The following is a 56,155-nucleotide window of genomic DNA, read 5'->3' on the forward strand; positions in this document are numbered from 1 at the left end:
CCTCTTCCCCGGGGGTGGTACCGGGTGATCCGGCAGCGGGAGTACGTGCCGGGGTCCGTGCGGATCGTTGCGGACTGAGGGGCGGGCTCGATGGGTTCCACGGGGTCAATGGAGTCGGTGAAGCCGGAGAAGGCTGCGAAGGTGATGGGTGCGATGGGATCGATGGGTTCCCCCTCTACGGTGACGAAGGGGGAGGAGCTGGAGCCTTCCCCGGCGAGGCCGGAGGCGGGTGCGGCCTCCGAGGGTGTCGGGTTCTGGCGCGCGTGTGCCACGGCGACGGCTCCGGCCGACCGCGCGGCGGCCGAGGCAGGCGTACGCCTCGCGTACCGGCGGGCCGGTCTTGCGGAACCTGAGCGGGTGCTGTGGGCCGACTCCCCACGCGCCGCGGTCACGCTGCTGCTCGGCCTGGAGGACAAGGGCCCCAGCGTGCGTGAGGAGATCCGGACGAAGCCGTGGGCGCTCGAACGCGACCGGCTGCACGGTGAATTGGGCCCTGCGGGTTGGTCGGCGCACTGGGGGGCGACCGGGGGCCGCCTCTGGGAGTCGACGCAGACGCTGGTCGACCGGATCAGCACGGGGTTGCTGAACGACCTGTGCGGCGGCGCGGACGGCACCAGGGAGTCGGTCGACTCGGGGGACGCGGGCGACGGGTCCGCCTCCACTGGTCGGAGAAGTGCCACCGACCGCGCCAAGGAGGCCGCGATCCGGCTGCTTCTGCTGGACGCGGTGCTGGGCCAGCACGACGCGCCCTGGCTCGCCGCCTTCCCCACCGACCGGGCGCCGCTGGACGGCCTGGGCGCGGTGTGCCGCAGCGCGGGCTGGTGGTGGCCGTTCGCTTCAGTCGCGGTCGTCTGCGAACGCCCTGTCGTCCTGCACCGCGACGAGGTGGGCCGCCTGGACCGCGGGGACGGCCCCGCCCTCGCCTACCGGGACGGGTTCGCTCTGCACGCCTGGCGCGGCATGCCGGTCCCCGCCGCCTTCCTCGCCGAGCTGTCCACGCTGACACCGGTCCGCATCCGGGCCGAGGAGAACGCCGAGCTTCGCCGGGTGATGCTGGAGTACTACGGCTACGAGCGCTACCTGGCGGACTCCGGCGCGCGCCCCCTGCACTCCGACGAGACGGGCACGCTGTGGCGGATCGACCTCGACGGCGACGAGCCGGTGGTGATGGTCGAGGTCCTGAACAGCACCCCGGAGCCGGACGGCACCCGGCGCACGTACTGGCTGCGTGTCCCGCCCTCGACCCGCACGGCCCGGGAGGGCGTCGCCTGGACCTTCGGACTGGGGGCGGACGTCTACGCACCGGTTCGCGAGACCTGACGGTATGCGGCCGACGCGGCTTGCCGCAGGGGGGCCTGCTGCGTAGGGGTTGAGCGCGCCGGCCAGGGCCAGCAGGTGATGGCCGGTGGGGGCGGCCCCGCCCAGCCGGCCGAAGAACACAAAACGCGCGTGCGCACGCGATGTTGCCGGGAAGAATGGCCGCCATGACGTACGAAGGCTCTCCCATCGACTCGACCAAGCCCAGCATCGCCCGCGTCTACGACTACCTGCTGGGCGGCAAGGACAACTACGCCGTGGACCGTGAGATCGGCGACGTGTTCAAGCGTGACCTGCCCGGGTCGGTGGCCATCGCCTTCGCCAACCGCGCTGCCCTGACCCGGGCGGTCAGGGAGATCGCGAAGACCACCGGCATCCGGCAGTTCATCGACATGGGCAGCGGCCTGCCGACCGCGGACAACGTCCACCAGGTCGCCCAACGGCACGCTCCGGAGTCCCGGGTCGTCTACGTCGACAACGACGTCCAGGTGTTGGTCCACGGCCGCGCACTGCTGGAGAACAACGACCGGACCCGCGTCGTCGCGGTCGATGTGCGCAACCCCGAGGACATCCGCTCCCACCCCATCACGCTCGAACTCATCGACTTCTCCCGGCCCGTGGCCGTCATCCTCAGCGCCATCCTCCACCACGTCAACGATGACGAGGACCCGGCAGGCATCGTCCGCTACTGGCGCGAGCAGGTCCCGTCCGGCAGCTACTTCTTCGTCAGCCATTTCCGCTCCGGCAACAACCCGGAGACCATGGAGGCCGAGAAGGTCCTCCAGCAGACGTTCGGCCGGGGCCGATGGCGCACGGACGCGGAGATCGCCGCCCTGCTGGACGGCCTGGAGATCCTCGACCCCGGGATCGTCCCGGCGCCCCTGTGGCGTCCCGACGAGTCCGACAGCTCGTTCGGCAGTGGCGGAAGACGAGAACTCACCGTCTGGGAGCACCTCATCGTCGCCGGCCTGGCCCGTAAGCCCTAGTGCACCACTGCCGGAGTCGTTGCCCGCGGCTGCCGCGCACGGACGTCGTCCGGTTCACCACACCGCACTGGCCTGATCGAATCCCTCGCCCGCACACGGCGTCCTGTCACAGACAACCCGGCGACACCCTTCTCCCGTCCTAGGCGACGCGAGAGGCGCCCGGGACCGACGGGACGTCTGCGCCTGGGTGTTGAGGAGAGGTTCATTGATCGGTGCGCGGCGAATATGTGTGACCGCCGTGGCGGTGCTGGCGGCTCTGGCGGGCTCGCCCGGACCGGCACAGGCGGTGCAGGTCCAGGATCCGCGGCTGTCGAGCGCGACGGACGGCGACCAGCCCCTACCGCCGGGGTGGCGGATCGGCGGGGAGGACGGCGCGCGCGAGCTGGTCTGGCGAGCGCCGAAGGCCGTGCCCATGGGGGATGCGCGGGTCGAGTTCCGTACCGGCGACCAGCTGCTCGGGGTGCCGAAGCCGGCGAGGGACGGGCGGACCTTCCGGCTCGGCCTCGGTGAGTTGCGGCCCGAGCGGCTGAGAGAGCTCCAGGTGACGGCGGCAGGGCGCAGGCTGGACGCGGCGGCCGACGAGGGCATGAACTCGGGCTCACGCGAGGCACCCCCCGGGCCTCACCGCCCGAACCCCGCGCCGGCCCCCGTGAACGGCGTCGATCCGGGCAGACCCGGCTCGTACCGCACGGTGACGGGGGAGTACGACCTCGACCCGGTGCGTCTGCCCGGGTTCGACACCCCGGTGGAGATGACCGCCAAGGTGGTGGCACCGAAGGGTGCCACCGGCAGCCGGCCGCTCGCGCTGTTCCTGCACGGCCGCCACAGCACCTGTTACAAGCCGGGCTCCGAGGACGACGTGACCGGCGACTGGCCCTGCGCGAGCGGCTACAAGCCGATCCCGAGCCACCTGGGCTATCTGCGCGACCAGCGACTGCTGGCCTCCCAGGGCTACGTGACGGTGTCGATCTCGGCGAACGGCATCAACGCCCAGGACTGGGAGGCCGAGGACGCCGGTGCGCAGGCGCGCTCCTCGCTGGTCCGGCAGCACCTCGCCCGCTGGGCCGGCTGGACCGCTCGTCGCTCCTCCGCCCCGGCCGTCGTACGCGAGGCGGCCGAGGCGGATCTTTCCCGGGTCCTGCTCGTCGGCCACTCGCGCGGCGGCGAGGGCGTCAACCGGGCCGCCATGGACAGCCTCTACCGGCCGCCGGCCGCCCAGGACGGCTACCGGGGCCCGGTGCGCTGGAAGGTGCGCGGGACGGTGCTCGTCGGACCGACGATCTTCGGCCAGAATCCCGTCGCCGACGTGCCGTCCGTGACGCTGCTGCCGGGCTGCGACGGCGACGTGTCGGACCTGCAGGGCGAGAACTTCGTCGACGGGACGCGCGGGATCAGCCGAGGCACGGCACTGCACAGCGCGGTCTACATGGTCGGCGCCAACCACAACTACTTCAACAGCGAGTGGACCCCGGGCGAGGCCGTCGCACCGGCCTGGGACGACTTCGGGACCGACCCGGAGCAGCCGGACCCGGTGTGCACGCCGGGAGCCGCGACCCGGCTGACCGCCGCCCAGCAGCACAAGGCGGGTGCCACGTACATCGCCGCGGCGGCGAGGCTCTTCCTCGCCGGGGACGACCGGGTGCGTCCGCTGCTCGACGGTTCCGGCAAGCGGGCCCCGTCCGCGGACCCGGCCCGGGTGCTGACCCACGCGGTCGGCGGCCGCCGCAGCGGCGGTCTCCTGCCGGACGGCGGGGTGAAGGTGACCGGCGCCCGGCTGTGCTCGGCGATCGATCCCGATCCGGCCGCCGCCTGCCTGGATCCGCGGACCGCCGGATCGTCACCGCACTTCGCGTCGTGGGAGACGGAACGGGAGGCCGGCCGCAGCGCGGTGGCCCTGAAGTGGTCCGCGCCGGGCACGGCCGCGCGGATCACACCGGCCAGGCCGCTGTCCCTCCGCGGCGCGGAGAAGCTGGCGCTGCGGGTCTTCGTGCCGCCGAACACGACCGGCACGAAGCTCGACGTGTCCGTCACCGACTCCTCCGACCGTCGGGTGACGCTGGGTTCGGTCACTGTGGACGGTCTCCCGGGCTCCGCGCTCACCGCCTCCTACTGGGCTCGTGAGCTGCGCGTGCCCCTGTCGGCCGCGACCCGGGCCGGGCTCGATCTGAAGCATGTCAAGTCCCTTGCCCTCACACCCCGTTCGAAGTCCGGGCGGGCCTGGCTGATGGATGCCTGGGGCTGGGCGCCCGGCACTCCGGCGGTGCAGGCGGCCGCGCTGCCGCGCGTCGACGTGGGCCGCACGATCGTCAAGGAGGGCGACTCGGGCACCCGCACCTACCGGATCCCGGTCGAGGTCTCCGGGCACGGCAGCGGGCAGGTCCGCGTGTACGTCCTCGACCCGGACGGCGGCCGGGCCGGGAACCGCCTCGTGACCGTACGGCCCGGCAGCCGCGCGATCGATGTGCCGGTCAAGGTCAAGGGTGACACGGTCTACGGCGAGGACGTGGAGCACGACATCGCCGTCAAGGCCGTCCGCAACGCCGTCGTAGGCAAGCACCGGGGCGGGCTCACCGTCGAGAACGACGACCCGGAGCCGGTGATCACCCTGTCGCCGGTCGCGGACCGGGTGTCCGAGGGAGAGTCGCTCACCTGGCGGCTGTCCGTGGCCGAGCCCGCGGCGGTGGACCTCTGGCAGCCGGTGCGGGTGCTCGCGGCCACCGACGGCGCCGAGCTGTCCACCACGGACGTGGACCCGCAGTGGCTCGAGGACTTCTCCGGTGACGTGCCCCAGCCCGAACGGCCGCTGTCCGAGGCGAACCTGTGGGTGTGGCTGAACATTGCGCCCGGCAGCACCGGCGTGGACTTCGCCGTGCCGACCGTACGGGACCGGGTGGCGGAGCCGGCCGAGTCGATGCGCCTGGCCCTGACCGACAGGAACGCCGAGCCGCTGCCCGGCAGGCCGGTGCGGACGGGGACGGTGCTCGACAAGCCCGTGGAGTGATGTCCTGGGCATCGTGAGCACCCTCCTGCGCGGGGTCCGGCCGGCGGCCCGGACCCCGCGCTTCACCGACTCCCAGGCCGTGCGAGGACTTCCCGAGTCCTAACGGCCGATCTTGTCCAGCTCGGTGAGGTCCTCCTCGGAGAGCGTCAGTCGCGCGCCGGCGACGTTCTCGCGCAGGTGCGCGACGGAGGAGGTGCCGGGGATGAGCAGGATGTTCGGTGACCGGCGCAGCAGCCAGGCCAGGGCGACCGACATCGGTGCCGCGTCCAGCCGGGCGGCCACGGTGGAGAGCGCCGCGGACTGCAGCGGGGTGAAGCCGCCTAGCGGGAAGAACGGTACGTAGGCGATGCCCTCGGCCGCGAGATCGTCGATCAGCTCGTCATCCTGGCGGTGGGCCAGGTTGTACATGTTCTGCACGCACACGATCGGCGCGATCCTCCGCGCCTCGGCGACCTGTTCCGCCGTCGCGTTGCTCACTCCCAGGTGCCTGATCAGGCCCTGCTCCCGGAGGTCGACGAGGGCCTCGAAGGGTTCGGCGAGCGAGCCGGGCCGGGGCCCTTGTGCGTCGCCGAGCCGGAGGTTGACCACGTCGAGCACCTCCACGCCGAGGTCTTCCAGGTTCTCCTCAACGGCACGACGCAGGTCCTCGGGCCGGCGGGCCGGGGGCCAGCCGCCCTGCTGGTCGCGGACCGCGCCGACCTTGGTCACGATGTGCAGCGCCTCGGGGTAGGGGTGCAGCGCTTCCCGGATCAGCCGGTTGGTGACGCGCGGTCCGTACGCGCCTGCGGTGTCGATGTGACTGAGCCCGAGGCGTGCGGCCTCCCGCAGGACGGCGAGCGCGCCGTCGTGGTCGGCGGGCGGGCCCATGACCCCGGGCCCGGCGAGCTGCATGGCCCCGTAACCGAAACGGGTGACGGTCAGATCGCCCAGGGTCCACGTGCCGCCGGGCAGGGAGGGAGAGGGGATGTCGGGAGTGTTCACGGTGTCGCTCATGGCGTCGATGCTCACTCACCGGCGAGCGGCGCATCCAATACCGATGCAGTGCGCTGTGATACCGGGCGGGTATCACCGAGGTAGGCTGTGGCCATGGACACCCTGGAGACCCGCGAGCTGCGGTATTTCGTGGCGGTCGCCGAGGAACTGCACTTCGGTCGTGCCGCTGAGCGCCTCGGTATGGCCCAGCCACCGCTGTCGCGGGCGATCCAGCAGTTGGAGCGGCGGCTCGGCGTCTGCCTGCTGAAACGCAACCGCCGCGGCGTTGCTCTCACGGACGCGGGGGAGATGCTGCTGCACGAGGGCCGCGCGGCTCTCGACGCGACCGCCGCCGCCGTTCGCCGCACCCGCCGCGCCGGCGGCACCGACGGCCCGGGCGGCTCCCGCAACCGGCTGGTGCTCGCGGTGAAGGCCGGTGCGTCCCACGAACTGCTGCACAAACTCCTCGACGCCTACGCGGCCGAGTCCGGCGCCGCCGAGGTCGAGGTGCTGCCCAGCGGCACGTGCGAGCAGGGGGAGATGCTGCGCGACGGCCGCGCGGACGTGGCGCTCATGCACACGCCGTACAACTCCCTCGCAGGGTTCGACAGCGAGGAACTGATGACCGAGGGTCAGATCGCCATCCTGCCCGCCGGACACCGGCTCGCCGCGCGCAAGACCCTGTCCCTGGCCGAGGTCGGCGACATCCCCGACCTCCCGCTCGCCCGCTGGTCCCGCGACGGCACCTTCCCGCCCGGCCCGGGCCCGGAGATCCACGACCAGACGCAGCTGGCCCAGCTGATCGCCCTCGGACGCACCGCAGCCGTCTTCCCCGACTCGGCCCGCGCCTGGCTGTGGGCCGAGCACACCGCCGTCCCCCTGTCCGACGCGCCCCCCGTCGTCACCCACATCGCCTGGCCCGCGCACAGCCGCTCCCTCGCCCTCGCCGGGCTGATCCGCACGGCGACGCGGCTGTGATCCGTCCGCGCTCGTCACAGGCGTTGACATGTTCACGGTTCATCGTGATGCTGTGGAAGCGGACTTGCATCGATGTAAATCACTGGTGATGCCGAGCACCGACGGCCAGGATCGCCCCCCACCCCCCTCCGACACGGTCCCGGCCGGACGCCGTCCCCATGCCGCCGCCTCGCGTCGGCACGGCGTCGAAGCGGAGGCCGACCTCGGAACGGGACATGACCCCATCGCGCACTCTGAGGAGCACTGTCGCTCTCCTGCTGGCCGGCCTGCTCGCCGCCACGCTGTCCCTGACGTCCGCCGAACCCGCCCGGGCCGGCCAGACGGGCCTGCGGGCCGCCGACCCGAGCGTGCTGCGGGTCGGCGGCACCTACGTCTCGGTGCAGTCGGTGGGTGACGGCATCGCCGTACGGCAGGCGCCCTCGACGGACGCGCTCGCCTCCGCACCCGCCCGCCGGGTCTGGTCGGACACGGGCGACCTCGGGGAGGTCTGGGCGCCGGAGATCGTGCGGGACTCGGGCCGCTACCACATCTACTTCACCGCCGGCCGCGGAGCGGCCCACCGGATGTACGTCATCAGCTCCGCCAGCCCGGACAGTGGATACAGCGCCGCCACCAAATTGGCCCTGCCGGACGACAAGTGGGCCATCGACGGCACGCTGTTCACCTTCAACGGGCAGCGTTGGTTCGTCTGGTCCGGATGGGCCGGTGACACCAACGTCGAGCAGAACCTCTACATCGCCCGGATGAGCAGCCCGACCACGCCCACCGGCGCGCGGTACGTCATCTCGCAGCCGCGCGAGCCCTGGGAGCGGGTGGTCGGCAACCCGTTCATCAACGAGGGCCCCGAACCCATCAAGGACCCGAACGGGCAACTGCACATCGTGTACTCGGCCAACGGCAGCTGGAGCGACCAGTACTGCCTGGCCGACCTGCGGCTGCGGGCCGGCGGCGACCCGACGTACGTCTGGGACTGGTACAAGTCCAACGGCTGCCTCTTCGGCTCCCACCGGGCCACGATGATGTCCGGCTGGGACCCCACCCTGCACGTCGACGGGCCCGGCCACCACACGTTCGTGCTCCTGGACGGCGACATCAACACGAGCCCGCCCGCCGGTCCCAGGTTCCCCCTCATGTTCCACGCGGTCCCCAAGGGCACGCCGTACGCGTGGGAGAACCGGTACTGGTACACCGGCACGTTCACCTGGTGGGGCAACACCACCTACAGCCGCGCCAACGTCCCCGGAGCGAACACGAACACCGGGTGGAGCCTCAAGTTCTTCGAGTAGTGATCAACACCGCATCGGGAAACCCGGCCGCCGGCCCCCCGGTCAACTCCTCAGGACGCCCAGGGCTTCAGCATGTCCTTCATCGTGTCCGCCATGGCCAGTTGCAGCAGGGGGCCGTAGGTGACGCGGCCCACGCCGAGACGGCGGAAGCGCTCGAGATCGTGCCTGACGGGATGGGCCGTGGAGTTCACGGGGACGCTGACGGCACCGGTCACGGCAGTGAGCAGCGCGTCGTTGTCCTGAACACCCACCGGGTAGACACTGTCGGCGCCGGCCTCTTCCAGGGCACGCAGTCGCTCGATCGCCTCGTCGAGGACGCCGGAAGCGTCCTGCGCGTGGATGAAGAGGTCGGTGCGCCCGTTGACCCAGACGGGAACGCCCGCGTCGTCGGCCGCCGCGCGCAGGCCGGCGACGTACTCCGCGTGCTCCTGCGTGCTGCGTACGCGGCCACCGTCCGAGTGGACGGTGTCCTCGACGTTCAGACCGACCCCGCCGACCTCGATGAGACCAGCGACGAGATCAGCGGGCTTCTGCCCGTACCCGGCCTCCAGGTCCACGGACACGGGGACGTCGACCGCCGCGATGATCGGCCTGACGGCGGCCAGCACCTCCTCGAAGGTCTGCCCCTCGTGGTCGTCGGCTCCCCGGGAGTCTGCGAGGGGATGGCTGCCGATCGTCAGCGAGGGGAACCCGGCGGCCACCGCCGTGCGCGCGGACCACACGTCCCAGACGGTCGGCAGCACGAGCGGCTTGTGCTGGGCGTGCAGTTGCTTGAGGCGCTGAGCGCGCTCGACGGTGGTGTGAGTGTCCATGCCGGTGACGCTACCCCGGGGGACTGCCCCGGACAACGTGCCATCGGCAGGCTCGGTTCCGGGGAACAGGACGGTGTGGCGCCCGGGACCGTCGAGGCACGGTCCCGGGCACCGCGCGTCAGCGGTTCAACGCACCTCGCCCGCGTAGGGCGCCACCGTGATCCGGTCGATCAGCGGCGCGTACCGGGAGCGGAGCAGCACGCCCGGGAACGTGTCCGAGGCGTAGGAGGTGCCGTCGAAGTCGGGCAGTTCCTCGGAGCGGAAGCCGACCGTGTTCCTCCCCTTCTTCAGCTGGACCGGGACAGTCAGCTCCCAGAAGTTGTTCTGGTGGAAGCTGTGCGGGAAGCCGACGCGCCGGGCCGGGCCGCCGTTGACGCTGATGTCGGCGTGGCGGGCGAGTGGGTCGGGGTTGTAGTGGGTGGCTTCCGACTGCTCCGGGTTGGAGTAGCGGATGCGCAGCGCGTACAGCCCGGCCCGGTCGGCCGTGACGGTGAACGTCGCCGTGTTGTCGTTGCCGGGGGCGCCTCCGATGCCCGTGATCGCCGTGCCGTCGGTGGCGAGGGAGAGCGGGGCGAGCGCGGCCGAACCGGCGAGCGCGGCGTCCCCGGCCTCGTACGTGCGCACCGGCAAGGTGCCCTCGGAGGGTGTGACCGTGAGGCGGTCGACGAGGGTCGTGGACGCGCCTGCCGTCACCGTCACCTTGTTGACCCCGCCGGAGAGGGAGACCGCCGCTCGGCTCCTGGTGCCGGCCAGGCGCAGGACGTCATGGCCGTTCACGGAGAGCCGGGCGCCCGTGCCGGCGAGGGCGTCGACCCCGAGCGTGGCCTCGCGGTCGGCCGATGAGTACACCCAGAACGTCGCGCTCTGGCCCTTGGCGAGGCGCATGGCGCCCGAGCCGGTGGCCGCCGGCTTCGGAAGGCCGTCGTAGACCGGGCGCGCCCCGCCGGCCGGCCACGCCAGTTCGCCCTCGTACACCCGGGTGTCCGCCGAGGGGTGGGGGAGGGAGAGGGTGAGGCGGTCGACGATGGCGTCGCCCTTCGTGGCGCGCTTGCCGTCGGCGCTCTTCGCGGCCAGCGTCAGCGTGTGCCTGCCCTTGGTCAGGTGGACCTCGGTGTCGGTGTGGTCCCAGACGACCCACTTGTAGCCGAGCGGCAGGTGCAGTTCCCGTTCGGTGCCGGCCTTGCCGTCCACGCGCAGGAAGACATTGGTGGGGCCATGCTCCCTGACCTTGTCGAAGGTGTTGAGGGAGTTGGCGAAGACGCTCAGGTCGTAGGTGCCGTCCTCGGGTACGTCCACGGTGAAGTCGAGGGTGATGTCCGAGCCGGTGCGCAGGCCGCCGACGTCGTAGCCGCCGGAGGTGTAGAACTTCGACACGTCCTTCGGTGAGCCCTCCGGGCCGTTCCTCGACCATCCGGAACCGGTGTGCGCGGCGTCCTCCGCCTCGTAGGAGGACTGCCAGCGCACGGGCGGCGACTGCGTGCCCTTCGCCTCGCCGGCCGGACTGAGGACGACCTCGTAGGCCGAGGACTCCTTCAGCTTCGGCAGGGCGCCGTCGCCGAAGTCGAAGGCCACCGTGCCGTCGTCGCCGACCTTGAGATTCGACTCCGCGAGCAGCTTCGGGCCGGACGAGTCGCCGATCTGCCCGCTCCACTCGATCTCCCGCACCCAGGCGTGCACGCGCTCGCCGAAGACCTTCTTCGGGACGCCCGCGAACGTGATGTGCCCCTTGCCGGTGGAGCCGCCGAAGACCAGCCGGGCCTGCTTCCGCTTCTCGTCGAGGGTGGCGACGCCCTGCAGGGTGTAGTTCTCGCCGGGGAACGGCGGGGTCACCCTCACCGTGTGCCCGCTCATCGAGGCGTACGCGTTCAGCAGCCACCACTGGCCGTTGCCGCGGCCCGACTGCACCGCGGAGTCGGACAGGTTGCCGTCGATGTTCCAGTACGCGATGTCGGCGTCGACCTTGGACTCCTCGATCGCGGACACCCACTGGATCATCTGGCCGGGCACGGAGGTGTGGTAGTTGAAGGCGTACTCGTTGATGTTGACGGGGAGTTGGGTGCCTTCCCGGTCGGTGCCCTTGAACAGGGCCTTCTCCCAGGTTCGGTACGTGGCGACGCTCTGGCGCACGGCCTCCGGGTGGCTCAGCTCGTGCCAGGTGACGACCTGCGGGAGGGTGCCGGCGGCGAGGGTGTGGCCGAGGAAACCCTTCACCTGGTCGTACAGGACGCTGGTGTTGGGGCCCGCGATGCGGGCGTCGGGCATCCTGCCCTTGATGAGCTTGTAGGCGTCGTCCCAGGCGGCGAAGAAGGCGTCGGGGTCGTCGAGCCAGCTGACCTTGTCGTAGCTCCACTCGCCGGTGCCGAACATGTTGCCCTCGGGCTCGTTGAACGGCACGAAGACGATGTTGTCCTGGTACTGCTCCGGCAGCTTCAGGACCTGGTCGACCTGCTGGGCGATCTTCTCCTTGTAGAGCCTGAGCTTCTCCGCCGGGGTGTCGCCCGGCCACTGGTAGGGGAAGCCGCGGTGGATGTCGGTCATGTAGATGTACACGTCACCGTCGGTGGAGTCGGCCAGCGGCCCGACCACCTCCAGGGCGTCGGCGCCCGGGTGCTGCGGCCCGTCCTGCGCCTTGGTGGAGACCGTGCGCAGTCCCATGCCCTCCATGAGGTTGTTGGTGGGGACGTCCGGCCCGTACACGCCGTAGAGGGTGCCCGAGGCGCCGCCGTGGAAGGCGCCGGTGTCCGAGCCGAGGTCGACGGTGAGCTGCCCCTCGCGGACCACGGTGACGGTGGCCTTCACCGCGCGTCCAGCCGCGGTTCCGGCGACCGTGAAGGTGCCCGGCGCGGCGTACCGGTCGGAGGGGACGGCCTCCCAGGTGACGGGGACGTCCCGGTCGTAGCCGTCGGAGAAGGAGGCACGGACGGCGGCGGGCAGGGACGGGGCCGTCCCGCTGGTGCTGCGCACGTCGAACGACGTCCGTGTGGGCTCCTCGACGGTCGGCACGGCACCGACCGTACCGGCCACCTGCTCGGGGCTCAGCGCCGCGTGCCACACCGTGAAGTCGTCGATGGCGCCCTCGAGCAGCGGATCCGGGTACAGAGACTTGCCTATGTAGCCGGCGGCGGTGGCCGAACCGGTGAGCAGGTCCCCCGCCCTGGCGCCGGTCGCGGTGGAGGAGACCGCCACGCCGTCGAGATAGGTGGTGAGCCGGCCGGCGGTGGTGTCGAGGGTGACGGTGACCGTCCGCCACTCGTTCGCGGGCAGGCCGGCGTAGCCGCGGACCTGGGCTTCCGCGCCTCCGCCACCGGTGGTCACGGAGGTCTGGAACAGGCCGCCGCCGCTGCGCGGGGTGGCGAAGAGGTACCGGGTGGTGTCCGTGCCCAGGTCGAAGATCCGCTGCCAGGACGAGGTGTCACCGCTCCACTTCACCCGGGCGGAGACGGTCAGGTCGATCGTCCCGGCGATCACCTGGCGGGGCAGGCGTACGTACGCGCCGTCGGAGTCCGGGGCGCCGCCGGGCAGGGACAGTGCCCTGCCTCCGGCCGTGCCGTCGACCGTCCGGGCGGTGGAGCCGTTGACCAGGGTCGCCGTCAGGCCGTTGCCGGAGCTGTCCGTGATCTTCCCGGAGGCGAGGTCGTCCTGGTCGAAGGAGTAGTGGGCGGCGGGCCGGGGGGCCTCGGCTGCCTGCGCGGGGGCGGCCGGTGCGGCGAGCAGGCCCGCCCCGAGGGTCAGCGCCACGGCGGCCGGGGCCCGGCGCCGCGTGAATCTGTCAGCGGATGGCATGGATGGCGTCCTCAGTCGTCGTGTCGCCGCTGCGTCGAGCAGCGGTTCTGGTCGGCACGTGCGTCGAACCGGTTCGATCACCGGTGCGCGCGGGAGCAGGGGCGTTGCGTCGGACGGCGGGTGCGAAGGCTTCACGGAAGGGGACATGAGGGTCTGTCGCACCGCTGCCCAAGGGATTGCTGTGTCGAACCGGTTCGCGAAGCTAGCACCGGGGCTCCCGGCCGACAATCCCTGCGACGCGAGGATCCGTCCGGGGACATCGAGGGACCGGCGAAGTGCCGCACGGGTGTTGACACGAGCCGGGGCAGTTCCTACGTTCCTGGCAAGCGAACCGGTTCGACGAGCTAGGAGTTGCCGTGAACATCGGTGAGATCGCCAGGCGTGCCGGTGTCTCGCGCAGCACCGTGTCCTATGCGCTGAGCGGCAAACGCCCGGTCTCCGAGGACACCCGCCGGAAGATCCAGCAGGTCGTCGACGAGCTGGGCTACCGGCCCAGCGCGAGCGCCCGCGCCCTCGCCAACGGCCGGACGAGCACGATCGGCCTCGTCTTCCCGCCGGCCGGAAACCACTACACCGGCATGCAGCTGGACTTCATCGGCAGCGTCGTGGAAGCCGCCGCGGCCCACGACTACGACGTGCTGCTGTCACCGAGCGGTGTGGACAGCGACCGTTCGTTCCAGCGGCTGCTGGGGGAGCGGCGGGTCGACGGCGCCATCCTGATGGAGATCAGGCTGGAGGACGACCGGGCCGATCACCTGGCCGCGCTGGACTTCCCGGCCGTCGCCATCGGCCGCACCGCCCACCCGGAGAACGGCTGGTGGGTGGGCCTGGACCACACCGCCCTGGCCGCGGCGTGCGTCCACCACCTCGCGGACCTCGGCCACCGCCGGGTCGCCTTCGTCAACCGGCCGGAGCAACTGCTGAAGGCCGGCTACGAGTCGGCGCACCGCGGCCTGGACGGCTTCACCAAAGCCGCGGCCGAGCGCGGGCTGACCGTCCGCACGTACTGCTGCGGCGACGACGCCGCCTCGGGCCAGGCCTGTGTGGAGCGGATCCTGCACGACGACCCGGAGACCACCGCCCTGGTCACGCTGAACGAGGCCGCGCTGGGCGGTCTGTACCGGGGGCTGGCCCGGGCCGGCCGCCATGTGCCGCGCGACTTCTCGGTCACCGGAGTGGTGGGGAGCAGGTGGGCGGAGACGGTCACCCCGCAGCTCACCGCCGCCGACGTACCGGCGGAGGAACTGGGCCGCCGCGCCGTCGACCTGCTCGTGGAACGGCTCGACCAGCCCGGCGCACCCGCCCGGCACCACCTGCTGACACCCCCCATCTCACTGCGGGCCAGCACCGGGCCCGCCTCCGGCTCCCAGCGCCCCTGACAGACCGCCGACCCGCCCGCCCCTCGTCCCCCTTCTTCTCCGAGCACGCCCTCCCCTCGCCGCCTCCCTCCCGCGTGCCCGTTTCACCCCACGTCGCCCCCGCCACGGCACCCCTGTGTCCGGAAACTGCCACGGCACCCCTGTGTCCGGAAACTGCCACGGCACCCCTGTGCCCAGAACGAAGGAACCCGCCATGCACACCTCCTCCAGACGGCGCCTCGCCGCAGTGGCGCTCTCGACGGTCCTCGCCGCGGCCAGCACCGCCTGCTCCTCCGGATCGGGCAACACCGACACCGAGGGCGCGGACAGCGGCACCTTCACCGTCTGGGACCCCTACCCGCAGTTCGCCAAGGGCTCGGCCTGGGTGAAGCTGCTGGAGGCCTGCGGCGCCGAGGCCGGTGTGAAGGTCAAGCGGACCGGCTTCGACACCAGCGACCTCGCCAACAAGACGCTGCTCGCGGCCCAGCAGGGCAACTCCCCGGACGTCCTCATCGTCGACAACCCGGTGGTGTCGACCCTCGCCGAGGCGGGCGTGCTCACCACCACCGGCGAGAACAAGCTCGACACCTCCGCCGTGGACCCCAACCTGCTCGCCGCCGGCCAGTCGGGCGGCAAGACCTACGGCACCCCATCGGCGCCAACACCCTCGCGCTCTACTACAACAAGAAAATCCTGAAGGAGGCCGGCGTCGACATCACCTCCGTCAAGGACTGGACGTCGCTGACGGCGGCCCTGGACAAGGTCGAGAAGGCGGGCAAGAAGGGCATCACCTTCTCCGCGATCGGCACGGAGGAGGGCAGCTTCCAGTTCCTGCCGTGGTTCTGGGGCTCCGGCGCGAAGCTGACCGAACTCGACTCCGCCGAGGCCGTCTCCGCCCTGTCCCTGTGGAAGAAGTGGCTGGACCAGGGCTACGCCCCCAACTCCGTGCTCAACAACACCCAGACGACCAGCTGGCAGGAGTTCGCGAGCGGCGACTACGCCTTCGCCGAGAACGGCACCTGGCAGCTCGCGGCCGCCAAGAAGGCCGGCTTCGACTACGGAGTCCTGCCCATACCCGCCTCCGGCGGAGGAGCCGCGGCTGCCCCGACGGGCGGCGAGTTCGTCACCGTCCCCGTCCAGGGCGACACCGCCCGCTATCCCACCACGAGCAAGCTCACGAGCTGCCTGACCAGCACCACCAACCTGTACGACACCGACACCACCCTGTCCTACGTCGCCCCCACCGAAGAGGTCCGCGAGAAGCAGGTCGCGGCCGACGCCGCCCTCACGCCGTGGGTCGGCGCGGTCAAGGCCGCCAAGGGCCGCACCAGCGACGACCTGGGCACCCGGTACCCCAAGATCTCCGAGCAGCTGTGGAAGGCCGTGCAGTCCGCGCTCAGCGGGTCCAAGTCACCGAAGGACGCGCTGACTTCGGCGCAGGCCGCGGTCAAGTGACATGGCACCGATGAAGCAGACGACCCGCCCGCCGGACCACCGGTCCGCGCGGCCCCGGAGCACGGCGGCCCACACCGCCCCGCCCCAGGGCCGCGCCGCGCGACGCCGCACGCCGGGCCCCTCGCAGTGGGCCGCCTGGGCCTTCCTCACCCCGGTGACCCTCTACCTCGTCCTCTTCTACGCCTATCCGCTCTACCGCAACCTCGACCTGAGCCTGCGCCACTACACCGTCCGCTCCTTCGTCCAGGGCGACGCCCCCTTCACCGGCCTGCAGAACTACCAGAAGGTCTTCGACGACCCGACGTTCGCACCGGCCCTGCTCCACACCGTGGTCTTCACCGGCGTGTGCCTGGCCTTCCAGTACGCCATCGGCCTGGCCCTCGCGGTCTTCTTCAACCAGCACTTCCGGCTGTCGGCGACCCTGCGGGCCCTGTTCCTCGTCCCCTGGCTGCTGCCCCTGATCGTGTCGGCCTCGACCTGGTCGTGGATGCTCAACAGCGAATCCGGCATCGTCAACGCGGCCCTTCAGGCTGTCGGCGTCGACCCGGTGAACTGGCTGACCTCACCGGACTGGTCACTGACCTCGGTGATCATCGCGAACGTCTGGATCGGCGTCCCGTTCAACCTGGTCGTGCTCCACAGCGGCCTGCAGTCCATCCCGGCCGGCCTGTACGAGGCGGCGGCCCTCGACGGGGCGGGGCCCTGGCGCCGCTTCTGGAGCATCACCTTCCCACTGCTGCGTCCCGTCTCCGCGATCACCCTGCTCCTCGGGCTGGTCTACACACTCAAGGTCTTCGACATCATCTGGATCATGACCAAGGGCGGCCCGGCGGACGCGTCCACGACCTTCGCCACCTGGTCCTACCAGCTCGGCTTCGGCAACCTGCTGCCCGCCTTCGGACCGGGCGCGGCCGTCGGCAACCTGCTGGTGGTGGCCGCCCTGGTGTTCGGCCTGGTCTACATGAGAGTCCAGCGAAAGCAGGCGTTGTCATGAGAAGCCGACGCACCCGGGGAAAGACGACCCTCGGCGTCCTGCTGACCGCGATCATGCTCTTCCCGGTCTACTGGATGCTGAACGTGTCCCTCACCCGCGACCAGGACATGCGCAAGTCCCCGCCCGGTCTGTTCCCCGTCCACGGCACCCTGGCCGGCTACCGCACCGTCCTCGACGAGCAGTTGCCCTACCTCGCCACCAGCCTGGCCATCGGCCTGGGCACCGTCGCCCTGACCGTGGCCCTGTCCGCCCCGGCCGGCTACGCCCTGGCCACGTTGCGCCCGCGCGGCGGGGGAGTGCTGAGCTTCCTGCTGCTCGCCGCGCAGATGATCCCCGGCATCATCATGGCCATGGGCTTCTACGCCATCTACCTCCAGCTCGGTCTGCTCCAGTCCGTCCCCGGCCTGATCGTCGCCGACTCCACCCTGGCCGTCCCCTTCGCGGTGCTCATCTTCACCGCGTTCATGTCCGGCATCCCCGGGGAACTGCTCCAGGCGGCCCGCACGGACGGCGCAGGCCCGATGCGCACCTTCTGGTCGATCGTCCTGCCGATGAGCCGCAACGCCGTCGTCACGGTGTCGCTGTTCGCGTTCCTGTGGTCCTGGTCCGACTTCGTCTTCGCCGGCACCCTCGTCAACGGCGGGGCGCACGAGCCGATCACGCTCGGCATCTACCACTACATCGGCAACAACAACCAGGAGTGGAACGCCATCATGGCCACCGCCGTCGTGGCCTCGCTGCCCGCCGCGGTCATCCTCGTCCTGGCCCAGCGCTATGTCGCCGCCGGCGTGACGGCCGGCGCGGTCAAGGACTGACCTCCCCCCTGCTCGAGAAACGAGTGCCCTTTCATGACCGCCGACCATTCCGGCCCGGCCTTCTCCGTGCACGACATCCCGTTCAGCACCTACGGATCCTGGTTCGGCATCTCGCCCGTGGTGGCGGAGAGGACCTACGCCGAGGATCTTCACCTCGTCTCCCACCAGAACGGCATGCACGCCGTGCTGCGCCTGACACCGCTGGACCCGGTCACGGGTGACCGTGCCGACACCCACGTGGCGGCGAGACCCGGCCTGCTCAGCTGGATCGGCGCGGACGGACGCGTCGACCTCGCCTACGAGTCGCCGGACACCGTACGGCTGCGCGGGAACGGCCTGGGGATCGCCGTACGGGCGGCCGCCACGGTCCTCACACCGTTCAGCGGAACGTACTTCTTCCACGACGCCGCCGCCGGCGCCCCTGTGTTCACGTCCTACGAGACGGGACGCCGGTACCGCGTCACCGTGCTGTCCGGCACCGCCGACCTCGCCGGAGCCGAGGCACTGGGCAGCGCCGAACGCGGTCTCACCACCACCGCTAACGCGGGCGGCACCTGGGAGATCGCCATCGAGGAACTCGACGCGGCCCGCCCGCCGTACACGTCCGCGGTGGCCTTCGACGAGATCGTGGCGTCCGGGCGACGCTCGTTCGCGCGGTTCGTGGACGCCGTCGCCCCCTGGCGCTCGTCCGCCACCCCGGCCGCCGAACTGGCCGCCTACGTCATCTGGTCGGCCACCGTCCGTCCGACGGGCCTCGTCACCCGGCCCGCGGTGCTGATGTCCAAGCACTGGATGGACAAGGTCTGGAGCTGGGACCACTGCTTCAACGCCCTCGCCCTGGCGCCAGGTTGCCCGGAACTGGCCCGGGACCAGTTCGCCCTGCCCTTCGACCACCAGGACGGCAGCGGCGCCCTGCCGGACTCCGTGACCCACTCCGAGGTCCTGTACAACTTCGTCAAACCACCCATCCACGGCTGGGCCTTCGGGCACCTGCGCCGCCGTCTGCCGACGCCCCCCGGCCCGGCCGACCTGGCCGAGGTCCACCACCGGCTGGAGCGCTGGACGAACTTCTGGCTCACCGCCCGCCGCGCCCCCGGTGCCGTCTTCCCCCACTACCAGCACGGCAACGACAGCGGCTGGGACAACGCCACCACCTTCGACCCCGAGCGGGTGGTCGAGACCGCCGACCTGTCCGCCTTCCTCGTCCTGCAACTCCACGAACTGGCCCACCTGGCACTGGAACTGGGCCGAACGGAGGAGGCCGTGCGATGGAAGCGGACGGCCGAGGAAACCCAGGCGGCGTTGCTGGAGCAGCTCTGGAACGGCGGCCGGTTCGTCGCCCGGGGCGTCGGCACGGGGGACACCTGGAGCAGCGCCAGCCTCCTCGACCTGATGCCCATCGTGCTCGGCGAGCATCTGCCCGGCGAGGTCAGCGCCGCCCTGGCCGACCACATCAAGGCGCACCTGACCCCGTACGGTCTCGCCACCGAACTGCCCACCTCGCCCCACTACCTCGACGACGGCTACTGGCGCGGCCCCATCTGGGCCCCCGCCACCGTCCTCATCGAGGACGGCCTGCGCCGCGCCGGCCACCACCGGCTGGCGGACGACATCAGCACCCGCTTCCGCACCCTGTGCGAGAACCACGGCTTCGCCGAGAACTTCGACGCCCTCACGGGGGCGGGCCAGCGCGACCGCGCCTACACCTGGACCGCGGCCGGCTACCTCCTGTTGGCGGAGGCGCAGGTACGGCGAGGTGAGCAGCACCCGGTGTGAACCCGGCTCGGGCTGACGTGGAGGCGTTGTCCGCCAGCAGCGGAAGCGCCTTCTGAACGGTGAACAGCGTGCCCTTGGCGTTGACGGCGAGCGGCGGGTCGACGTTCGCCTCGGTGTGGGCGCCGAGCGCGGCGTCGGCGACGATCCCCGCGTCGGCGACCAGCACGTCGATGCGTCCGGCCTCCTCACGGACTCGCGCGTGGAGCGCGTCCGGGTCGGCCGGAACCGAGCCGTCGGAGCGTACGCCGGTGATCCGGCGCGGTCCGGGACCGTCAGGTTCGCCTCTGCCCCGGTACCTTGATCATCGCCCGGTAGGTGGCGGTGTCCTCCGGCTCGCCGACCGGCCTGCCGTCGGCCTCCACCCAGGCATGCGCCGCGAAGGGTGACGTACGCACCCCGCTGCACCAGGTGGGCCATCGACCCCGCATGCGGCACAACAGGGCGGTGGCCAGGGAGCGTTGAAGGCAGTAGCGGGCCGCGCAGAGGGTGCTGACGGCCGTCACCTCCCGTCGCGCCCGCAGGGCCTCCTCGTGCCGCGCGGGCCGGGCCCCTCGCCGCACCAGGCCCAGGACGGCACGGATCCGGCGTGGTGGCAGACGGGCAAGCAGCCGGGCTGCGGCGACGGCCGCATGGGCGGCGAGCCGGGAACCGAGCGCCGGACGGACGCCCCCCGTGTCCAGGACCTGGCTCACGAGTCGGAGACCAGCCGTTCCCGAACGAGGTGTCCGACCAGCGCCGTGACGTCGGAGGCCGCCCGCTCCCGGGACACCGGGCGGGTGGCAGCGAGCCGTTCGGCGAACTGCTCGGGCGTGGCACCGTCCAGGAGCGCCTGGACCACGAGGGCGCCGGTGCCGTTCAACTGCCAGTAGCGCCCGCCGCGTTCGTCGAGGAGGACCATTCCGTCGTCCGTGGCGCAGGCGCTCACGTCAGTGTGCAGTCGGTGCACCGTTCATCTCCCTCATGTGGTCGGGACCTTCCTGATGTTCCACGTCTCGCAGCCACGCCTCCGCGGCCAGCGTGGCCTCCAGTTCGCCCCCGCCTGACCGACGGCGGTACCGGCGGCCGGCTCGGCACTGCTCGCTTCTCCGACGAGGCCGCCTGGCTGCGGAGCCGCACGATGACCTCGCCGGTCCCGCCGAACGCAGCACCGCCCGCCCGCGTTCGGTGCACCACGGCAGGTCTGGGAGGATGGTCGGCAGCCGCGCGTACCGGGTCCGGGAACCCGCGGGCGGCGCAAGGCGGACGGTACGGGCAGCGGCCCGGTGGGCGGGAGAGCGGAGCGGTGCGGCATATGCCGGAGTACCCGGAGTACCTCGCCGCGGCCGTGTTCGCCGCGGGCGGTGTCGTCAACGCCTGGCTGGCACCCCACCGGTTCTCCACCGCCGTCCTGTTCTGCCTCGCGGCGACCTCTGCCGGACTCGGCATGGCCGCTCGCAGCGCGGCAGCGCACCCGACCATGGCCACCATCCTTGCCGTCACCGCGCTGCTCCTGGGGTCCGCGGTGGGCCTGCTGCTGGTGGCCGACGGCATCCTCCTGATCCGGCGCTACGGACCGCAGGCCGCCCTGCTGGCGACCGGGGCCGCCGGCTGCGCGGTGCTGGCGGTGCTCGGTCTCGACGCGGTCTTCCTCGCGGTCGGCGGCGAGGCGTTCGGTGCTCTCATGGTCGCGGTGAACGCGACCGCGGGATACCTCACGCTGCTCTTCCTCGTCTTCGCCGGCTACGTGTTCGTCCGGGGCCGTAGCGCCCCCTGCCGGACACCACCCATGTCGTCGTGCTGGGCGCCGGGCTCGACGGCGACCGGCCCGGCCCGCTGCTGACCCGCAGGCTGGAGCGCGCCCTCGCGGTCGACGCCGCCCGCGCACCGGACGCGCCCGGTGTGGTGTTCGTCGTCTCGGGCGGCCAAGGCGACGACGAGGTGCGCTCCGAGGCGGAGGCGATGGCCGACTATCTGGGCGGACGCGGAGTACCCGCCGAGCGGATCGTGCGGGAGGACCGCTCCGTCAACACCGGGCAGAACCTCCGCTTCAGCGCGGCCCTCGTGGACGGCACCGCGCCCGGTCACCGGGCCACGGTGGTCACCAGCGGCTTCCACGTCTACCGCACGACCCTGCTGGCCCGCCGCGTCGGCGTGCCCGTGCACGTCGTGGGCGCGCCGACCTCCCCGGCGTACTGGCTGGCCGCGACGCTGCGCGAATTCGCCGCCATCCTGTGGCTGGACCGCCTCCCCCTGATCGGACTCAGCCTGCTGCTTGCGGTGCCGGTGGCGACGGCGGTGTTCCACCACTGAGCCGCGAGCCTCGGCCCCGGACCGGTGTCACCCGGACGCAGCGGGGAGGGGCCTTCCGGATCGGCGTGCAGGCGCCGTCCCGACGCGACACCCAACCTGAGCCGTGCCGGCCTCGCCCTCCGGCGCAGCTCTCTGAGCTATGCGTCTTGACGGTGCGCGTCGGTCAGCTGCTGTTCCCGGGCGGACGGTGTGCCGGCACGGTCGGTCTCGTCCTGCACGAGCAGGGAGAGCAGCGATGCGACGGGGAGTCCCGCTTCGGCGGGATGGCGCAGCACCTTGTCCGGTTCGACGCGATAGGTGTTGGTGCGCCCGTCGCGGGTGTGGGAAAGGTACCCGTCCCGCTCGAGGTCGGAGATGATCCGCGACACGGCCCGCTCGGTGAGCCGGCAATGGGCGGCGATGTCACGGATGCGGGCGTTCGGGTTGTCGGCGACGGTTGCCAGGACACGGGCGTGGTTGGTGATGAACGTCCAACCGGTGTGGGATGCGGGCACTGCGACCATGCCGAGCATTTTAGGTCGCAGGAGGAGCCGGAGGGTGCCCTGTGGCGAGGCTGGTACGCCCACGCTTGTGAGGGGCTGAGGCGAGAAGTCCGAACACGGCACCGTACCCACCGCGTACGCACCGCGTACGGCAGGCGTACAGCGGCCCCTACGACATGGACTCCATCACACCGTTAGGTGGTGGCGCCGTCCCTGCCGGTACGCGCCCGTGGATGATCGACAACTCCTCGACATCCGCAGCACGATCGACGAGGCTGCCCCTCCCGGCGCCCGCCCAGGGCGCTGGCCACAGACTCCTGCTTCGGTGGCAGCCCACTGTCGGGTGGCTTCCCGTTGAGGTTCGTTCCCGGAGTCTCGCTCGGTCAGGACGACTCGGCCTGCGCGGTCGCCGTGCGCCGGGCCCGGTCCGCCCTTGCCTCCCAGAGGCGCCAGGTCGACCACAGCAGCAGCACGAGGAAGGCGGCGAGCAGCCCCAGCAGCAGCACTGTCTGCCGCGCCGATCCATCGCCTTGGACAAGATTCAGCAACAGGCAGAAGGTCCAGGCCAACACACCGACCGCATACATCCCCCTGAGCTGTCGCAACTGCTTGACCTGACCCATCATCACCCTTCCGGGCTGTGTCCTCACGCGTTGCTCTGCCTGTACCCCCGTTACGTGGGTTCACTGCCTCCAATGAGGCACCGATTTCACGGACTTGCCCAAGCCTCCGCTCCGCCCGGCGGTTCACTCCTGTCGCAGGGCCTGGCGCATCCGGCGGAGGCGGTCCAGGGAGCGGCGGCGCATCCACAGGACCCAGAGGCACAGCGCGGCCATACCGACCGCGAAGAGCAGAGGGAAGACCAGGGATCCGCTTGAGAATCCCCAGGACGAGCATGCCGACCGCGACGAGTCCCATGGCGCCGAGCCAGTACGGCAGCCACTTGCCCGCCCGCTCCATATGGCCGAGTTGCTCGGCGACCAGCCGGCGCACGGCCGCCCGCTCCTCGGGGTCCTGCGGCACCTCATGGTGGCGGATCTTCCGGTTCAGATCGGCGAGACCGTCCATGTCGATGCCCACGGCCCGGGCGGCCCTGCGGCGTTGGACGGCCAGGACGGCGATGGCGACCCCGGTGTAGAGAGCGCTCTGGAACACCCAGACAGCCGGGTGCTCGTCCCTGCGGAGCAGGGCCGTGATGCCCAGTCCCAGCAGGAAGACCAGGGTCGCCTGCGCGGTCAGACTGCGGTCGAGTAAGCGCTTGAGCGAGAGCACAGCGCGAACCTCCTCGAAGGGGAGTCGGGACAGCGACGTCGCCTCCCGGATACCCCGCTTTCTCCCGCTCATCGAGCCCGTGCACAGCAGCGCTTCCCGTTGGCGGGTGGGGGCTTCGCGCTTTGAATCGAAAGACGGCGACGCGATGCAGCCTCTTGAGAGAGCTCATAGGGAAGACGAATCGCCGTCGGTTCGGTCGGGCTCGGCGCTGCTGGTGACGTGTTGTGCAGCATTCCGGACGGCTCTGATCGTGAGTTCGGAACGCCTCCGGCGCAGCCACGCGAGGGCGGATGTCGAAGGCGGGAGGTCGGCCACCGGGATGTAGGCGATGCCCGGGCGGGGGAAATAGTCGCGGGCTGCTGCCGGCAGAAAGCACATCGCTTCCCCGGTGGCCACCGTGTGCATCAACGATTCCATGTCGGTGACCACCGGACCATATCGGACGCGACGTCCGTCGGGACGGGGGTCGACCGCCCAGAAATTCCACCAGAGCCGTGGCACCTGCTCAGGCATGTCGACCACCGGAATGTCGGAGAGTTGGGCCAGGCAGAGTTGGGGTGAGGCTGCCAGCGGGTGGCCGGCTGCAAGGCAGGCAACTCGAGGCTCGGTGGCCAGGTGGTGCAGTTCCATGTCGTCCGTCACCGGAGGGCGGAGGAAAGCCACGTCGACGTCCTGCTGTGCCAGTGCCGTCATGTGATCGCCGAAACTGAGGTTCACCAGATGCAGGGTCATTCGCGGGTGGTGATCTCTGAGTACGTCAAGCACTGCACGCGTGTGTGCCATTGAGGCCTCGGCGCCGATGGTTCCCACGATGACCCGCCCGGAGATCTGCCGCTGCTGCGCATCGGCGATGCGCTTGAGCCGATCGACCGCAGCGACCGCGGCCCGGGCTGCGGGAAGCAGGGCCCGACCTTCCTCGGTCAGGGTGATCGTCCGGCTCGTACGCTCGACCAGGCGTACCCCCAAGCGCTTCTCCAGCTCTCTGATCTGCTGACTGAGCGCCGGCTGAGTGATGAACAAGCGCGCGGCGGCGTTTCCGAAGTGCAGCTCCTCGCTCAGCGCTATGTAGAGCCGGAGTTGATGGATGCTCGGTTCCCTTGACAGGGAGGTTCCCATTTCCGTGAACCCTTTCACCGGTTCGACGTGCGGTCATAACCAGATCCCTATCGATCAGCAGACATGTCGCCCCCAGGATTCGCTGACATGTCTGCGTCGACTGTGTGATAGTCGACCCACCGCCACTTGATCAACGTGACGGTCCTATGCGGGGGAAGGTGTTTTGTCATCAGTCGAAAGGCTGTTGGCAAGGCGCGGCTGAATCCCGCCGTCAAGCGCATTTCCCCCGACCGATCTGACCGACCGGGGGTGGTGACACAGGGGGAGCACCACATATGTCCGCGCAACTTCGCCTGCCCGCACCACTTGACCGCACATTGCGGCGGGCCGCTGACAACAGCGGCACGACCTCCCACCCCGATCGCCGTCGGCGACGCACCGGCCGAGCGGCACGCGTCCCGTTCCTTGCGGTCTTCCTCTCCATGGCCGCCGCATGGACCACCGCCTGCACACCCGATGGCTCGCGGGCAGCTCAACCGCAGCAGACGCCACGACCCCTCACCGTCGCGGAGCGAGAAGTTCTGGCTCAGGCGGAGAAGACGCTCACGCGTGACTGCATGCGCAAGGCGGGCTTCTCCTTCTGGGTCACGCCGGAACTCCCCGAACCTCTGGAGCGCTTGTTCCCGTACGTCATCGACGACAAGCAGTGGGCCGCCGCGAACGGCTACGGCCGCGCTGTCCGAGAACGCCGGGAGGAGTCGGCTCGCACCGACCCCAACCGTCGTTACTTCGACGGTCTCTCCACTGACCGCAAAGCGGCCGCGGTCACGGCGCTCAACGGACCGACCCCGGAAGGACTGGAAGCGAACGTCCCCGGGATGGGCAAGATCCGGCACAGCGACAAAGGATGCGTCTCCGAAGCCCAACGCGTGCTCTACACCGACCTGAGGGCCTGGTACCGAGCGAAGAGGGTCACCGACGCCCTGGCCCGATCGGCCACGGCGGCCGCCGTGGCCGATCCCGAACTCGCTCCCGCAACCCGGGCGTGGGCCACCTGCATGCATGAACGGGGCCTCTCCTATGACATGCCTCAAGAGACGCGCGAACACTTCGCGCGCGGCTCCAGGGCCGGTGAGTTCTCCACGGCTCAGGCGGAGGCCGCATGCGCGCAATCCACGGGCCTGGCCGCGGCTCTCCGCAAGGTGAGCCGTAAGCATCGCCAGGAGATGGACTCCCACCACTCCACCGAGGTGAAGAACCGCGCCTTGCTCGAGTACAAGGCGCTCAGCCGTGCCCGCGACATCGTCCGCCGCGGCTGATCACCCCGACAGCAGACAACGAGAGGAACAGAACATGAGCAAGCTCGCTTCACTCGCCGGCGCGGCCGCCCTGATGGCCGTCGCGTTCACCGCTCCCACGGCACACGCCGCCGAACCGGCACCGGCGGAAACCCGCACGGTCAGCGCGGCCGCGGCGGACGGCAAGCTCCACGCCTGGATGGACCCCTACCGAGGCGGCGGCCACTGTGCCTGGAGCGGGGCCATCCGCAACTGGGACTATCCGGGCCCTGGCTGCCCGGCGATGCGCAACCTCGCTTCCTCCGTGGAGAACCGGGGATACGCCGGCGGCTACGACGACGTGAACCTGTACTACGGCGAGGACCAGAGCGCCGCGTACGCCTGTCTCGGCAACGGCGACATGTGGTTGGACCTGTCGCTCGGACGCGAGGTCTTCAGCCACGGCTGGTCGTGGTGGGACGGCTACGGCGAGTCCGTGGACAACAACATCGCGTCCCACAGCTGGACGGACAGCTGCTGACCGTCCGCTCATGACCCCGGAGGGCCCCTCGGGGCCCTCCGGGGTCGCGTGCCGCGTTACGGGTGGAGCACCACCGAGTTGACCGGACCCAGGTCGATCTCGTTGGCGTAACCCTGGTTGATCGTCCAGCAGTTGGTCCCGTTGGAGTTGGCGCAGATGTCGACCTTCCACCCGTCGGTCTGGTTGTTGTAGATCATGTGGGTGCCGTACTGGTCGTAGAGCCGGTGAACGCCCTGGGACCAGTACACGTGCGACGGGACGTTGTTGTTGAAGCCCGCGTTCTGCGGATAGATGCAGAAAGCCCCCTCCGGGCAGCCGTAGGAGCTGGCCGTCGCGGCGGCTTGGGCCTCGACGGCTCCGAGCATGGAGAAGGCCGCGGCAGCAGCGGCCGTCGCGGCGGCGTGGCGGAACACCTTGGATGTCATCATGGTCACCTCTGTAGAAAAGGCGCAGACCGGGTCCGTCGTGGGTCGACAACCGTTCTGCAGCCGAAATCGAGCGCGAGCCTAGTGACGAACCGCGTTCACCGGTCCTGACACATGTCTGGGTGGCCTGTGGGAAAGACCGAAGCCGGACGCGAGACGGCGAGCCGCTGAGCCGACTGTCTCGGGCTCCTTCCGCGGAGCCTGCTCCCTTTCCAGCCATCGTAGGAATGCGTCCTCACGTGACTTCCGGGTCGTCCGGGTTCTCCGTATGCTCCTGCGGCGATGCGCTAGTTACCTGCGGTAAGAGGGGGAGCGGATGGTCGGTTCGGGTACCTCACGACGCACGTTCATGACCGGGACCGCCGCGGTCGGCGGCACCGCAGCGCTGGGCACCCGAACGGCGCAGGCCGCGGCTCAGTCCCCCCGGGCAGACGTCCCGGCCTCGGTGGCCGTGCTGGGCGGCGGGGTGGCCGGGCTGACCGCCGCGCACGAACTCGCCGAGCGCGGCTTCCGCGTCACCGTCCACGAGCGCCGGGCGCTCGGCGGCAAGGCGCGCAGCATGGGCGTGCCGGGCAGCGCACGGGGCGGGCGGCGGGAGTTGCCCGCCGAGCACGGCTTCCGCTTCATCCCCGGCATCTACCACAACCTGCCCGACACGATGCGGCGCATCCCGTTCCCGGGCAATCCCAACGGTGTCTGGGACAACCTCGTCGCCCCATCCGAGATGTCCTTCGCGCGCACCGGCCGGGAGGACGTGCGCCTCCCGCTTCCCCGGCCCGGCCACCAGCCGCCCGACCTCACTCTCGACGACGTCCGCCGCGCGCTGACCGCCGTCATGGAGACCGCGCGCGGGATACCTGCGCACGAGGCGGCGTACTTCGTCAACCGCGTCCTGGTCTTCCTCACCAGCTGCGACGAGAGGCGTGACGAGGTCTGGGAGAACACGCCCTGGTGGGACTACATCAGAGCGGCGCGGATGAGCCAGGACTACCAGCGCATCCTGGCCGTCGGTGTCACCCGCAACATCGTCGCCACCAAGGCGGAGGAGGCCAGTACGCGCACGGTCGCCAGTCTGCTGGAGGCGTTCGTCTTCAACGGGCTGGGGCGCGGCGCGGACGGCCCGCTCGACCGCATCCTCAACGCGCCCACGAACGAGGCGTGGATCGACCCGTGGGTGGCCCATCTGACCTCACTCGGTGTCGAGTTCAAGCTCGGGTGGACCGTCCGGGAGGTGCTGTACGGCGGGGGCAGGGTCACCGGAGCGCGCATCTCGGACCCGGCCGGCGAGACGAGGACCGTGACCGCCGACCACTACGTCTGCGCGATGCCGGTGGAGCATGCCCGCCGCACCTGGGGCGCGGGCCTGCGGGCCGCCGATCCCCAGCTCGCGCGCTGCGACAAGCTGGCGACGGACTGGATGACCGGCATCCAGTTCTACCTCACCGAGTCCGCACCCCTGCTCGACGGGCACCTCAACTGCGTCGACTCACCCTGGGCTCTGACGGCCATCCAGCAGGCCGGGCACTGGCCGGGGCGGGACTTCCCCGCCGACTACGGTGACGGCGCCGCCGTCGACTGCCTCTCCGTGGACATCTCCGAATGGGACCGGCCCGGCATCCTGTACGGCAGAACGGCCAAGCAGTGCACCCGGGCCGAGGTCGCCAAGGAGGTGTGGGCGCAGCTGAAGGCGGCACTGAACGACACGGGAAAGGTGGTGCTGAGGGACAGCGCGCTGCACTCGTGGTTCCTCGATCCCGGCGTCGACGGCATCGGGACCCCGAATCCGGTCAACGAGGACGAGCTGCTGATCCACCCCGTGGGCACCTTCCACAACCGCCCGACGGCGGCGACGAGGATCCCGAACTTCTTCCTCGCGGGTGACTACGTCTCCGTCGACATCGACCTGGCGACCATGGAAGGCGCCAACGCCTCCGCCCGTGCGGCAGTCAACGCGCTGCTGGACAGCGCGGGTTCGGACGCGCCGCGCTGCACGATCACACCGCTGTACCGGGCGCCGGAGTTCGAGGCCCTCAAGCGCCACGACCGGACCCGCCACCGGTGGGGCCTGCCCAACGCTCTGGACCTGGGGTGACGGGCCCGTGCGCGGTCGGCGATCTGCGGTGACCCGGCCGACGAGCGTGTCATCGCTGACCGACACGACTGCATGTCCCGCCGGGAGCCGACACCAGGGGCGGTTCCCCTCAGGGGACGGTCAGCGCCTGCCGATCAAGCGGCCGGTCCGGTCACACATGTCACCGCCGACGCCCCACCCTTCCTCATCCTGCACGGAACAGACGATTCGCTCGTCCCACCCGCCCAGGGCGAGCAGCTCGCCGCAGCGCTGCGCCAGGCGGGCGCTCGCGTCGCCAGGTCCCCGGCGCCGGCCACGCATGGGCGGGCCTGTCAGACGACGACGTCGAACGCTGCTTCACCACCCCGTTGGACTTCGCCCGCATGCTCACCACGGCTCCACCCCACTCCACTCACCCGAGAAGCGGTGACGACGCGCCGACAGCGCGCCCATACGCGCTGGGGACGGCACCGAACGGCGAAGGGAAGCAGCACCAGCCCCGGGCCAACGGCCCGCCGCCCGGACGGCGGGCCGCTGAGGACGTGCCTCGCCGGGATCAGTCGACGGCCGCCGTCTCCAGACTGCGCGACGTCGCGCTGGTCCGGGCGGTGGCGGCGGGCGAGGTGCCGCAGAACCCGGCCTCCAAGGTCCCGCCCAGCGTGGTGTTGACGGTGCCGTTGTTGGAGGTGTTCGCCATCGAGGTCAGGCTGCGCGAGCCGTCGGCCGTGGTGAAGGCGTACGTGTAGTAGCCCTGGACGGTGCCCGTGTGGCCGTACACCGTGATGTCGCAGGAGAGCTTGCGCGCCCTCAGGCCGAGGCCGTACATCTGCGTACCGTCCGCGTTGACCGGGGTCATGCGCATCATCTCAGCCACCAGGTCGGCGCGGACCAGCCGGCCCGTGACCAGCGCGGAGGTGAAACGGTTGAGGTCTTCAGCGCTGGAGATCACCGCGCCGGCCGACTGGGCCCAGGAGACGGTCTGCTCCGTGGAGTCCACCAAGGGCAGGGTGGTGTCGTCCGGGCGCAGGTAACCGCGGGCGTGGGTGCCGGAGACGGTGGCCTCGGGATGTACGTAGGAGGTGGCGTGCAGGCCCAGCGGGGCGAGGATCCGCTGCTCGTAGTTGGTGGCCACGGACGCGCCGGTGACGTGCTCGATCAGCTGTCCGAGGGCGACGAAGTTGGCGTTGGAGTAGCTGTAGGCCGCTCCGGGCGTGTTGGTGAGGGGACGGGCGGCGGAGAGGTCGAGGAGTTCCTGGTAGGTGAAGACCTTGTTGCGGACCGCCTCGAAGCCGGGGACGGTCTGGGCGAACATGACGTTGGTGTAGTCGTACAGTCCGCTGCGGTGGCTGAGCAGGTGCCGGACGGTGATCGCGTCGCTGGGCAGGGCCTTCGGCAGGTACTGGCTGGCTGGAGCGTCCAGGTCGATACGGCCCTCGGCCATCAGTTGCATGACCACCACCGAGGTGAAGGTCTTGCTGACGCTGCCGATGCGGAAACGGCGGCCGGTGTCCATCCGGGTCTGGGCGGTGGTGTCCGCGACCCCGGTCACCACGTGGTAACTCCCGCCGTTGTCATCGACACGGGTCAAGGCGCCGGGAGCGCCCTGGCTGACGGCCTTCTGCTGCACTGAGCGCAGGCTGTCGGTGTTGGGGGCGGGAAGGGCCGAGGTGTCGGCCCAAGCGGGGCTCGCGACGGTCGCCACCAGGGTGGCGCCGATCAGGGCGACAGTTGCTTTCTTGAGGCGCATGCATGACTTTCTGCGATGGTTCGTGGGGGAAAGACCGTCCGATGTGCCGGGACGGCACATCGGACGGGCACGCGCGCGGAGCACTGACCGGGCGGAAGACGTACCGTCAAGCGAAGTGCGGTCGTCGCGCGGCGTCGTGACCATACTGGTTGGCGGGGCGTGCACGATTCGTCGGCGAGTCTCACCTCTGCGGGAAGCCAATGCTTTCGCCGCGCCCGAACCAGTGTCCTTCGCCTGGTCAGGGCCGTGTCGCAGAACTGCCGAAGGTCGGCAAGGGACTGTGGAAAATGCCTTGTTCTCGCCAGTCGCCGTGCGCGACACCACCATCGGTGACAGGCACCGTATGTGATCGGCCGTCGCCTCCTTCTAGGCAGTGTTCGCCGATGTCGTTCGCCGGCCCGGCCTGGACCGTATGCGACGTCCGCGTGGCCCTGCGGACGGCTCGTCGAGAAGGCCTTCCCGGGCGGCGTGGGCGCCTCGTGTCCCGTTACCGGAGGAACCATGTCCAGTCGTGTGACGGACGACAGCGACCTGTCGCGCTACGAGATCTTCGAGGGAGAGGAGCTCGCCGGCCTCGTCGAGTACCACCGCTTCAAGGACGAGATCGCCTTTCTGCACACCGAGATCGAGGAGCGGTTCGCGGGCCGGGGACTGGGCGGCACGCTGGCCCGTGCCGTCCTCGACGACGCGCGGCGGCAGAACCTCCGGGTGATGCCCTACTGCCCTTTCATCCGCAAGTTCATCAAGAGGCACGCGGAGGAGTACACGGCGTTGGTCCCCGAGGGCGAACGGGCCCGCTTCGGCCTGTGACCTGGTCCTCCGGGCACGGCCGCGGTGAGCGTGGCTCCGAGGAGTACAGTCCGTCGAAGGAGTTCCGCCACACCTTCGCCGCCGCGAGTGCCCTCGTGGCCGGTACGGACCGCCCTCCGCCCCGGGCCGAAGCCAGCCGCCGGCTTCGTTTCCCGTGGCGGTGGGCAGTTTTCCCGCCCACCGCCGGGGCGGCGCGGATCAGGTCCGGGCCCGTGAGGCCGGGGTGAAGCGTACGGGCAGACGTACCGGGCCGCGTGTGATGCCTGCCGGGAGCCATGCGACCGGCTCGGCCTGGTCGGCCCACGCCAGGTCGGGCAGGCGGGACAGCAGGACGCGCAGCCCGATGTCGCCTTCGAGGCGGGCGAGCGGTGCCCCGATGCAGTAGTGGATGCCGTGCCCGAACGAGGTGTGCCGGGCCTGCTTGCGCAGCACGTCCAGCCGGTCGGGCTCGGCTCCCGGCCCGACGGGGGCGTCACGCCCGGCCGACGTGAGCGCGACGGTGACCGTGTCGCCCTGCTTGATCACTCGGCCGCCGAGTTCGAACTCCTCGGTCGCGAACCGGGTGGGCGTCAGTTCCAGGGGCGGGTCGTAGCGCAGGAACTCCTCGACGGCGCCCGGGATGTGCCGCGGGTTCTCCCGCAGCACGCGTGCCTGGTCGGGGTGGTCGAGCAGGGCGACCACGGCATTGCCGAGCAGGTTGACGGTGGTCTCGTGACCGGCGACGACGAGGATGACCGCCGTTCCCAGCAGCTCGGTCTCGGACAGCCTGCCGGAGTCCTCGTCGCGCACGGTGATCAGCCGGGACAGCAGGTCGTCGGCTGGCTCGCGGCGCTTGGCGTCGAGCAGTTCGCGCAGGTAGCCGTTGAGGGCCAGCAGGCCGGCGCGCTGCTGTTCGGAGGGAGCGCCCATCGAGTGACGCGTCCAGGCCAGCAGGTCCGCGCGCGCCTCCTCGGGTACGCCGAGCAACTCGGAGATCACCGTGATCGGCAGCGGAGTGGTGTAGTCGGCGACGAGATCGGCGCTGCCGCGCCCGGCGAAGGAGTCGATCAGCTCGTGGGCCAGCTCCTCCATCCGTGGAGCCAGCTTCTCCACCGCCTGGCTGGTGAACACCCCTGAGACCAGGCGGCGTAGCCGGGTGTGTTCGGGCGGGTCCGCCATCAGCATGTTGCCGCCGAAGCCGCTCCCGGCGAGGAGGATGTGCCGCCCGGAGGCGCGCAGTTCGTCGGCGAAGGGTTCGGGGTTCTTGCTCAGCTTGGGGTGGGCCAGGGCCTCACGGGCCAGCTCGTAGCCCACCACCAGCCAGCTGACGGTGCCGTCCGCCATGCGGGCGGGGAGGATCGATCCGTGCCGCTCGCGCAGCTCCGCGTACCAGGTGTGGGCATGAGCCTTGAATTCCGCCCGGCCGACGCGGGGCATGCCCGCGTCGTGGACGGAGGAGTCTTGCGTGGTCATGCTGCACTCTCCGCCGGACCGCCGCTCACCCACCAGATCGTTTCCCTGCCACTTCGCGTTCACCGGGCGCTCGGTCAGACCGCTTTCCGCCACCCGTGGCCGTGCGCGCACCACCGTCCGACGGCGCCGCGTGGGAGACAACCCGGGCCCGGCACGGGTTCACCCTCGTCCGCACGGTGACCAGAACCGGTACCACGCACCTGCCGGCGAGAGCGACAGTTCGCCGTCCGGCCACGACAGCCGATCATCCTGGATGACCGCCGGAACCATGGGGCCTCATCGGCCAAGTCCAGCGCTTGATCGGTCGTTTGCTCGCCCGCCGCGTACGCGGGACGGCAGGCCCCGCGCCCCAAGTGGCTTGCGCCGCCTACGTAATGGTCACCGATGCCGGGCGGGGGAGTGACTGGGAGAGTCGCTGGGACGGCCGAGGTCAAGGCCGTCACCGATACGACGACGGAGATGACACATGCCTGCCAACGACATCACCTACACCGGTCTCGACGCCCTGCTGGAGCCCGAGAAGTCGGTCCTGCTGCTCATCGACCACCAGGGCGCGCAGTTCGCCGGCATGCGCAGCATGGACGCCAACCTGGTGATCCACAACGTCACCGCCCTGGCCAAGGGTGCCAAGCTGTTCGACGTCCCCACCATCCTGACCACGGTGGTGGAGGACCGCGGCGGCCACATCATCCACCAACTGCAGGACGTCTTCCCGGACCAGAAGCCGATCGACCGCACGGCCATCAACACCTGGGAGGACCAGCGGGTCGTCGAGGCGGTGGCCGCCACCGGCCGCAAGGACCTCATCATGGCCGGGCTGTGGACCGACATCTGCCTGGCCTGGCCCGCGATCCACGCCCTGGCCGACGGCTACCGCGTGTTCGCCGTCACCGACGCCTCCGGCGCCACCACCACCGAGGCCCACGAGCGTGGCATCGAGCGCATGATCCAGGCCGGCGTCATTCCTACCTGCGCCGGCACCGTCGTCTCCGAGTGGCAGCGCGACTGGGCCCGCGAGGAGACCGTGCCCGGCATGACCGAGATCCTCCTGGAGCACGGCGGCAGCTTCGGCACCAGCCTCGCCTGGGAACTGCAGCTCCTCGGCCAGAACAAGGGCTGACCCGGGCAGTACCCTCCAGCAGATTGTTGACGCGACAACATAAGTGAGGATACTTTCGTTGACGCGTCAACCAGTTCGGGTGGTGGGCCGCGCCGGTTCCGGGGTGCGGCCCGACGCCGACGGCTTCGAGGAGCTCACATGAACATCACCGTGATCGGGCGGGGACACGTCGGCGGCGGGCTGGCCCGCCTCTGGGAGAAGGCCGGCCACCGCGTGACCGGCCTGGGCCGTGAGGGCGGCGACGCCTCGGACGCCGAGGTCGTCGTGGTGGCCGTACCCGGCCACACCATCGCCGAGGCCCTCGGCACGGTCACCGGTCTGTGCGGGCAGGTGACCATCGACGCGACCAACCTGTACACCGACCGCGACGACGCCTTCCCTTCCCTCGCCCACCAGGTCAGGTCGATCATCGGCGGTCCCACGGCGAAGTCCTTCTCCACCGTCTTCGCCTCCGCCTATGACCGGATCGGCGAACAGCGGGTCCCCCCGGGCAACTTCTACGCCGCCGAGCCCGGGGCGAAGGACATCACGGAGCAGCTCATCCGCGACGCGGGCTACGACCCCGTCTTCATCGGGGACCTCACGCCCGGAGCCCGGCTGCTGGAGGACAGCTCCGGCCTGACACGGGCCCTGGCCGCGCAGATCGGCCCCTTCTTCTACCGCTACGCCGCTCCCGGGCAGCTGTAGAACCCGGCATGCCCCACCGCCACACCCCGACCAGCCCTGCGGAACGGAACCACGATGACCAAGATCGCCATCATCCTCGGCAGCACCCGCCCCGGCCGCAACGGCGAGGCCGTCGCCCACTGGGTGTACGACATCGCCAAGCAGCGCGACGACGCCGAGTACGAGCTCGTCGACATCGCCACGTACAAGTTGCCCCACCTCGACGAGGCCACCCCGCCCTCCCTGGGCCAGTACACCCAGCCGCACACCAAGGCATGGGCCGAGAAGATCGCCTCCTTCGACGGCTACGTCTTCGTCACCCCGGAGTACAACCACTCCACCTCGGGCGCCCTGAAGAACGCCATCGACTTCCTCTACACCGAGTGGAACAACAAGGCCGCCGGGTTCGTCAGCTACGGCAGCGTCGGCGGCACCCGTGCCGTCGAACACCTGAGGCTGGTCATGGGCGAACTCCAGGTCGCCGACGTCCGCGCCCAGGCGGCCCTGTCCCTCTACACCGACTTCCAGGACTTCAGCGTGTTCCGTCCGGCGCCGCACCAGGAGGAGGCCGTGGGAACCGTACTCGACCAGGTCGTCGCCTGGAGCGGGGCCCTGGCACCCCTGCGTGCCGCGTCCGGTACGGCCACCGCCTCCTGATGAGCGGCGGCGTTCTCGGCGGCTAGGTGGTCGTGGTCGCCTGACCGCCGTACTACGACCGCCCGCATCCCGTCCGCCCGCACCCCGAGGAGCAGGCCATGCACGACCACGACATCAGTGAGGCCGCGAAGGCCGTCGTCCGGCGCAACACCGAGGAAGTCCAGGGCGGCGGCGACTACGAGCTGTACGACCGGCTGTTCTCCGACGACTTCGTCGACCACACGCCGCAGCCCGGCCGTACCGCGGACAAGGCGGGTGCCCTGGAGCTGTACAAGACGCTGCGCCACGCCTTCCCCGACTTCCACGCCGTCATCCACTGGCAGGCCGCCGACGGCAACCTGGTCACCACCTACAAGACCTACCACGGCACGCACCAGGGCGAGTTCTTCGGTGTCGCCCCGACCGGCAGGAGCATCCGGTTCGAGACCGTCGACGCCATGCGCGTGGTCGACGGGAGGATCACCGAGCACTGGGGCGTCGCGAACCTCTTCTCCCTGATGGAACAGCTGGGCGCCGGGCTCGCCACACCGTGACCGCGGTGCCCGGCCGCACCGACCCGCCGCCCGTACGCCACGGCACCGGTTGCGGCCCCCAACCCGTGCGGGGCCGCGGCCAGTCCGCTCGACCTGCGACGCTGGACCAAGAGCGGTACCCAGGCGGAGCCGGACTTCAGGGCCGGCCGAGGCGGGCTTCCAGCTCCGGTTCGGCCAGCCCCATGCGTGAGGCGAGGCCGCTCGCCTCACGCCATGCGTCCCGTGCCTGAGCCGGCCGGCCGAGCCGGTCATCGACGTCGCCCAGGACCCGCAGCGCGGCGATCAGGGGCCGCCGGTGGCCGTGCTCCCGGCAGAGGCGGACAGCCGTCCGGGCATGGTCCGCGGCGTCATCGAGGCTTCCACGGACCAGATGCGCCTGGGCCATGCCCGTGTGCGTGCGCGCCACCGCCTGATGGTGCTCCGCGTCCCGCAGGAGGACCAGCACACGGCTGTAGGCGGCGAGGGCCCGGTCATCCCGCCCCAGCAGATGGAGCACCTGGCCGAGCCGGTTGCACGCCCACGCCTCGTTGTGCGTGTGCCCTTCGGCACGGTTCAGCTCCACCTGCCGTTCGGCGGCGCGCAGCAGGTCCTCGTCCACGTCCCCCGACCCGACACGCACCTGGATGAGGTTGCCCTCGATCACGGAGACCAGCGCCCAGCTGTCCTCGTCCAGGCCGGCCGCCGTGCGCACCGCCTCCTCCAGGCTCTCCCGGCTTCCGTGAGCGTCCTGCCGGGCGAAGGTGAGGTAGCCGCGGACGTTCTGGGCGTAGGCCAGGGTGAGCCGGTCCCCGCTGTGCCCGCACAGGTCTGCGGCGAGGTTGATCTGCTCCTCCGCCTCCGTCGTGTGCCCCGTCTCGGCGAGCGCGTGGCCCAGGGCGTAGCGTGCCCTGCCCTCGCACGCCGGGTCGGCCTGTGCGACGGCCGCGTCGACAAGGGCCTCGGCGACGAGGATCACCTCCTGCCAGCGGTGCACGTTCTCCAGGAAGACGTCCAGCCGCAACAGGAGACAGGCCGCCCGGACGGTGTGGGAGGAGGCGGTGAGCAGCAGGGCGGCCAGCGCGTCGTCGGTGACGTCGGAGCCCCAGGCGAGGGCGTCGCCGGCGTCGGCGAGCCGGGGGCCGGCGCTACGGGGGACAGCCGGTCCGTGTCCCGGCCCGTCCGACGGCCCGGGCGTGTCCCGGGCGCTGTCCGCGGAGGACAGCAGCGAGGGGACGGAGTGGCCCGGGAGGACGTGCGGATAGGCCTGCGCCGTGCCCGCGAGGTAGAAGTCGAGCAACCGGCCGAGCGCCGCGTCGCGGTCCTCGCGGGACATCTGCGCGGGTCGTTGACTGCGGGCGAAGAGGCGTACGAGATCGTGGATCCGGTACCGCTGCCGGGCCGGACGCTCCAGCAGACCGGCGTCGGCGAGATCGCGCAGTATTCCGTCGATGTCCTCCGCCCGCCGGTCGAGCAGCGCCGCCGCGGCCCACGGATCGACGATGCCGGTGGTGGTCAGCGACAGCAGGTGCAGGGCTCGGCGCGCGGCCGCTGACAGGCGCCCGTAGGCGAGGGAGAACACCGCTTGCAGGGACGCCTCGCCCGCCTTCAGGTGCCTCAGCCGACGGGCCGGCTCCTGCAACTGCCGGGCGAGCTGGGCCGGTTCCCAGCCGGGGCGGGCGGCCAGCTGGGAGCCCACGATTCGCAACGCCAGCGGCAGGTGCCCGCAGGCGGCCGCGATGCCGCTCAGGTCCGTGGCGTCCGGCCCGTCCGGTGCCTCGGCACGGCCGGACACCCGCAGGAGCATGTCGACGGCCTCGTCCGGCCGGAGAGTGGTGAGGGCGATCCGATGGGTGGCCGGGACGTCTCCGAGTCCGGCACGGCTGGTGATCAGTACGGCGCAGGTGGCCGCCGTGGGCAGCAGGGGCAGCACCTGTGCGGCGTCACGGGCATTGTCGAGGACGACGAGCAGGCGGCGGTGGGCGGTGAGCGCCCGGTAGAGGGCGACACGACCGTCGTGATCGTGCGGAATGCGCTCGTCCGGCCGGCCCAGCGCGCGCAGGAAGGATACGAGGACCAGGCCACTGTCCGCCGAAACGTCCCCGCCACCCGCGAGATCGGCGTACAACTGGCCGTCCGGGTACCGCACGACGACGTCGTGCGCACAACGTACGGCCAGGGCGGTCTTGCCCACTCCTCCCATGCCGGTGACGGCGACGATTGGCATCAAGGCGTGGCCGGGACCGCTCAGGACCTCCCGCGCCTGTGCGCGCTCCCGTGCCCTGCCCGTGAAGTCGGGCACGGCGTAGGGCAGTTGGCGGGGCACGGACCTGTGGCCGGTCGCGGCGCCGCCCCGGGCCTCACCGGTAGGGAAGCGAGTCATGCCCTCAATGATCGGCGACCCGGGCGATGTGCCATCCGAGTGGGTGAGCACCCGACACCGCCATGGACCGGGTGGTGGGGGAGCGGCGCGGGGGCCGGATCGCGTCACGACGGCGTTATTCGGCCAACACTCGCCCCCCTTTCCTCCCGCCCGGCAACCACGCGACCGGTCCGTTCCTCTGACAGCGCGGGCGGAGCGACCGCCTCTCACGTGACGGCCCCGGGCGCGGACCTCGCGGACGCGCCGCGCCGCATGCTCCCTTCTCACAGCACCGGAGAACGAGGAACCCATGACCAGAAAACGCACCGCTCGGCTGCGGCGAACGCTGCTCGCCGGCACCACGGCCGTCGCCGTGACAGCCGTTACGGCCGGCATCGTGGCCGCGGCGCAGGAGCCGGCGAAGGCCGCGGCGGGCCCCAAGCTGAGCCTCGTGGCGGCGACCACGTCGGTGACGCTCACCTCCTGGAAGGAGGAGCCGGGGGTGTACCTGGACCTCGGCACCTACCTCGTCGCCGAGGGGACCCCGCTGGAGCTCAAGGTGACCCGGAAGTCCTACAAGGATCCGGTGGCTGTCACCCAGACCGTGTACGAGGGCGGCAAGGCCAAGGCGAAGAAGCTGCCCACGGGCACGGTGAAGGACTTCTCGGGGCTGCCCGGCTTCGCGGAGATCACCCTCACCGACAAGGCCGGCAAGAAGGTCCTCACCCGTAGCGAGAGCTTCTGCCCCAACAACGCCAGCGGCCGCGTGCGGCCCGACGCGCCCTCCACCTCCAAGTATCCGGAGAGCTGCCCTCCCAACCCCTTCACCCTCGGCTCCGTGTGGGGCATCCAGAAGGGCTGGGCGGCCAACACCTACGCGGGCTCCTACACCGAGCCGGCGGAGCTGCCGGCCGGTACGTACACAGCCAAGGTCGGTGTCGCGAAGAAGTACCGCGACCTGTTCGGGATCGCCGACAAGCCGGCCACGGTCAAGGTGACCGTGGTGGAACGCAGCGAGGACGACGGGCGTTCCACCGCGGCGGTGCCCCGCTCCGCCAAGGTGGGCGAGCACGCCGGGCACGCTGCCGGCCACCACGCGCCGGCCGCGCACGCCGGTCACGGGCCGGGCCACGCCCCGACCCCCGCCGAGGCCGCCGCTCCGGTGACGAGCGGTGCCGGTCCCTCGTACAACGTGGGCCACGGTCCGCTGAAGGCCGCCCCGCCGGCCCTGCCGTGGGCACTGAAGAAGCAGCAGAAATCCGCACAGTCGCCGCAAGCCGAGGACGCCGCAGGCCGGACCGACGGCTCGCGTCAGGCGCCCGCTCTGAAGCCGCTGTCGAAGCGGCCCACCGGCAAGGCCTCCGTCCCGGACGTCCCCAAGCCGGATCTGCGTTCCCTGCCCGCCTACGGCATCACCGTCAGCGACGGCTACAAGGACATCCCGGGCAAGGACTACCTGGCGTTCAGCGCCAACGTCTGGAACGCCGGCCCGGCCCAGCTCGTGGTGGACGGGTTCCGCTCGCCCGGCAAGGCCAAGATGGACGCCTTCCAGTACTTCTACGACGCCAAGGGCAAGCAGGTCGGCTACACCCCGACCGGCACCATGGAGTGGGACCCGCGCCCCGGGCACGTGCACTGGCACTTCACCGACTTCGCCAGTTACCGGCTGCTGAAGGCCGACAAGAAGGAAGCCGTGCGCAGCGGCAAGGAGGCCTTCTGCCTGGCCAACACGGACGCGATCGACTACACGGTGAAGAACGCCAACTGGCGCCCGTACAACACGGACCTCGCCACCGCCTGCGGCCAGGAGAACTCGATCTCCGTCCGTGAGGTGCTCGACGTCGGATCCGGCGACACGTACACCCAGGACCTGCCGGGCCAGTCGTTCGACATCACCGACGTACCCAACGGCACCTACTACATCCAGGTGCTGGCCAACCCCGAGAAGCGCCTGAAGGAAACCAACCTCGACAACAACAGTGCCCTGCGGAAGATCGTGCTCGGCGGCGAGCCCGGCAAGCGGACGGTCACCGTGCCGGCGCACGATCTGGTGAACGCCAACTGACCCCGCCATCCGGCTGAAAGGCCCTGTCCCCGCCCCGAGACCAGGGCGGGGACGTCCGGCCTCGGGCGGCATCCTCCGAGGACGCATCAGTTCGGACATGACTCGGGCGCCGCGTGCCGGCCGGCACCGTACGACCTCAGGGCCGGAGCGGCAGGCTCGCGCAGTCGGAGGTGGCCTGCTTGCCGTTGAGACGGTCGGTCAGCCAGCCGATGGCGTCCCCCTGGTCGGTGAGCAGCGGCGTGAAGTGATTGATGAGGGCGCTGCCCAGACTGGGCAGGACGACGGGCTTGTAGGTCACGTCGGCGCCCTTGGCGCACCAGTCGGCCGCGAGCCGGCGCGCCTGCGCGTGGGGTACGAGGTTGTCGCTGGTGCCGGTGGCCACCCGCACGGGGGAGGCGGGCTTCATGGTGCCGATGCGCTGGTCGTCCAGGAAGCCCTTCAGTGTCGGTTCCGCGTTGACGATGTCGGCGAGGGAGCGCCCGTCGACGGTCCACTTGGTGCTGCGCGCCCCGTTGTACGCCAGCAGCGCGTCACCCACGCACATGGTCGACAGATCCTTCAGCGCCGCCTTGCCCGCCGTGTTCAGATGGGCGTTGGCGATCGGCTCCAACGCGGGGTCGGACTGCAGGAAACCGTTGACCGACCAGCCCAGGGCGCCGGCCAGTTCGCTGCCGTCGATGGACTTGGTGACCTCGATCAGGTCGGCGGGCGGGGCGCCCGCCGAGGTGCCGGCGAGGGTGATGTCGGGTGCGTAAGAAGGCTGCAGTTCGGCTGCGGCCGCGGTGGCGCCGCCGCCCTGGCTGTAGCCGAACAGCGCCACGCGCGAGGCCGGGGTGACCGAGGTGCCGCTCAGGGAGCGCGCGGCACGGACGGCGTCGAGGACCGCGTGCCCCTCGTCCACGCGGTTGACGTAGGTGTGCAGCCGGTCCGTGGCTCCGAGTCCCGCGTAGTCGGTGACGACCACGGCGATACCCCGGGCCAGCAGGCGGTAGACGGCCAGGTTCTCGTAACCCACCGACAGGGTCTGGCCGTTGACCAGCAGGGGGTGCTCAAGGCCGAGGGACGCGGCGCACTGGTCGCCCTGACCCATGGTGCCGGGCGCCACGACGACCAGGGGGCGTGCTCCGCTGCCCCTCCAGGTGACCGTCGGTTCGATGTAGGCGCCGGTGACGGCCACCGGACCACCGCTGGAGTCGGTCGACTTGTACATCAGGCGGGTGGCGGTGCCGGGCAGCGGTCCGGTGAGGCCGGGCAGGCTCAGTGCGAGGGGCAGCGGTTCGCTGCGTATCACCGTGCCGTTCGCCGCCGGCAGGTGGGCGGGCGGGGTGTAGAACGCCGGGATGGTGACACCGCGCGAGACCACGGCGTCGGACCGCGGTGCTGCGGCGGCGGGCAGGACCGTGGCGCACAGGCAGGTGGCGGTCGTGACGGCCGCGGTCAGCAGACGTGCGGAAGAGGGCATGGGGGATCTCCGAGGCGGTGGGGAGGCCGAGCCCTCGGCTGCGGCTCGGGCGATGAACGGCTCGTGAGGCAGGGGTCTGCGGCACGGGGCCGCGGTCGTCCGGCTGCTGCCCCGCACCGTTGTTGGACGAAGTGTCAGGACCGTAACCGTGAGGGTGTTACCCGGGGTAGCCTTCGGTAGGTTACGGTTCGGTAATATAGCGACGGCGTCTAAGCCGCCCGCCGCGCGAGCGGCGCCTGGTGCGGACCGCCGGTCCGGGGCTTGCCGGGCGATGCAGGTGCTCGCCTGCCGCATGGGCGTAAACAGTGCCGCTGGGGCGCAACAGTGCCGATGGAGGCTGCTCCAGCGCTCCGTACGGCGCACCAAGCACAGGCGTGAGCACCCCGTGGGCACTCTGTGCGCCTTACCGATTCCTCTGCGTGACCCCCATGATGGGCGGGCACCGCTCATGACCCAGGCGACCGGCGGTCCCACGCCCTCCCGACCGGGCGGACAGGCCGCGGAAGGAGCTCACCGTGTTACTTCTCATCTCCCCGGACGGCGTCGAGGAGGCTCTCGACTGCGCGAAGGCGGCGGAGCATCTCGACATCGTCGACGTCAAGAAGCCCGACGAAGGCTCCCTCGGCGCTAACTTCCCCTGGGTCATCCGGGAGATCCGCGACGCCGTACCGGCGGACAAGCCGGTGTCCGCCACCGTGGGGGACGTCCCGTACAAGCCCGGCACGGTGGCGCAGGCCGCGCTCGGCGCGGTCGTCTCGGGCGCCACCTACATCAAGGTCGGCCTCTACGGGTGCACGACGCCCGACCAGGGCATCGCAGTCATGCGCGCGGTCGTCCGGGCGGTGAAGGAACACCGCCCCGAAGCACTGGTCGTGGCCTCCGGTTACGCCGACGCCCACCGGATCGGCTGCGTCAACCCGCTCGCCCTGCCCGACATCGCCGCCCGCTCCGGCGCCGACGCCGCCATGCTCGACACCGCGATCAAGGACGGGACGCGGCTGTTCGACCACGTCGCGCCCGACGCCTGCGCCGAGTTCGTCCGACGCGCCCACGCCGCCGGCCTGCTGGCCGCCCTCGCGGGGAGTGTCCGGCAGAGCGATCTCGGCCCGCTGACCCGCATCGGCACGGACATCGTCGGGGTGCGCGGAGCGGTCTGTGAGGGCGGCGACCGCAACGCCGGACGGATCCGGCCGCACCTGGTGGCCGCCTTCCGCGCGGAGATCGACCGGCACGCCCGTGAGCACGCGGCCGGCGTCACGGCGGCGAGCTGACCGCGCGCATGCCGAACTCGCAGCCCGACCGCGCCCCCGGACACCGGGCCGCGCTCCTCACCGTCGTCGATCCCGCCACCGGGCAGGTCTTCGACGAGGTCCCCGACCAGCCACCGCACGTACTGGAAGCCGTTGTCGAGCGGTCCCGCCGGGCCTGGCACGGCTGGCGCGCCGACCCCGCCGCCCGCGCTGCCGCGCTGCGCGCCGCGGCCGACGCCGTGGAGGCGGCCGACGACGACCTCGCCCGGCTGCTCACCCGTGAACAGGGCAAGCCCCTGGCCGAGTCGCACGCGGAGATCGCCCGTACGGCGGCACGCCTGCGCTACTTCGCCGGCCTGGCCCCGAGAACCCGGCCGATCACCGACGGCCGTGACGTGGACAGCGAGATCCGCTGGCGACCCCTCGGCCCCGTCGCCGCGATCGTGCCGTGGAACTTCCCCCTCCAGCTCGCGGCGGCCAAGTTCGCCCCCGCGCTCGCGGCGGGCAACACCGTGGTCCTCAAACCGTCCCCCCACACCCCGCTGGCCACCCGGTTGCTCGCCGCCGTCCTCGCCGACGCACTGCCCGAGGACGTGCTGACCGTCGTCACCGGCAGTGAACCGCTCGGCGCCCGGCTGGTCCGCCATCCCGGCATCCGCCACGTCACCTTCACCGGCTCGGCACCCACCGGCCGGGCCGTCGCCGAATCGGCGGCGGCCTCGCTCGCCCGGGTCACCCTGGAACTGGGCGGCAACGACGCCGCCGTCCTGCTGGACGACGTCGAGGTGGACCGGATCGCGGACCGGCTGTTCTGGGCCGCCTTCCGCAACTGCGGGCAGGTCTGCATGGCGGTCAAGCGCGTCTACGCCCCCGCCCGGCTCCACGCCCAGGTCGTCGAAGCCCTTGCCGAGCGAGCGAAGTCCGTCCGTGTCGGGTCCGGGCTCGACCCGGAAACCCGGATCGGCCCGGTCAGCAACGCACCCCAGCTGGCCAGGGTCGAGCAGGTCACACGGCAGGCCTTGACGGCAGGCGCCCAGGCTGCGGCCGGTGGTCACCGACTGGAGGGACCGGGCTACTTCTTCGCCCCCACCATCCTCACCGGCGTCCCGCCCGACGCCCCGCTGGTGACCGGCGAACAGTTCGGACCGGTCCTGCCGGTGCTGCCGTACCGGAACCTCGACGAAGCCGTCGACGCCGCCAACGGCACCGACTTCGGGCTGGGCGGTTCCGTGTGGGGCACCGACCTCGACCGGGCCGAGGCGGTGGCCGACCGGCTCGAATGCGGCACGGCCTGGATCAACCACCACGCCGAGCTGTCCCTCGCCCAGCCCTTCGCGGGCATCAAGGACAGTGGCCTCGGCGTCGCGGGCGGACCGTGGGGGCTGTACGGCAATCTCAGGCCGTTCGTCGTCCACCGCCCCCAGGAGACGCGATGAGGTTTCAGGCGGCGGTTTTGCGCTCCTACGAGGACCCGTTCACCGTCGAGGAGGTGGAGCTGCGAGCGGAACCCGCCGTCGGCGAGGTGCTGGTCGAGATCGCCGGCTGCGGCATGTGCCGGACCGATCTCGCGGTCCGGCGATCGGCCGGCGGCAGCCCGCTCCCCGCAGTCCTCGGCCACGAGGGAGCGGGAGTGGTGGTGCGGACGGGCGGCGGCCCGGACACCGCGATCGCCGTAGGTGATCACGTCGTGCTCAGCTTCGACTCCTGCGGGCAGTGCCGCAACTGCCGCGGCGCGGCCCCCGCCTACTGCGACTCCTTCGCCTCCCTCAATCTCTTCGGGGGACGCGAGGAAGACCCGCCGCGCCTGACCGACGCAGCCGGGGGAGCGCTCGCCCCCCGGTGGTTCGGCCAGTCCTCCTTCGCCGAGTACGCGCTCGTCCCGGCCCGCAACACCGTCCGCGTCGACCCCGCGCTGCCCGTCGACCTGCTCGGACCACTCGGTTGCGGTTTTCTCACCGGCGCCGGTGCCGTGCTCAACACCTTCGCCGCCGGCCCGGGCGACCCCGTCGTCATCCTCGGCGCGGGAGCCGTGGGTCTGGCAGCGGTGATGGCGGCGACCGCCGTCGGCGCACCGACCATGGCCGTCGACCTGCACCCCCGACGACTGACCCTGGCCGAACGGTTCGGTGCGATCCCGCTGCCCGCCACAGCGCCCGGACTGGCGGAGCGGATCCGGCGCCTCACCGACGGCGGCGCGCAGTACGCGCTCGACACCACGGCCTCCGCCCCGCTCATCAACGACGCCCTCCGGGCGCTGCGCCCCACCGGCACGCTCGGCCTGGTGGCACGGCTCCGCACCGCGCTGGCGCTCGAACCGGGCACGCTCGACCGGGGCCGCAGCATCCGCCACATCTGCGAAGGGGACGCCGTCCCGGCACTGCTGATCCCGCAGCTGATCCGGCTCTGGCAGTCCGGACGCTTCCCTTTCGACCAGCTCATCCGCACCTACCCGCTGGCCGACGTCAACGAGGCCGAACGCGACTGCGACGCCGGCCGCGTGGTCAAACCCGTCCTGCTTCCCGGCGTGAAGAGCCGGTGAGCGCGGCACACACAGCACCGCGGACCACCCACCGCACCCGACGAGCAGGCAGCTCGCGGCCCCACTCCCGCCAACGGAGGAGACATGACCGGCACGGCGCCCCGCCACACGGACGTGGAAGGCGTGGACGAAGGGGTGGGCCTGACCGCCCTCCTGGTCGCCGCGGCACGGGCGATCGAGACCCACCGCCACGACCGCCTGGCCCAGGACACCTACGCGGAACACTTCGTGCGCGCCGCCCCGGCGTGCGCGGACTGGCCGGTGCGCATCGAGCAGGTCCCGGACGGGGACGCCAACCCGCTGTGGGGACGGTTCGCCCGCTATTTCGGCCTGCGCACCAGGGTCCTCGACGACTTCCTGCTCCGGTCGGTACGGACCGGCCCACGGCAGGTGGTCCTGCTGGGCGCGGGGCTGGACACCCGTGCCTTCCGGCTGGACTGGCCGTCCGGCTGCGTGGTCTTCGAGATCGACCGGGCGGGCGTACTGGACTTCAAGCGACAGGTGCTCACCGACCTGTCGGCCACCCCGAGGACGGAGCGCGTCCCCGTGGCGGCCGACCTGCGTGCCGACTGGGTCGGCTCACTGACCGGCGTCGGCTTCGACCCCGCCGCGCCGAGCGTCTGGCTGGCCGAGGGACTCCTCTTCTATCTACCGGGACCGGCCGAGACGTACCTCCTCGACATGGTGGACAGGCTGACCACCGCAGGCAGCGCCCTCGCCTTCGAAGCCAAGTGGGAGAAGGACCTGCTGGCGTACCGCGACAGCTCCATCTACACGGCGACGCGCGAGCAGATCGGCATCGACCTGCTCCATCTCTTCGACAAGGGGCCACGACCCGACTCGATGAACACCCTGACGGCCCAGGGCTGGTCCGCCTCGGTCCACACCCCCTTCGACTTCACCCGCCGCCACGGCCGCGGCCCCCTTCCCGAGCCGAACGACGCGCTGGAGGGGAACCGGTGGGTCTTCGCACACAAACCGCGGGCATGAGGCAGCCAGTGCTTCCGAGCCCGGGGGCGCCCCAGTGCCCGGCGATCGATCGTGCTGACGGGCCGGGTCAGACGGCCGGGGCAGCCACCAACCGGTCGCCCGGGATCCCGGCCAGGTCCGGTGCGTAGTAGTCCTTGATGCCGGCGGCCCACGTCGCCACGGTGATGCGGTCCTCGGTGTCGGGACCGAAGGCGTCGAAGAGGGCGTGAATGTTCGCTTCCTCGAAGCCGATCGCCGTCATCAGCGACACGAACAGGGGGCGTTCGATCAGGCCGTCTCCGTCGGGGTCGCCGAGCGCGGCGAGCGCCTCGGCGAACTCGGCGATGGCAGGCCCGAAACGCTCGGGGTCGAGCACGAACGGACGGAACTCGTCCAGCGTGATGACACCGTCACCATTGGCGTCCAGTTCGGTGGCCAGCGTCGTCCAGTAGCGGCGGAACGCGGCGTGCATGGCGGCCTTGGCTCTGTCGTCCGACGCGGCCGCCGCCGCCAGAACACGGTCCGACATCAAGTCGAAGTCGCCGGAGTCGACGACCCCGTTCCCGTTGACGTCGAAGAGGGAGAAGACCAACTCGACCCGCTTGGCGGCTTCCCTTTGCATGTCCGTCCCCTGTCTTTCGTGACCCGCGCACGCGCCTTTCCCGATCAGCGTGCGCAGCTGCCATGTCCCATGGAACCGCAACAAAAAGGGTGCAGGTTCTCGATCTTCGATTCTGGTGACAAAAGGACCGCGGGACGAGCGAGTGTGACAAGTCGGATTCGAGTCGGTGACCGCTGCTCGGGCTGGAGCGGTGGACGCGGCCTACGAATCAGTCGCGTGGTCAGGGGTACTCCGCACCAGGTCCCACTACCTCAAGGTGTTCCGGAGAGTCATGACGCAACGAACGGGCAGTGAGAAGGGCAACCGGTTCTGCAAGGCGTGCGGCACGCCGGCTGAGAACGGGAAGTTGTGCAGCCACTGCGGCACGGTCCTGGAATTCCCCGAAGAGGGCGGGTTGGTCGAAGATCAGGGCGCCGCGGTGCGACGTGACTTCGAAAAGCGGTCCGAGCGGTAGGACTCGGGGCGATCAGCTCCAGCTCATGCACCCGGCTGCCGCGCGTCAGGGATCCCGAGGTGTCCGCGCTTCGATTGCCCTGACCCCGGCCGGAGTTCCGTCCGGGGCGAACGCGTCGTGGAAGGTGAAGGCGCGTGGCGTGGGGCCGTGGCCGTGGAGGTGTTCCAGCCGGGCGACCCCGTCCCGCCAGACGGGGGTCGCACTGCCGGAGAGCCACCAGCACACGTGGCTCGGATGTCCCGTCCTCTCGAACCACTCGTAGCGCCTGGCGAGCGCTGCGCGGTGCAGACCGGTGTGGACGGCGTCGAAGGCCGGGCGCAGACCGGTCCAGAGGGAGAGGGTCGCGGCGAGGGCGGTGGTTTCCGCCGTACGGCCCTTGCCGTACCAGGTCGGTACGGCGAAGTCCCCCCAGCTACCCCAATCCGCCTCGAAGAGCGCGCCCCGGCGGGCGTCCGCCGCGTCGGCGTGCGCCAGGTATCCGGGGTGCTGACTGATCTGCGGGTAGACGGCCCCGCCGATCTCGTAGAACTCCCGCGTGGAGGGCGCGGGATCGGCGAGAGGCCTCTTCAGGACGCCGAAGGTGTACAGCGCAAGTCGGGACACGCGTCTCTCCCTGGTCGGAGTTGCCCGGCGTGGAGCAGGCTGGAAGACCCCGTGCGACCGTGAGGACTGCCGGGGACCAGGTGAAGGTAGCCGCCCGGGCGAGTCCTGTCGACGTTGCGTTTTCCCAGGTCACGTGCCCTCCTGTACCGGCCGCGGTGCGCCGGTTCCATCGCCGTCCGGTGCGGACGGACGGGAACTGGTCCGGGTGCGGGGCACGTCGGTCTCGGGTCCTGTCCGCGGACTTGGGTCGATCGTCAGGTTTCCGCAGACGGGTCGCCGAGGGTGTCGCCGTAGAGCCGGAACAGGCGCGGGCTCTCCGGCCCGCCGCCGGCGGTCCGGCGCAGGCGCTGCCAGCAGTCGGCGGTGAGACGGCGAGCCCGGGTGCCGGGCCATGGCTGCGGCAGCAACTCCGGGGGGAGCAGCGGGTCGGGCTCCATGGCCCGGGTGAACTCGGCTGCGAGCTGGACGGCCATGGCCAGCCGTCCGGCCGTCGCATGCTCGGCGCCGCCGGCCCCCTCCAGGGTGTCCAGCTCGGTCAGGCACCGCCGCGCGAAGGCGGTGAGCCGTTCGTAGCGGGTGGCGATCTCCTTCAGCGGCCACAGTGCGGCCGCCAGGCCGACGGGGTCGGTGAGGGTGCCGACGCGCAGGTCGGTGCTGGTGAGAAAGGTCAGGGAGTCCAGGACGCCCAGGTGACGGGCGTGGGCCTCGACGACGTCGGTGACCGGGTTGGCGGTGACGTAGAGGCCACCCTGAAGGGGTGCCGCGCCGAGGTGGAGGAGGGTGTCGCGCAGGGCGTCGCGGGTGGTGCGGCGGGATTCGGGGATGGCGAAGGCGAACAGGTGCCAGACGCCGTCCCAGTGGGCGTTCCCGGAGTCCTGCCGGTAGGCGTGGCGTACGTACTCCACGTTCGGCGCGAGGGCGCCGGTCGGGTCGGCGACGGCCCGCAGTACGGCCTTGCGCCCGCGGCCGTCCTGGGTGAACCGACCGTCAGCCACCAGGCGTTTGACGCACAGCCTCACCTGTTGATCGGTCATGCCCAGCAGGCCGGCGACGCTGTACAGCTCACCGGCGTCCACGGTGCCGTCCTCCCGCACGAGCGCGTGCACGAGCAGCCGGGTGGGGACCTCCGGACCGGGCGCGCGTTCCGTGCCGGAGCCGGAGCCGGAGCCGGAGCCGGAGCCGGAGCCGGAGCCGGAGCCGGAGGCGGGAGCGCCGGGGGCCGTCACCGCTGCCCCCCGCCTGCCCGGTCCGCCTCCGACACGGGGCGGTACATGGTCGTCACGGCGCCGAACCCCAGCAGGCGGCGCAGGTAGGGCGTCTGTTCGGTGTGCCGGGCGACGAAGCCGTGCCGTTCGTACAGGGCGCGGGCACGGGGGTTGGTGTCGATGACATCCAGACGGATGCGACGGCAGCCGTTCTCCGCCGCGATGGCGGCGACCTGCTCGAGCAACAGGCTGCCGATCCCGACGCCCCGGTGGCGCGCGTCCACGGCGATGCCGTCCATGACGAGTTCCCCCTCCCGCGGGGTGCGTTCGAACAGGGCGAGGACCGCGAGCCGGGGCAGGCCGCGGAACAGGCCGTAGGAGGACAGGACGTCCCGCACGGTGCCGCCGGTCAGGGCGCGCCCGCCGAGCTGGTAGCCCGCCACGCCGACCACCGTGCCGTCGACGAGGGCGGTGACGCCTCGGTCGTGCCGCACGTGCGCCGCGATGAAGGCCTGCCCGGTGTCCGGGGGGTTGAGGGCGGGGCCGAGTTTGCGGCCGAAGGCCTCCCAGTACAGCGCGGCCACCTCTTTCTCGCTTCCCTCGGGCACACCGCGTCGGCATGTCACCGCGTCCATGCTCACTCCTCGTTCCTGCCGGTCCTGCCTCGCCTTGTGCTATCAATCATAAGACGTTCATTCTCGATACGAGCGTTTTTGAGTCGATAGATCGGAGCGGTCGATGCCAGGACGACGACGGGGGAGGACCCGCGCGGGGCGGGGGCGGCGCTGTCTGCTGTGGATGCTGGCGGGCGCCCTGCTGGTGGCGGGCTGTCTCGGCGGGATCGCGGTGTGGCAGAACACCTACGCCCTCCGGGAGGAGCGCGTGGTGTTACGGCACCACGGTCAACGCCTGGAGGGGGTGCTGGCCCGCCCGCCGGCAGGTGAGGGGCGGTTCGGGCTGGTGGTCTTCGTACACGGGGACGGACCCGTCGACGCGACCCACGACACCTTCTACCGGCCCCTGTGGGAGTCGTTCGCGCAAGCGGGGTACGCCTCGCTGTCGTTCAGCAAACCGGGTGTCGCGGGATCGGAGGGCGACTGGCTCGAACAGAGCATGGACGACCGCGCCGCGGAAACCCTCGCCGCCGTCGCCTGGGCCCGCAGCCGTCCCGACATCGACGGCCGTCGCATCGGAGTGTGGGGAGCGAGCCAGGCCGGCTGGGTCCTGCCGAAGGTGGCCGCCAGGGACCGGCGGCTTCAGTTCGTCATCGCCGTGTCGCCGGCCGTCAACTGGGTCCGGCAGGGCCGCTACAACCTCCTCGCCGAACTCCGCCGGGAAGGCGCCGACCAGCGGCGCATCGACCAGGCGATGCGCCGTCGCGAGACGACCTTGCGCCTTCTGCGGCGAGGCGCGTCCTACGAGGAGTACCGCGCGGCGACCGGTGATCTCGGTGACGCGGATGACAGCGGTGACACGGGTGACGTCACGCCCGGCCGGTGGCGCTTCATCGCGAAGAACTACACCGCGGACGCCGTCGCCGATCTGCGCGCCATGAGGAACACCCGAGTCCTGCTCGTACTGGCCGGCCACGACGTGAACGTCGACGTCACGGAGACGGAGGCCGTGTACCGCAAGATCCTTCCGGCCTCCACGCTGACCGTCGAGCACTACTCCGATGCCACCCACTCATTGGTGGACCACAACACCGAACGCTCACCGCTGCGTCTGACCGCGACCGCCGTCCTCGCACCTCGGAAGCTGTACGCGGCGGGATTCCTCGACGGTCAGGCCCGCTTCCTGCGGCGGACCGGCTTGGGGGACGGGCCGGGGGAAAGCGCCTCATGAACGCTCCCACGGGTGAAGTACCACCAGGGCGCCCGTATGGGCCAGCCCGTGCACTACGCCGGGTTCCGGCAGCCGGCCCGTGACCTGCGGGTGGGCGTCCACCACGGGGTCCACTGCGTCGGCTGCTGCGCGGGGCTGATGGTCATCCTCGTGCCGCTCGGGGTCATGAACCTGGCGGCGATGGCCGGACGGGCCCTGGTGATCTTCGTGGAGAAGCTCTGGAGCAGGCGTCCGCTGCTGTCCACGGAATCGCCTTCCTCGTCTTGGCCGTGCTGGCTGTTCCAGGACGGGCTGCTGCCCGGGTTGCAGGAACCGGCTCCCGCGATGGACGACATGCGAAACGCTGCGGCAAGCTGGAAGGGACAGACCGCCTCGCGATCCGTGTGCGGGCTCGGGACGTGCGGTCCTGCCGCTCCGGAGAAGCTCCCTCGGGCTCGATGGGAGGGGAGCGAGATGACGGAACGGCTCGGCACCACCACCCGCTGGCATCTGGCCGGCGGCTGGTTCGACGTGTGCAAGTGCGCCATACCGTGCCCCTGCACGTTCGCGCAGCCTCCGACATACGGTGACTGCGAAGGCGTACTGGTCTGGCACATCCGTGCGGGCAACTACGGCGACGTACGCCTCGCCGGTCTCAACGTCCTGATGCTGGGTGCCTTCACGGGCCACGTGTGGGCCGGCGAGCACAGCGACGCCTGTGCCGCGGTCTTCCTCGACGAACGTGCCGACGACCGGCAGCGCGCCGCGCTGCAGACGGTTTTCGGAGGTGAGGCGGGCGGTTGGCCGGCGCGGTTCGGGGAGATGTTCCGGCCCGGGATGCGAGGCATGGACATCGCGCCGGTCCGCGTGGAGATCGACGACGACCTCGCCACGTGGCGAGCCGAGATTCCCGGCCGTGTCACGGCCCATGCCGAGGCGCTCACCGGCCCGACGGCTCCGCCGGGCGCACGCGTCCAGGTGGACAACGCGCCGGGCGCCGAGGTAGGACCCGGCCAGGTCGCCACCTGGGGTCGGGCCACCGCGGACCGCGCAGACGCGTTCGGCTTCTCCTGGGACCGCTCGGGAAAGTCGGGCAAGCACTTCCCCTTCGACCGGACGGGGCCCGACTGGCGCGGCGTGCCGGGCCCGGACACGGGGGACGGCCCCAGTCGGCCCGGCGCTGGTTGAACGAGCAACCTCAATGGTGAACCGTCACGTTCGGTGTCTCGTGGGCGACTTGCCACACCGTTGTGAGCAGCAGAAACTGAAGATGATGACGTGGAGCCCACCACCACTCGACTCTGCGCCGCCCCGAGAGCACGGACGAAGGGGCTGACCGGTGGAGAACAAGCTGCGCATCCTCCTCACCGAACAGGACGCGGAAGCCGAACGCGTCGCCGAAATGACCGGCTACCTGCGTGAGGAACTGCTCGACCTCGACGTGGCCGACGTCACGGCCCTGCCCGGCGGACCGGCACCACCCGGAGCGCGCGCCGTGGACGTCGCCCAGATCGGTGCCCTGATGGTGACCCTGGGCAGCTCGGCAACCGCCCTGAACCAGGTGGTGACCGTGATCCGGTCATGGCTCGGCCGTCACCATGACACACGCCCGTCGCTGCACCTGCAGATGGGCGATGACGTCCTGGAGATCTCCGAGGCGACCGACGACCAGGTCGCGGAAGCCTTCAAGGTCTTCCTCCAGCGCCACTCCCCGGCCGGAGCCGAGCCATGACGGACACCAGACACGCCCTGATCATCGCCAACGACCGCTACACCGACCAAGGGCTGAAGAAGCTCAACGCGCCTCTCCAGGACGCCGCCTCCCTGGAGAGGGTGCTGCACGATCCGCAGATCGGCGACTTCGAGGTGGAGGTCGTGCACAACGCCTCGGCCGACCTCATGCGCCGCCGCATCCAGGGCTTCTTCAAGGACCGCGAGCGCACCGACACCCTCCTGCTGCACTTCTCCTGCCACGGGCTCAAGAGCGAGTCCGGCGAACTGTACTTCGCCGCGAGCGACACCGAGCCCCCGTTGCTGGCCGCCACCGCTGTCCCGTCCCAGTTCGTCCGCAGCTGCATGTCCACCACCCGGGCCGGCCGCACCGTGCTCTTCCTCGACTGCTGCTACGGCGGCGCCTTCTCCAAGGGGTCGACGTCCGTGCGCGCTTCCGGAGATGTCAACGTCCTCGCCTCCTTCGCGAAGGACGAGCCGGTCACCGGGCGGGGCTGGGCCGTCATCACCGCCTCCGACTCCATGGAGTACGCCTTCGAAGGCAGCGACCTGGCCGAGAACTCCGGTGCGCGGCCTTCGGTGTTCACCCACGCCGTGGTCGAAGGCCTGGAGACCGGCGATGCCGACATGGACGACGACGGCAACGTGTCCCTGGACGACCTGTACGACTACGTCTACAGGCACGTACGGGACCAGAACCCTCATCAGACCCCCAAGAAGGCCGCCGAACTGCAGGGGGAGCTGTATCTGGCGCACAGCCGGCGCGGCCGTATCAAGATCGCCACCGTCCCGTCGCCGCCCTCCTTGCGGACCGCCCTCCAGAGCGACGACGTCCTCACCCGTCAACGGGCCGTGCTCGTCCTGAACAAGCGACTCCAGGACGCCAAACTCCCCGTGGCGGAAGGCGCGCGCCAGCACCTGGAGGAGGTCGCGCGCAACGACATCCACGAGATCGCCGTCCTGGCATCCGACGCCCTGAGCGAGATCCATCTGTCGCCCTCTCCGGACTGCCTGGACTTCGGCCGCGTCCCGAAGGGCTCCACTCCTCAGAAGCGGTCCGTGATCATGCAGGGCCCACCGCTGGCCCGCCACTGCGTGGCCCAGCCCTCGGAGCCCTGGCTGCGCGTGGATCCGACGCGCAGCGGCCTGGAGGTCTCCGTCGACACCGCCACCGAGGGGCAGCTGTCCAGCGACATCGTGCTGAAAGGGGTGGCCGACGAGACGGTGATCCATGTGGAGGCGATCGTAGCGGCGGCCCACGAACCCGAGCGCGCCCGGCCCGCACCACAAGCCTCGAACGACGCGACAGCACCGGCTCACGATGCGCGTCGCGCGCAGGACACCGTGGTCATCGGGACCACGCCCACTCCGCCGCCACCCCCGCCCGCAAGGCCGCCCACGCCCCCCGGAGACCGGAAGCAGACGCACCGCCCTGCGACGTCCGGACGCGCGCCCGCCCTCGCCGGGGCCGCCCTGGCGCTCGCCGTCACGGCGATGGCCATGCTTGCCATGACCATCCAGAGGGCGGTGGCGGCCATCACGGAACGCAGTGCGGCTGGAGTCGGCGGTGAGATCGAGAACAACATCCGCGACCACGGAGCACTCACCCCGCTCATCGCCTGCCTGATCGCCGGCGGGGCGGCCCTGATCGTCGGCGCGTTGGCCCGGCATGATCTGGCGGAACGGCACGAGCGCTACACGCGGCAGGCGGCCGGCAGCACGCGGAGCATCACCTCCCTTGCGAAGGGCTTGGCCATACCGGCACTGATCCTGGCCGTCCTCGCCGGCATCACCTACCTGGCGGGCAGTCCCTCCTGGTAACTCCCCGGGCGCCGACCACGAAGCCGGCGTGGTCCCACAGGACGACGATTCCTGCCCAGCCCTGGTCAACCGGGGAGGGCCTGGGTGATCTGCCGGGACGTCTGCGCGGCGACCCGTGGGTCGACGGCGGCGTAGGTGGTGTAGGCGTTCAGGCCGGTGGCCGGGGCCCAGCCGCGGCCCCGCGTCCAGGTGGCGTCGTCCACGCCGAGCGCCTCGCGGAAGGCGGCTCGGCTGGTCGCCGACATCAAGGTGAAGGCGATCATCAGGTCGCGGGCCGGGTCGCCCCTGCCGGGCTCGCCGAAGTCGATGACGGCGCTGAGCCGGCCGCCGCAGGTCAGCAGGTTGCCGGTGTGGAAGTCGCCGTGAAACCACACCGGAGAGCGGTCCCATCCGGGCGCGCTGGGCGCCTCGTTCCAGAGTGCGGTCATCGCTGTCGCGTCGAACACGCCGTCCACCGCGGCGATGGCGGCCCGGGTCGCCCGGTCCCGGTCGGACAGGGGCCGACCGGTGAGGTCCTCCCCGGTGTTCTCCACGGGGACGTCCTCAGGGGTGAATCGCCGCAAGGCGAGCGGGAACCGGGTCAGTTCGACCGCGGCCCCGCAGGAGTCGCCCAGGGCGTCGACGGTCGATCGTCGGGAGGATGTCCGCGCTTCGCCCGGCTACCAAGATCAGCTCCCAGGGTCGGCCCGCGCCGTATGACGGGCAGTCGCAGCCATCCCAATGGTTCGGGCTGCGCCTGTCGACCGAATGCGCGACGCACGGCTGCCGCGCCGAGGCGTGCTCGGCGCGGCAGCAGACGTGCTCCTCGGCCGGAGCCGACGGCACCTGAGGAGCCCCGTCGGGGCAGGGCGACCACCAGGGTTCCCCCGCTCCGACGGAGCTCGGTCGGCCGGGCGTCGGATCACCGGCGCCCGACTGACTCCGGTGCCGCGGGCGTTGTGCTCCGGCTCAGCCGAAGTTCACGTCGCTGCACCACATGTAGGCCTGGTCGAGGTGCGAGGCCTGCCAGATCACGAACAGGATGTGGTGTCCGGTGTAGCCGGAGGTGTTGACGTTGAACCTGATGTCCTGGGCCGGGGCGTAGCGTCCGGTCTGCGTGATGAAGTCGAGGTTGCCCCAACCCAGCGTCTGAGTTTTGGGATTGAAGCCCTGCTTGCTCACGTAGACCCGGAAGTAGTCGGCACCGTGGGACGCCTGGTCGTGCAGCTGGACCGTGAAGTTGTTGCTGACGTTGGTCGTCTTCCACGGCCCGGGCTTGTTCAGGCTGTCGTTCCTCGAGAGGTTGTTGCTGCAGAGCGTCCCGTCGGGCGTCCGCGCCTGGAACTGGCCACCGAGGCCGTC

General features: G+C 71.0%; 49 protein-coding genes and 4 pseudogenes (2 of these 53 running past the window's edge). 33 read left to right on the forward strand and 20 right to left on the reverse strand.

Annotated elements, in window-relative coordinates; all coding sequences use genetic code 11:
* The 4 genes from ACPXCS_RS22950 to ACPXCS_RS22965 form a co-directional block, all read left to right on the forward strand.
* A protein-coding gene (locus ACPXCS_RS22950; RefSeq protein WP_425948754.1) for a hypothetical protein crosses the window boundary here: on the forward strand, nt 1-78 show its final stretch. 249 nt of this gene lie to the left of the window's left edge; only the last 78 of its 327 coding nucleotides appear in the window; its start codon lies beyond the left edge, outside the window; the stop codon is at nt 76-78.
* Nucleotides 79-162: 84 nt separating this feature from the next.
* Nucleotides 163-1,320 (forward strand): DUF6745 domain-containing protein, encoded by a 1,158-nt coding sequence (locus tag ACPXCS_RS22955; protein ID WP_425948752.1) that lies wholly within the window; start codon nt 163-165, stop codon nt 1,318-1,320.
* Nucleotides 1,321-1,475: 155 nt separating this feature from the next.
* Complete coding sequence (locus ACPXCS_RS22960; RefSeq protein WP_425948750.1) at nt 1,476-2,303, forward strand: SAM-dependent methyltransferase; 828 nt, start codon at nt 1,476-1,478, stop codon at nt 2,301-2,303.
* A 229-nt stretch (nt 2,304-2,532) separates the two neighbouring features.
* Nucleotides 2,533-5,304 (forward strand): hypothetical protein, encoded by a 2,772-nt coding sequence (locus tag ACPXCS_RS22965; RefSeq protein WP_425948749.1) that lies wholly within the window; start codon nt 2,533-2,535, stop codon nt 5,302-5,304.
* A 99-nt stretch (nt 5,305-5,403) separates the two neighbouring features.
* On the opposite strand, the gene ACPXCS_RS22970 is transcribed toward ACPXCS_RS22965, so the two are convergent.
* Nucleotides 5,404-6,297: an aldo/keto reductase family oxidoreductase gene (locus tag ACPXCS_RS22970; RefSeq protein ID WP_425948747.1), complete on the reverse strand. Its 894-nt coding sequence runs from the start codon at nt 6,295-6,297 to the stop codon at nt 5,404-5,406.
* A 93-nt stretch (nt 6,298-6,390) separates the two neighbouring features.
* On the opposite strand from ACPXCS_RS22970, the gene ACPXCS_RS22975 reads away from it, so the two are divergent.
* Together ACPXCS_RS22975 and ACPXCS_RS22980 are read left to right on the forward strand one after the other, a co-directional pair.
* Entirely contained in the window at nt 6,391-7,254 is an 864-nt protein-coding gene (locus ACPXCS_RS22975; protein WP_425948745.1) for a LysR family transcriptional regulator, read from the forward strand.
* Nucleotides 7,255-7,469: 215 nt separating this feature from the next.
* Nucleotides 7,470-8,540 (forward strand): glycoside hydrolase family 43 protein, encoded by a 1,071-nt coding sequence (locus tag ACPXCS_RS22980; RefSeq protein ID WP_425948744.1) that lies wholly within the window; start codon nt 7,470-7,472, stop codon nt 8,538-8,540.
* A gap of 50 nt (nt 8,541-8,590) precedes the next feature.
* On the opposite strand, the gene ACPXCS_RS22985 is transcribed toward ACPXCS_RS22980, so the two are convergent.
* Nucleotides 8,591-9,352: an isocitrate lyase/PEP mutase family protein gene (locus ACPXCS_RS22985; protein ID WP_425948742.1), complete on the reverse strand. Its 762-nt coding sequence runs from the start codon at nt 9,350-9,352 to the stop codon at nt 8,591-8,593.
* A 126-nt stretch (nt 9,353-9,478) separates the two neighbouring features.
* The gene (locus tag ACPXCS_RS22990) at nt 9,479-13,135 is read right to left on the reverse strand and encodes a LamG-like jellyroll fold domain-containing protein (protein ID WP_425948740.1); all 3,657 of its coding nucleotides are present in this window, start codon (nt 13,133-13,135) and stop codon (nt 9,479-9,481) included.
* 356 nt (nt 13,136-13,491) lie between these two features.
* Here ACPXCS_RS22990 and ACPXCS_RS22995 point away from each other — a divergent pair, with 356 nt between their 5' ends.
* The 5 genes and pseudogenes from ACPXCS_RS22995 to ACPXCS_RS23015 all read left to right on the forward strand — a co-directional run bounded on the left by ACPXCS_RS22995 (nt 13,492) and on the right by ACPXCS_RS23015 (nt 19,533).
* Nucleotides 13,492-14,514, forward strand: coding sequence for a LacI family DNA-binding transcriptional regulator (locus ACPXCS_RS22995; protein WP_425948738.1), 1,023 nt, complete (start codon nt 13,492-13,494; stop codon nt 14,512-14,514).
* Nucleotides 14,515-14,707: 193 nt separating this feature from the next.
* Nucleotides 14,708-15,948: pseudogene (locus tag ACPXCS_RS23000) on the forward strand (sugar ABC transporter substrate-binding protein).
* Between the two features lie 10 nt (nt 15,949-15,958).
* Nucleotides 15,959-16,942, forward strand: coding sequence for a carbohydrate ABC transporter permease (locus ACPXCS_RS23005; protein ID WP_425948736.1), 984 nt, complete (start codon nt 15,959-15,961; stop codon nt 16,940-16,942).
* Complete coding sequence (locus ACPXCS_RS23010; protein WP_425948734.1) at nt 16,939-17,757, forward strand: carbohydrate ABC transporter permease; 819 nt, start codon at nt 16,939-16,941, stop codon at nt 17,755-17,757. The genes ACPXCS_RS23005 and ACPXCS_RS23010 overlap by 4 nt, the downstream gene beginning before the upstream one ends.
* A gap of 33 nt (nt 17,758-17,790) precedes the next feature.
* Nucleotides 17,791-19,533 (forward strand): MGH1-like glycoside hydrolase domain-containing protein, encoded by a 1,743-nt coding sequence (locus tag ACPXCS_RS23015; RefSeq protein ID WP_425948732.1) that lies wholly within the window; start codon nt 17,791-17,793, stop codon nt 19,531-19,533.
* Between the two features lie 19 nt (nt 19,534-19,552).
* Here the strand turns inward: ACPXCS_RS23015 and ACPXCS_RS23020 are convergent.
* The 3 genes and pseudogenes from ACPXCS_RS23020 to ACPXCS_RS23030 all read right to left on the reverse strand — a co-directional run.
* Nucleotides 19,553-19,783: pseudogene (locus ACPXCS_RS23020) on the reverse strand (SDR family NAD(P)-dependent oxidoreductase); the annotation flags it as partial.
* A gap of 22 nt (nt 19,784-19,805) precedes the next feature.
* On the reverse strand, nt 19,806-20,225 hold the full coding sequence (locus ACPXCS_RS23025; RefSeq protein ID WP_425948730.1) for a lasso peptide biosynthesis B2 protein: 420 nt from the start codon (nt 20,223-20,225) through the stop codon (nt 19,806-19,808).
* A complete protein-coding gene (locus ACPXCS_RS23030) occupies nt 20,222-20,479 on the reverse strand; it encodes a lasso peptide biosynthesis PqqD family chaperone (protein WP_425948729.1) in 258 nt (85 codons plus the stop codon). Before ACPXCS_RS23030 ends, ACPXCS_RS23025 begins: the two co-directional genes overlap by 4 nt.
* A gap of 345 nt (nt 20,480-20,824) precedes the next feature.
* Here ACPXCS_RS23030 and ACPXCS_RS23035 point away from each other — a divergent pair, with 345 nt between their 5' ends.
* Together ACPXCS_RS23035 and ACPXCS_RS23040 are read left to right on the forward strand one after the other, a co-directional pair.
* Complete coding sequence (locus ACPXCS_RS23035; RefSeq protein ID WP_425948728.1) at nt 20,825-21,352, forward strand: hypothetical protein; 528 nt, start codon at nt 20,825-20,827, stop codon at nt 21,350-21,352.
* A complete protein-coding gene (locus tag ACPXCS_RS23040) occupies nt 21,307-21,822 on the forward strand; it encodes a YdcF family protein (RefSeq protein ID WP_425948727.1) in 516 nt (171 codons plus the stop codon). Before ACPXCS_RS23035 ends, ACPXCS_RS23040 begins: the two co-directional genes overlap by 46 nt.
* A 137-nt stretch (nt 21,823-21,959) precedes the next feature.
* Here the strand turns inward: ACPXCS_RS23040 and ACPXCS_RS23045 are convergent, their stop codons facing one another.
* Together ACPXCS_RS23045 and ACPXCS_RS23050 are read right to left on the reverse strand one after the other, a co-directional pair.
* On the reverse strand, nt 21,960-22,325 hold the full coding sequence (locus ACPXCS_RS23045; RefSeq protein WP_425948725.1) for a helix-turn-helix transcriptional regulator: 366 nt from the start codon (nt 22,323-22,325) through the stop codon (nt 21,960-21,962).
* 362 nt (nt 22,326-22,687) lie between these two features.
* On the reverse strand, nt 22,688-22,852 hold the full coding sequence (locus ACPXCS_RS23050; RefSeq protein ID WP_425948723.1) for a hypothetical protein: 165 nt from the start codon (nt 22,850-22,852) through the stop codon (nt 22,688-22,690).
* 412 nt (nt 22,853-23,264) lie between these two features.
* Here ACPXCS_RS23050 and ACPXCS_RS23055 point away from each other — a divergent pair, with 412 nt between their 5' ends.
* Nucleotides 23,265-23,558, forward strand: coding sequence for a hypothetical protein (locus tag ACPXCS_RS23055; protein ID WP_425948721.1), 294 nt, complete (start codon nt 23,265-23,267; stop codon nt 23,556-23,558).
* Between the two features lie 183 nt (nt 23,559-23,741).
* Here ACPXCS_RS23055 and ACPXCS_RS23060 read toward each other — a convergent pair whose 3' ends face one another.
* A complete protein-coding gene (locus ACPXCS_RS23060; protein WP_425948719.1) occupies nt 23,742-24,692 on the reverse strand; it encodes a LysR family transcriptional regulator in 951 nt (316 codons plus the stop codon).
* A gap of 275 nt (nt 24,693-24,967) precedes the next feature.
* On the opposite strand from ACPXCS_RS23060, the gene ACPXCS_RS23065 reads away from it, so the two are divergent.
* Both ACPXCS_RS23065 and ACPXCS_RS23070 read left to right on the forward strand, forming a co-directional pair.
* Entirely contained in the window at nt 24,968-25,951 is a 984-nt protein-coding gene (locus ACPXCS_RS23065) for a hypothetical protein (protein ID WP_425948717.1), read from the forward strand.
* Nucleotides 25,952-25,985: 34 nt separating this feature from the next.
* Complete coding sequence (locus ACPXCS_RS23070; protein WP_425948715.1) at nt 25,986-26,450, forward strand: hypothetical protein; 465 nt, start codon at nt 25,986-25,988, stop codon at nt 26,448-26,450.
* A 56-nt stretch (nt 26,451-26,506) separates the two neighbouring features.
* Here ACPXCS_RS23070 and ACPXCS_RS23075 read toward each other — a convergent pair whose 3' ends face one another.
* A complete protein-coding gene (locus ACPXCS_RS23075) occupies nt 26,507-26,878 on the reverse strand; it encodes a hypothetical protein (RefSeq protein ID WP_425948714.1) in 372 nt (123 codons plus the stop codon).
* A 346-nt stretch (nt 26,879-27,224) separates the two neighbouring features.
* Here ACPXCS_RS23075 and ACPXCS_RS23080 point away from each other — a divergent pair, with 346 nt between their 5' ends.
* Both ACPXCS_RS23080 and ACPXCS_RS23085 read left to right on the forward strand, forming a co-directional pair.
* Nucleotides 27,225-28,967, forward strand: a complete 1,743-nt coding sequence (locus ACPXCS_RS23080; protein WP_425948713.1) for a hydroxysqualene dehydroxylase — start codon at nt 27,225-27,227, stop codon at nt 28,965-28,967.
* A gap of 72 nt (nt 28,968-29,039) precedes the next feature.
* Nucleotides 29,040-29,615, forward strand: a complete 576-nt coding sequence (locus ACPXCS_RS23085; protein WP_425948711.1) for a prolyl oligopeptidase family serine peptidase — start codon at nt 29,040-29,042, stop codon at nt 29,613-29,615.
* Here ACPXCS_RS23085 and ACPXCS_RS23090 read toward each other — a convergent pair.
* Complete coding sequence (locus ACPXCS_RS23090) at nt 29,503-30,693, reverse strand: serine hydrolase domain-containing protein (RefSeq protein ID WP_425948709.1); 1,191 nt, start codon at nt 30,691-30,693, stop codon at nt 29,503-29,505. The genes ACPXCS_RS23085 and ACPXCS_RS23090 overlap by 113 nt on opposite strands.
* Before the next feature lie 501 nt (nt 30,694-31,194).
* Here ACPXCS_RS23090 and ACPXCS_RS23095 point away from each other — a divergent pair.
* On the forward strand, nt 31,195-31,503 hold the full coding sequence (locus ACPXCS_RS23095; RefSeq protein ID WP_425948708.1) for a GNAT family N-acetyltransferase: 309 nt from the start codon (nt 31,195-31,197) through the stop codon (nt 31,501-31,503).
* Between the two features lie 198 nt (nt 31,504-31,701).
* On the opposite strand, the gene ACPXCS_RS23100 is transcribed toward ACPXCS_RS23095, so the two are convergent.
* The gene (locus tag ACPXCS_RS23100; protein WP_425948707.1) at nt 31,702-32,955 is read right to left on the reverse strand and encodes a cytochrome P450 family protein; all 1,254 of its coding nucleotides are present in this window, start codon (nt 32,953-32,955) and stop codon (nt 31,702-31,704) included.
* Nucleotides 32,956-33,421: 466 nt separating this feature from the next.
* On the opposite strand from ACPXCS_RS23100, the gene ACPXCS_RS23105 reads away from it, so the two are divergent.
* The 4 genes from ACPXCS_RS23105 (at nt 33,422) to ACPXCS_RS23120 (ending at nt 35,931) form a co-directional block, all read left to right on the forward strand.
* The gene (locus ACPXCS_RS23105; RefSeq protein WP_425948706.1) at nt 33,422-34,075 is read left to right on the forward strand and encodes a hydrolase; all 654 of its coding nucleotides are present in this window, start codon (nt 33,422-33,424) and stop codon (nt 34,073-34,075) included.
* A gap of 138 nt (nt 34,076-34,213) precedes the next feature.
* On the forward strand, nt 34,214-34,762 hold the full coding sequence (locus tag ACPXCS_RS23110) for a dinucleotide-binding protein (RefSeq protein WP_425948704.1): 549 nt from the start codon (nt 34,214-34,216) through the stop codon (nt 34,760-34,762).
* A gap of 54 nt (nt 34,763-34,816) precedes the next feature.
* Nucleotides 34,817-35,398 carry an NADPH-dependent FMN reductase gene (locus ACPXCS_RS23115; protein WP_425948703.1) on the forward strand — a complete coding sequence of 194 codons (582 nt, stop codon included), beginning with the start codon at nt 34,817-34,819 and terminating at the stop codon, nt 35,396-35,398.
* Between the two features lie 98 nt (nt 35,399-35,496).
* Nucleotides 35,497-35,931, forward strand: a complete 435-nt coding sequence (locus ACPXCS_RS23120) for an ester cyclase (RefSeq protein WP_425948701.1) — start codon at nt 35,497-35,499, stop codon at nt 35,929-35,931.
* Between the two features lie 136 nt (nt 35,932-36,067).
* On the opposite strand, the gene ACPXCS_RS23125 is transcribed toward ACPXCS_RS23120, so the two are convergent.
* The gene (locus tag ACPXCS_RS23125) at nt 36,068-38,290 is read right to left on the reverse strand and encodes an ATP-binding protein (RefSeq protein WP_425948700.1); all 2,223 of its coding nucleotides are present in this window, start codon (nt 38,288-38,290) and stop codon (nt 36,068-36,070) included.
* Nucleotides 38,291-38,579: 289 nt separating this feature from the next.
* On the opposite strand from ACPXCS_RS23125, the gene ACPXCS_RS23130 reads away from it, so the two are divergent.
* Nucleotides 38,580-40,334 carry a lysyl oxidase family protein gene (locus ACPXCS_RS23130; protein WP_425948698.1) on the forward strand — a complete coding sequence of 585 codons (1,755 nt, stop codon included), beginning with the start codon at nt 38,580-38,582 and terminating at the stop codon, nt 40,332-40,334.
* A 136-nt stretch (nt 40,335-40,470) separates the two neighbouring features.
* Here the strand turns inward: ACPXCS_RS23130 and ACPXCS_RS23135 are convergent, their stop codons facing one another.
* Nucleotides 40,471-41,796, reverse strand: a complete 1,326-nt coding sequence (locus tag ACPXCS_RS23135; protein WP_425948696.1) for an alpha/beta fold hydrolase — start codon at nt 41,794-41,796, stop codon at nt 40,471-40,473.
* Between the two features lie 515 nt (nt 41,797-42,311).
* Here ACPXCS_RS23135 and ACPXCS_RS23140 point away from each other — a divergent pair.
* The 4 genes from ACPXCS_RS23140 (at nt 42,312) to ACPXCS_RS23155 (ending at nt 46,575) form a co-directional block, all read left to right on the forward strand.
* A complete protein-coding gene (locus tag ACPXCS_RS23140; protein WP_425948694.1) occupies nt 42,312-43,067 on the forward strand; it encodes a (5-formylfuran-3-yl)methyl phosphate synthase in 756 nt (251 codons plus the stop codon).
* Between the two features lie 8 nt (nt 43,068-43,075).
* Nucleotides 43,076-44,482 (forward strand): aldehyde dehydrogenase family protein, encoded by a 1,407-nt coding sequence (locus tag ACPXCS_RS23145; RefSeq protein ID WP_425948692.1) that lies wholly within the window; start codon nt 43,076-43,078, stop codon nt 44,480-44,482.
* Complete coding sequence (locus tag ACPXCS_RS23150) at nt 44,479-45,585, forward strand: NAD(P)-dependent alcohol dehydrogenase (protein WP_425948691.1); 1,107 nt, start codon at nt 44,479-44,481, stop codon at nt 45,583-45,585. Before ACPXCS_RS23145 ends, ACPXCS_RS23150 begins: the two co-directional genes overlap by 4 nt.
* Before the next feature lie 84 nt (nt 45,586-45,669).
* On the forward strand, nt 45,670-46,575 hold the full coding sequence (locus tag ACPXCS_RS23155) for a class I SAM-dependent methyltransferase (RefSeq protein WP_425948689.1): 906 nt from the start codon (nt 45,670-45,672) through the stop codon (nt 46,573-46,575).
* 67 nt (nt 46,576-46,642) lie between these two features.
* On the opposite strand, the gene ACPXCS_RS23160 is transcribed toward ACPXCS_RS23155, so the two are convergent.
* The 4 genes from ACPXCS_RS23160 to ACPXCS_RS23175 all read right to left on the reverse strand — a co-directional run bounded on the left by ACPXCS_RS23160 (nt 46,643) and on the right by ACPXCS_RS23175 (nt 50,073).
* Entirely contained in the window at nt 46,643-47,176 is a 534-nt protein-coding gene (locus ACPXCS_RS23160) for an EF-hand domain-containing protein (protein WP_425948688.1), read from the reverse strand.
* A 499-nt stretch (nt 47,177-47,675) separates the two neighbouring features.
* Entirely contained in the window at nt 47,676-48,233 is a 558-nt protein-coding gene (locus tag ACPXCS_RS23165; protein ID WP_425948686.1) for a DUF3291 domain-containing protein, read from the reverse strand.
* 254 nt (nt 48,234-48,487) lie between these two features.
* Nucleotides 48,488-49,345 carry a PaaX family transcriptional regulator C-terminal domain-containing protein gene (locus tag ACPXCS_RS23170; protein WP_425948890.1) on the reverse strand — a complete coding sequence of 286 codons (858 nt, stop codon included), beginning with the start codon at nt 49,343-49,345 and terminating at the stop codon, nt 48,488-48,490.
* 110 nt (nt 49,346-49,455) lie between these two features.
* Complete coding sequence (locus ACPXCS_RS23175; RefSeq protein WP_425948684.1) at nt 49,456-50,073, reverse strand: GNAT family N-acetyltransferase; 618 nt, start codon at nt 50,071-50,073, stop codon at nt 49,456-49,458.
* Nucleotides 50,074-50,176: 103 nt separating this feature from the next.
* Between ACPXCS_RS23175 and ACPXCS_RS23180 the strand changes: the two genes are divergently transcribed.
* The 5 genes and pseudogenes from ACPXCS_RS23180 (at nt 50,177) to ACPXCS_RS23200 (ending at nt 54,814) form a co-directional block, all read left to right on the forward strand.
* Nucleotides 50,177-51,283, forward strand: a complete 1,107-nt coding sequence (locus tag ACPXCS_RS23180) for an alpha/beta hydrolase family protein (protein ID WP_425948682.1) — start codon at nt 50,177-50,179, stop codon at nt 51,281-51,283.
* A 36-nt stretch (nt 51,284-51,319) separates the two neighbouring features.
* Nucleotides 51,320-51,619, forward strand: a pseudogene (locus ACPXCS_RS23185) (DUF2182 domain-containing protein); the annotation flags it as partial.
* Between the two features lie 117 nt (nt 51,620-51,736).
* A complete protein-coding gene (locus ACPXCS_RS23190; RefSeq protein ID WP_425948888.1) occupies nt 51,737-52,450 on the forward strand; it encodes a DUF1326 domain-containing protein in 714 nt (237 codons plus the stop codon).
* Between the two features lie 151 nt (nt 52,451-52,601).
* Nucleotides 52,602-52,994, forward strand: coding sequence for a hypothetical protein (locus ACPXCS_RS23195; protein ID WP_425948681.1), 393 nt, complete (start codon nt 52,602-52,604; stop codon nt 52,992-52,994).
* Complete coding sequence (locus ACPXCS_RS23200) at nt 52,991-54,814, forward strand: caspase family protein (protein WP_425948679.1); 1,824 nt, start codon at nt 52,991-52,993, stop codon at nt 54,812-54,814. Before ACPXCS_RS23195 ends, ACPXCS_RS23200 begins: the two co-directional genes overlap by 4 nt.
* A gap of 65 nt (nt 54,815-54,879) precedes the next feature.
* Here the strand turns inward: ACPXCS_RS23200 and ACPXCS_RS23205 are convergent.
* Nucleotides 54,880-55,443: pseudogene (locus ACPXCS_RS23205) on the reverse strand (phosphotransferase); the annotation flags it as partial.
* A gap of 319 nt (nt 55,444-55,762) precedes the next feature.
* Nucleotides 55,763-56,155, reverse strand: partial view of a lytic polysaccharide monooxygenase auxiliary activity family 9 protein gene (locus ACPXCS_RS23210; RefSeq protein WP_425948677.1) — the 3' portion only. The gene runs 213 nt beyond the window's last position; the window shows 393 of its 606 coding nt (coding positions 214-606); the start codon falls outside the window, past its right edge; its stop codon occupies nt 55,763-55,765.

Origin of the sequence: Streptomyces sp. DT190 (assembly GCF_049846985.1) — a bacterium.
In the GTDB taxonomy this organism is placed as follows: domain Bacteria; phylum Actinomycetota; class Actinomycetes; order Streptomycetales; family Streptomycetaceae; genus Streptomyces.

Coding starts and splice junctions, on each gene's coding strand:
- ACPXCS_RS22955 (WP_425948752.1), top strand. CDS start 163: ATGGGTTCCCCCTCTACGGTGACGAAGGGGGAGGAGCTGGAGCCTTCC.
- ACPXCS_RS22960 (WP_425948750.1), top strand. CDS start 1,476: ATGGCCGCCATGACGTACGAAGGCTCTCCCATCGACTCGACCAAGCCC.
- ACPXCS_RS22970 (WP_425948747.1), bottom strand. CDS start 6,297: ATGAGCGACACCGTGAACACTCCCGACATCCCCTCTCCCTCCCTGCCC.
- ACPXCS_RS22975 (WP_425948745.1), top strand. CDS start 6,391: ATGGACACCCTGGAGACCCGCGAGCTGCGGTATTTCGTGGCGGTCGCC.
- ACPXCS_RS22980 (WP_425948744.1), top strand. CDS start 7,470: ATGACCCCATCGCGCACTCTGAGGAGCACTGTCGCTCTCCTGCTGGCC.
- ACPXCS_RS22985 (WP_425948742.1), bottom strand. CDS start 9,352: ATGGACACTCACACCACCGTCGAGCGCGCTCAGCGCCTCAAGCAACTG.
- ACPXCS_RS22990 (WP_425948740.1), bottom strand. CDS start 13,135: ATGCCATCCGCTGACAGATTCACGCGGCGCCGGGCCCCGGCCGCCGTG.
- ACPXCS_RS23005 (WP_425948736.1), top strand. CDS start 15,959: ATGAAGCAGACGACCCGCCCGCCGGACCACCGGTCCGCGCGGCCCCGG.
- ACPXCS_RS23010 (WP_425948734.1), top strand. CDS start 16,939: ATGAGAAGCCGACGCACCCGGGGAAAGACGACCCTCGGCGTCCTGCTG.
- ACPXCS_RS23015 (WP_425948732.1), top strand. CDS start 17,791: ATGACCGCCGACCATTCCGGCCCGGCCTTCTCCGTGCACGACATCCCG.
- ACPXCS_RS23035 (WP_425948728.1), top strand. CDS start 20,825: ATGCCGGAGTACCCGGAGTACCTCGCCGCGGCCGTGTTCGCCGCGGGC.
- ACPXCS_RS23045 (WP_425948725.1), bottom strand. CDS start 22,325: ATGGTCGCAGTGCCCGCATCCCACACCGGTTGGACGTTCATCACCAAC.
- ACPXCS_RS23055 (WP_425948721.1), top strand. CDS start 23,265: ATGGCCGAGTTGCTCGGCGACCAGCCGGCGCACGGCCGCCCGCTCCTC.
- ACPXCS_RS23060 (WP_425948719.1), bottom strand. CDS start 24,692: ATGGGAACCTCCCTGTCAAGGGAACCGAGCATCCATCAACTCCGGCTC.
- ACPXCS_RS23065 (WP_425948717.1), top strand. CDS start 24,968: ATGTCCGCGCAACTTCGCCTGCCCGCACCACTTGACCGCACATTGCGG.
- ACPXCS_RS23070 (WP_425948715.1), top strand. CDS start 25,986: ATGAGCAAGCTCGCTTCACTCGCCGGCGCGGCCGCCCTGATGGCCGTC.
- ACPXCS_RS23075 (WP_425948714.1), bottom strand. CDS start 26,878: ATGATGACATCCAAGGTGTTCCGCCACGCCGCCGCGACGGCCGCTGCT.
- ACPXCS_RS23080 (WP_425948713.1), top strand. CDS start 27,225: ATGACCGGGACCGCCGCGGTCGGCGGCACCGCAGCGCTGGGCACCCGA.
- ACPXCS_RS23085 (WP_425948711.1), top strand. CDS start 29,040: ATGTCCCGCCGGGAGCCGACACCAGGGGCGGTTCCCCTCAGGGGACGG.
- ACPXCS_RS23090 (WP_425948709.1), bottom strand. CDS start 30,693: ATGCGCCTCAAGAAAGCAACTGTCGCCCTGATCGGCGCCACCCTGGTG.
- ACPXCS_RS23095 (WP_425948708.1), top strand. CDS start 31,195: ATGTCCAGTCGTGTGACGGACGACAGCGACCTGTCGCGCTACGAGATC.
- ACPXCS_RS23100 (WP_425948707.1), bottom strand. CDS start 32,955: ATGACCACGCAAGACTCCTCCGTCCACGACGCGGGCATGCCCCGCGTC.
- ACPXCS_RS23105 (WP_425948706.1), top strand. CDS start 33,422: ATGCCTGCCAACGACATCACCTACACCGGTCTCGACGCCCTGCTGGAG.
- ACPXCS_RS23110 (WP_425948704.1), top strand. CDS start 34,214: ATGAACATCACCGTGATCGGGCGGGGACACGTCGGCGGCGGGCTGGCC.
- ACPXCS_RS23115 (WP_425948703.1), top strand. CDS start 34,817: ATGACCAAGATCGCCATCATCCTCGGCAGCACCCGCCCCGGCCGCAAC.
- ACPXCS_RS23120 (WP_425948701.1), top strand. CDS start 35,497: ATGCACGACCACGACATCAGTGAGGCCGCGAAGGCCGTCGTCCGGCGC.
- ACPXCS_RS23125 (WP_425948700.1), bottom strand. CDS start 38,290: ATGACTCGCTTCCCTACCGGTGAGGCCCGGGGCGGCGCCGCGACCGGC.
- ACPXCS_RS23130 (WP_425948698.1), top strand. CDS start 38,580: ATGACCAGAAAACGCACCGCTCGGCTGCGGCGAACGCTGCTCGCCGGC.
- ACPXCS_RS23135 (WP_425948696.1), bottom strand. CDS start 41,796: ATGCCCTCTTCCGCACGTCTGCTGACCGCGGCCGTCACGACCGCCACC.
- ACPXCS_RS23145 (WP_425948692.1), top strand. CDS start 43,076: ATGCCGAACTCGCAGCCCGACCGCGCCCCCGGACACCGGGCCGCGCTC.
- ACPXCS_RS23150 (WP_425948691.1), top strand. CDS start 44,479: ATGAGGTTTCAGGCGGCGGTTTTGCGCTCCTACGAGGACCCGTTCACC.
- ACPXCS_RS23155 (WP_425948689.1), top strand. CDS start 45,670: ATGACCGGCACGGCGCCCCGCCACACGGACGTGGAAGGCGTGGACGAA.
- ACPXCS_RS23160 (WP_425948688.1), bottom strand. CDS start 47,176: ATGCAAAGGGAAGCCGCCAAGCGGGTCGAGTTGGTCTTCTCCCTCTTC.
- ACPXCS_RS23175 (WP_425948684.1), bottom strand. CDS start 50,073: ATGGACGCGGTGACATGCCGACGCGGTGTGCCCGAGGGAAGCGAGAAA.
- ACPXCS_RS23180 (WP_425948682.1), top strand. CDS start 50,177: ATGCCAGGACGACGACGGGGGAGGACCCGCGCGGGGCGGGGGCGGCGC.
- ACPXCS_RS23190 (WP_425948888.1), top strand. CDS start 51,737: ATGACGGAACGGCTCGGCACCACCACCCGCTGGCATCTGGCCGGCGGC.
- ACPXCS_RS23200 (WP_425948679.1), top strand. CDS start 52,991: ATGACGGACACCAGACACGCCCTGATCATCGCCAACGACCGCTACACC.